At 34.0% G+C, this 57671-nt stretch carries 53 protein-coding genes and 1 riboswitch (1 of these 54 running past the window's edge); of the genes, 28 read left to right on the top strand and 25 right to left on the bottom strand.

Features of this window, described 5'->3' with window-relative positions:
• A protein-coding gene (locus tag N4A45_03090; protein ID MCT4664203.1) for a saccharopine dehydrogenase NADP-binding domain-containing protein crosses the window boundary here: on the top strand, positions 1–656 show its end. The gene continues 673 nt to the left of window position 1, outside the view; only the last 656 of its 1329 coding nucleotides appear in the window; its start codon lies beyond the left edge, outside the window; the stop codon is at positions 654–656.
• Between the two features lie 91 nt (positions 657–747).
• On the opposite strand, the gene N4A45_03085 is transcribed toward N4A45_03090, so the two are convergent.
• From N4A45_03085 to N4A45_03065, 5 genes are all read right to left on the bottom strand, one after another.
• The gene (locus tag N4A45_03085) at positions 748–1836 is read right to left on the bottom strand and encodes a hypothetical protein (protein ID MCT4664202.1); all 1089 of its coding nucleotides are present in this window, start codon (positions 1834–1836) and stop codon (positions 748–750) included.
• A gap of 205 nt (positions 1837–2041) precedes the next feature.
• The gene (locus N4A45_03080) at positions 2042–5941 is read right to left on the bottom strand and encodes a T9SS type A sorting domain-containing protein (protein MCT4664201.1); all 3900 of its coding nucleotides are present in this window, start codon (positions 5939–5941) and stop codon (positions 2042–2044) included.
• A 56-nt stretch (positions 5942–5997) separates the two neighbouring features.
• Positions 5998–6522, bottom strand: coding sequence for a dihydrofolate reductase (locus tag N4A45_03075; GenBank protein MCT4664200.1), 525 nt, complete (start codon positions 6520–6522; stop codon positions 5998–6000).
• Complete coding sequence (locus N4A45_03070; protein MCT4664199.1) at positions 6522–7319, bottom strand: thymidylate synthase; 798 nt, start codon at positions 7317–7319, stop codon at positions 6522–6524. The genes N4A45_03075 and N4A45_03070 overlap by 1 nt, the downstream gene beginning before the upstream one ends.
• Before the next feature lie 3 nt (positions 7320–7322).
• Entirely contained in the window at positions 7323–9563 is a 2241-nt protein-coding gene (locus tag N4A45_03065) for a RelA/SpoT family protein (protein ID MCT4664198.1), read from the bottom strand.
• A gap of 156 nt (positions 9564–9719) precedes the next feature.
• A riboswitch (cobalamin riboswitch) is annotated at positions 9720–9895 on the top strand.
• Between the two features lie 130 nt (positions 9896–10025).
• Here N4A45_03065 and N4A45_03060 point away from each other — a divergent pair.
• Together N4A45_03060 and N4A45_03055 are read left to right on the top strand one after the other, a co-directional pair.
• Positions 10026–11771, top strand: coding sequence for a T9SS type A sorting domain-containing protein (locus N4A45_03060; protein ID MCT4664197.1), 1746 nt, complete (start codon positions 10026–10028; stop codon positions 11769–11771).
• A 218-nt stretch (positions 11772–11989) separates the two neighbouring features.
• Positions 11990–12343 carry an MmcQ/YjbR family DNA-binding protein gene (locus N4A45_03055; GenBank protein MCT4664196.1) on the top strand — a complete coding sequence of 118 codons (354 nt, stop codon included), beginning with the start codon at positions 11990–11992 and terminating at the stop codon, positions 12341–12343.
• A gap of 27 nt (positions 12344–12370) precedes the next feature.
• Here N4A45_03055 and N4A45_03050 read toward each other — a convergent pair whose 3' ends face one another.
• The 7 genes from N4A45_03050 to ccoS all read right to left on the bottom strand — a co-directional run bounded on the left by N4A45_03050 (position 12371) and on the right by ccoS (position 18765).
• Complete coding sequence (locus tag N4A45_03050) at positions 12371–13081, bottom strand: sulfite exporter TauE/SafE family protein (protein ID MCT4664195.1); 711 nt, start codon at positions 13079–13081, stop codon at positions 12371–12373.
• Positions 13082–13161: 80 nt separating this feature from the next.
• Entirely contained in the window at positions 13162–13602 is a 441-nt protein-coding gene (locus tag N4A45_03045) for a FixH family protein (GenBank protein MCT4664194.1), read from the bottom strand.
• A gap of 4 nt (positions 13603–13606) precedes the next feature.
• Positions 13607–15028 (bottom strand): cytochrome c oxidase accessory protein CcoG, encoded by a 1422-nt coding sequence (gene ccoG, locus N4A45_03040; protein ID MCT4664193.1) that lies wholly within the window; start codon positions 15026–15028, stop codon positions 13607–13609.
• Between the two features lie 154 nt (positions 15029–15182).
• Positions 15183–16271: an MFS transporter gene (locus N4A45_03035; protein ID MCT4664192.1), complete on the bottom strand. Its 1089-nt coding sequence runs from the start codon at positions 16269–16271 to the stop codon at positions 15183–15185.
• Positions 16272–16276: 5 nt separating this feature from the next.
• On the bottom strand, positions 16277–16441 hold the full coding sequence (locus N4A45_03030; GenBank protein MCT4664191.1) for a CcoQ/FixQ family Cbb3-type cytochrome c oxidase assembly chaperone: 165 nt from the start codon (positions 16439–16441) through the stop codon (positions 16277–16279).
• Positions 16442–16450: 9 nt separating this feature from the next.
• Positions 16451–18592 (bottom strand): cytochrome-c oxidase, cbb3-type subunit I, encoded by a 2142-nt coding sequence (gene ccoN / locus N4A45_03025; protein MCT4664190.1) that lies wholly within the window; start codon positions 18590–18592, stop codon positions 16451–16453.
• Positions 18593–18597: 5 nt separating this feature from the next.
• On the bottom strand, positions 18598–18765 hold the full coding sequence (ccoS, locus tag N4A45_03020) for a cbb3-type cytochrome oxidase assembly protein CcoS (GenBank protein MCT4664189.1): 168 nt from the start codon (positions 18763–18765) through the stop codon (positions 18598–18600).
• A gap of 169 nt (positions 18766–18934) precedes the next feature.
• Here ccoS and N4A45_03015 point away from each other — a divergent pair, with 169 nt between their 5' ends.
• Entirely contained in the window at positions 18935–19816 is an 882-nt protein-coding gene (locus tag N4A45_03015; GenBank protein MCT4664188.1) for an LD-carboxypeptidase, read from the top strand.
• Between the two features lie 226 nt (positions 19817–20042).
• The gene (locus N4A45_03010) at positions 20043–21278 is read left to right on the top strand and encodes a hypothetical protein (protein MCT4664187.1); all 1236 of its coding nucleotides are present in this window, start codon (positions 20043–20045) and stop codon (positions 21276–21278) included.
• Positions 21279–21468: 190 nt separating this feature from the next.
• On the opposite strand, the gene N4A45_03005 is transcribed toward N4A45_03010, so the two are convergent.
• The gene (locus tag N4A45_03005; GenBank protein ID MCT4664186.1) at positions 21469–22173 is read right to left on the bottom strand and encodes a cation transporter; all 705 of its coding nucleotides are present in this window, start codon (positions 22171–22173) and stop codon (positions 21469–21471) included.
• A gap of 185 nt (positions 22174–22358) precedes the next feature.
• Here N4A45_03005 and N4A45_03000 point away from each other — a divergent pair, with 185 nt between their 5' ends.
• From N4A45_03000 to N4A45_02965, 8 genes are all read left to right on the top strand, one after another.
• Positions 22359–23543 carry an aminopeptidase gene (locus N4A45_03000; GenBank protein MCT4664185.1) on the top strand — a complete coding sequence of 395 codons (1185 nt, stop codon included), beginning with the start codon at positions 22359–22361 and terminating at the stop codon, positions 23541–23543.
• 195 nt (positions 23544–23738) lie between these two features.
• Positions 23739–24551, top strand: coding sequence for a glycogen/starch synthase (locus tag N4A45_02995; protein ID MCT4664184.1), 813 nt, complete (start codon positions 23739–23741; stop codon positions 24549–24551).
• 108 nt (positions 24552–24659) lie between these two features.
• Positions 24660–25919 carry a DUF4270 domain-containing protein gene (locus N4A45_02990; GenBank protein MCT4664183.1) on the top strand — a complete coding sequence of 420 codons (1260 nt, stop codon included), beginning with the start codon at positions 24660–24662 and terminating at the stop codon, positions 25917–25919.
• A gap of 9 nt (positions 25920–25928) precedes the next feature.
• Positions 25929–27773: a glutamine--fructose-6-phosphate transaminase (isomerizing) gene (glmS, locus tag N4A45_02985; GenBank protein ID MCT4664182.1), complete on the top strand. Its 1845-nt coding sequence runs from the start codon at positions 25929–25931 to the stop codon at positions 27771–27773.
• Between the two features lie 77 nt (positions 27774–27850).
• Entirely contained in the window at positions 27851–28210 is a 360-nt protein-coding gene (locus N4A45_02980) for a diacylglycerol kinase family protein (protein MCT4664181.1), read from the top strand.
• A gap of 119 nt (positions 28211–28329) precedes the next feature.
• Positions 28330–29133, top strand: a complete 804-nt coding sequence (gene murQ, locus N4A45_02975) for an N-acetylmuramic acid 6-phosphate etherase (GenBank protein ID MCT4664180.1) — start codon at positions 28330–28332, stop codon at positions 29131–29133.
• Positions 29130–29351 carry a DUF6095 family protein gene (locus tag N4A45_02970; protein MCT4664179.1) on the top strand — a complete coding sequence of 74 codons (222 nt, stop codon included), beginning with the start codon at positions 29130–29132 and terminating at the stop codon, positions 29349–29351. Before murQ ends, N4A45_02970 begins: the two co-directional genes overlap by 4 nt.
• Positions 29341–30432: a M42 family metallopeptidase gene (locus N4A45_02965; protein ID MCT4664178.1), complete on the top strand. Its 1092-nt coding sequence runs from the start codon at positions 29341–29343 to the stop codon at positions 30430–30432. The genes N4A45_02970 and N4A45_02965 overlap by 11 nt, the downstream gene beginning before the upstream one ends.
• A 356-nt stretch (positions 30433–30788) precedes the next feature.
• Here N4A45_02965 and N4A45_02960 read toward each other — a convergent pair whose 3' ends face one another.
• Positions 30789–31940 carry a hypothetical protein gene (locus N4A45_02960; GenBank protein ID MCT4664177.1) on the bottom strand — a complete coding sequence of 384 codons (1152 nt, stop codon included), beginning with the start codon at positions 31938–31940 and terminating at the stop codon, positions 30789–30791.
• A 306-nt stretch (positions 31941–32246) separates the two neighbouring features.
• On the bottom strand, positions 32247–33338 hold the full coding sequence (locus N4A45_02955; protein ID MCT4664176.1) for a helix-turn-helix domain-containing protein: 1092 nt from the start codon (positions 33336–33338) through the stop codon (positions 32247–32249).
• A gap of 640 nt (positions 33339–33978) precedes the next feature.
• Between N4A45_02955 and N4A45_02950 the strand changes: the two genes are divergently transcribed.
• From N4A45_02950 to N4A45_02935, 4 genes are all read left to right on the top strand, one after another.
• Complete coding sequence (locus N4A45_02950) at positions 33979–34803, top strand: histidine kinase (protein ID MCT4664175.1); 825 nt, start codon at positions 33979–33981, stop codon at positions 34801–34803.
• Between the two features lie 2 nt (positions 34804–34805).
• A complete protein-coding gene (locus N4A45_02945) occupies positions 34806–35483 on the top strand; it encodes a LytTR family DNA-binding domain-containing protein (protein MCT4664174.1) in 678 nt (225 codons plus the stop codon).
• Positions 35484–35599: 116 nt separating this feature from the next.
• Positions 35600–36694 carry a hypothetical protein gene (locus tag N4A45_02940; GenBank protein MCT4664173.1) on the top strand — a complete coding sequence of 365 codons (1095 nt, stop codon included), beginning with the start codon at positions 35600–35602 and terminating at the stop codon, positions 36692–36694.
• 282 nt (positions 36695–36976) lie between these two features.
• A complete protein-coding gene (locus N4A45_02935; GenBank protein ID MCT4664172.1) occupies positions 36977–37807 on the top strand; it encodes a lysophospholipase in 831 nt (276 codons plus the stop codon).
• Here N4A45_02935 and N4A45_02930 read toward each other — a convergent pair.
• Both N4A45_02930 and N4A45_02925 read right to left on the bottom strand, forming a co-directional pair.
• Positions 37799–38686: an oxidoreductase gene (locus N4A45_02930; GenBank protein ID MCT4664171.1), complete on the bottom strand. Its 888-nt coding sequence runs from the start codon at positions 38684–38686 to the stop codon at positions 37799–37801. The genes N4A45_02935 and N4A45_02930 overlap by 9 nt on opposite strands.
• A 4-nt stretch (positions 38687–38690) precedes the next feature.
• Positions 38691–39212, bottom strand: a complete 522-nt coding sequence (locus N4A45_02925) for a nuclear transport factor 2 family protein (protein MCT4664170.1) — start codon at positions 39210–39212, stop codon at positions 38691–38693.
• A 117-nt stretch (positions 39213–39329) separates the two neighbouring features.
• Here N4A45_02925 and N4A45_02920 point away from each other — a divergent pair, with 117 nt between their 5' ends.
• Positions 39330–39689, top strand: a complete 360-nt coding sequence (locus N4A45_02920) for a helix-turn-helix transcriptional regulator (GenBank protein ID MCT4664169.1) — start codon at positions 39330–39332, stop codon at positions 39687–39689.
• Between the two features lie 13 nt (positions 39690–39702).
• On the opposite strand, the gene N4A45_02915 is transcribed toward N4A45_02920, so the two are convergent.
• The 3 genes from N4A45_02915 to N4A45_02905 form a co-directional block, all read right to left on the bottom strand.
• Positions 39703–40455, bottom strand: a complete 753-nt coding sequence (locus N4A45_02915; GenBank protein ID MCT4664168.1) for a hypothetical protein — start codon at positions 40453–40455, stop codon at positions 39703–39705.
• A gap of 19 nt (positions 40456–40474) precedes the next feature.
• Positions 40475–41194 carry a hypothetical protein gene (locus tag N4A45_02910; GenBank protein ID MCT4664167.1) on the bottom strand — a complete coding sequence of 240 codons (720 nt, stop codon included), beginning with the start codon at positions 41192–41194 and terminating at the stop codon, positions 40475–40477.
• Positions 41195–41266: 72 nt separating this feature from the next.
• Complete coding sequence (locus N4A45_02905) at positions 41267–41677, bottom strand: TM2 domain-containing protein (protein ID MCT4664166.1); 411 nt, start codon at positions 41675–41677, stop codon at positions 41267–41269.
• Between the two features lie 27 nt (positions 41678–41704).
• On the opposite strand from N4A45_02905, the gene N4A45_02900 reads away from it, so the two are divergent.
• The 7 genes from N4A45_02900 (at position 41705) to N4A45_02870 (ending at position 50034) form a co-directional block, all read left to right on the top strand.
• Positions 41705–42592: a hypothetical protein gene (locus N4A45_02900; protein MCT4664165.1), complete on the top strand. Its 888-nt coding sequence runs from the start codon at positions 41705–41707 to the stop codon at positions 42590–42592.
• A 116-nt stretch (positions 42593–42708) separates the two neighbouring features.
• Positions 42709–46419: a T9SS type A sorting domain-containing protein gene (locus tag N4A45_02895; GenBank protein MCT4664164.1), complete on the top strand. Its 3711-nt coding sequence runs from the start codon at positions 42709–42711 to the stop codon at positions 46417–46419.
• A gap of 257 nt (positions 46420–46676) precedes the next feature.
• On the top strand, positions 46677–47138 hold the full coding sequence (gene tnpA / locus N4A45_02890) for an IS200/IS605 family transposase (GenBank protein ID MCT4664163.1): 462 nt from the start codon (positions 46677–46679) through the stop codon (positions 47136–47138).
• 227 nt (positions 47139–47365) lie between these two features.
• Positions 47366–47566 (top strand): hypothetical protein, encoded by a 201-nt coding sequence (locus N4A45_02885; GenBank protein ID MCT4664162.1) that lies wholly within the window; start codon positions 47366–47368, stop codon positions 47564–47566.
• Positions 47567–47684: 118 nt separating this feature from the next.
• Entirely contained in the window at positions 47685–48455 is a 771-nt protein-coding gene (gene yaaA / locus N4A45_02880; GenBank protein ID MCT4664161.1) for a peroxide stress protein YaaA, read from the top strand.
• 3 nt (positions 48456–48458) lie between these two features.
• Positions 48459–49280, top strand: a complete 822-nt coding sequence (locus tag N4A45_02875; protein ID MCT4664160.1) for a hypothetical protein — start codon at positions 48459–48461, stop codon at positions 49278–49280.
• Complete coding sequence (locus N4A45_02870) at positions 49264–50034, top strand: enoyl-CoA hydratase/isomerase family protein (protein MCT4664159.1); 771 nt, start codon at positions 49264–49266, stop codon at positions 50032–50034. The genes N4A45_02875 and N4A45_02870 overlap by 17 nt, the downstream gene beginning before the upstream one ends.
• A gap of 37 nt (positions 50035–50071) precedes the next feature.
• Here the strand turns inward: N4A45_02870 and N4A45_02865 are convergent, their stop codons facing one another.
• The 5 genes from N4A45_02865 to N4A45_02845 form a co-directional block, all read right to left on the bottom strand.
• On the bottom strand, positions 50072–50422 hold the full coding sequence (locus N4A45_02865; protein MCT4664158.1) for a hypothetical protein: 351 nt from the start codon (positions 50420–50422) through the stop codon (positions 50072–50074).
• Between the two features lie 693 nt (positions 50423–51115).
• Positions 51116–52012 carry a hypothetical protein gene (locus N4A45_02860; protein MCT4664157.1) on the bottom strand — a complete coding sequence of 299 codons (897 nt, stop codon included), beginning with the start codon at positions 52010–52012 and terminating at the stop codon, positions 51116–51118.
• Between the two features lie 293 nt (positions 52013–52305).
• Positions 52306–52971, bottom strand: a complete 666-nt coding sequence (locus N4A45_02855; protein ID MCT4664156.1) for a hypothetical protein — start codon at positions 52969–52971, stop codon at positions 52306–52308.
• 239 nt (positions 52972–53210) lie between these two features.
• The gene (locus N4A45_02850; GenBank protein MCT4664155.1) at positions 53211–53549 is read right to left on the bottom strand and encodes a hypothetical protein; all 339 of its coding nucleotides are present in this window, start codon (positions 53547–53549) and stop codon (positions 53211–53213) included.
• 128 nt (positions 53550–53677) lie between these two features.
• Entirely contained in the window at positions 53678–53821 is a 144-nt protein-coding gene (locus tag N4A45_02845; GenBank protein MCT4664154.1) for a hypothetical protein, read from the bottom strand.
• 156 nt (positions 53822–53977) lie between these two features.
• Here N4A45_02845 and N4A45_02840 point away from each other — a divergent pair, with 156 nt between their 5' ends.
• Genes N4A45_02840 through N4A45_02830 form a run of 3 tightly spaced genes read left to right on the top strand, consistent with a single transcriptional unit; the run spans position 53978 to position 57347 of the window.
• Positions 53978–54637 (top strand): succinate dehydrogenase cytochrome b subunit, encoded by a 660-nt coding sequence (locus N4A45_02840; GenBank protein ID MCT4664153.1) that lies wholly within the window; start codon positions 53978–53980, stop codon positions 54635–54637.
• A gap of 14 nt (positions 54638–54651) precedes the next feature.
• Positions 54652–56589 (top strand): fumarate reductase/succinate dehydrogenase flavoprotein subunit, encoded by a 1938-nt coding sequence (locus N4A45_02835; GenBank protein ID MCT4664152.1) that lies wholly within the window; start codon positions 54652–54654, stop codon positions 56587–56589.
• An 8-nt stretch (positions 56590–56597) separates the two neighbouring features.
• Positions 56598–57347 carry a succinate dehydrogenase/fumarate reductase iron-sulfur subunit gene (locus N4A45_02830; GenBank protein MCT4664151.1) on the top strand — a complete coding sequence of 250 codons (750 nt, stop codon included), beginning with the start codon at positions 56598–56600 and terminating at the stop codon, positions 57345–57347.
• Positions 57348–57671: the final 324 nt, after the last annotated feature.

The raw sequence follows: 57671 nt of genomic DNA, 5'->3' as shown, positions 1-57671 counted from the left end.
ATTCTTTAGGATATCGTTCCTTTTATAATTTAGACGATATAGAAACCATGTTTCGAGGAACCATTCGTAAACCAGATTTTATGAAAAACTGGAATGCATTTGTGCAATTAGGCATGACAGATGATTCTTACGAAATGGAAAACCTCCAAGCAATGACCTTGAGAGATTTTACGAATTCTTTTTTGCCTTATAGCGAACACTTATCTGTAGAAGAAAAGTTTAAGGCTTATCTTGGAATAGAAAACCTCACAAAATTTGAAAACTTAGGACTCTTTTCTCAACAAGAAATTGGACTAGAAAAAGCTTCGCCTGCAAAAGTTCTTCAAAGTATTTTGGAAACAGAATGGGCATTAGAATCCAATGACCGTGATCTAGTGGTTATGCAGCATCAATTTAGTTACGAATTAAAAGGATCACAATATCTTCATCATTCATCATTTGGGATCGAAGGAGAAGATCAAAAATATACCGCCATGGCAAAAACAGTGGGATTACCACTTGCCATTTGTGTAAAACGTTATTTAGAAGGAAATATTAATCTGAGAGGAGTTCAAATACCTATACACAAAGAAATTTATCAGCCCGTTTTAAAAGAGCTAGAAGAATACGGAGTAGTATTTAAGGAAGAAATCACAGTATTAGACTCTATGGTTTAATCGTGGTTTAGTACTGGATGATTTATATGATGGCTACCAAGTTCTGCTTGGTAGCCATCATTTTTTTGTGTTTTTATTTGTAGTGGTGGAGTTATTTTCCTATAAACATTCTGAGCATAAGACTAAACCTATTTCCATTATAAATTCTGTTTTCTTTATCTTTTACTTCCTTCATAAGAATATATTCCACACCTAGATGAAGTCTACCGTCTAAACGAGCTTCAATAAGAAACTTTGGTCCCAGTTGAGGAACAAAATTATATTTTTTTCCATTTGTATTCGTTATAGAACTACCGAAATCATATTGACCTCCAAAACCTAGATTAACATATTTTGTCTGATAAGTGAGAACACCAGCGGTAAAAAATCCAATATTTTCTGCTTTATCATCTTTACTTCCCTGATATCGAATCCCTATTTCCCCACGACCTACAAGACTTGTACCAGTGATATGAAGAGCAGCTCCAAGAACCATAGTTGCTCCTCCTCCTATTTGAGTCTTTCCTAATTTTTCTCCTCCCAAGAAAGCTCCGAATCCGAAGAATATTCCTTGTTCTTTTCGAAACAATTTTCTACCATTTTTGTTGGGTATTTGAAAGTAGAATTTAGGATCGTCAGAAAAGTAAATCTTTTTATTCATATAGCTTTGTCCCGATGGAACGTAGATTATGGAAGATCCTGTGGATACAGGCATTAGATTTTGAGAGCTATAAGAGTAAGTAATTCTTTTCGAGAGAATTTTTTTTTCAGTCGTTATCAGAATATACGAGGTATTCGTATCAATGGATACTTTACTTGTTTGACTAATTCCATAAACTTCATCTCCTTCTAGTTCTATAGTGTCTTTTTGGATATTGATAATTTCAAATTCTTTATCCAACTTGATGATAATGGGGTAATAGTATTTTTTTCTATGTTCTATAGATTTTAATTCGAATTCTACAGTCTCGTTTCGGAACTTTGGAAGTGTTAATAGAAAGCTATTGACCTCACCAAACCCAACATCTACTTTAAATGGTTTTAAATTAAGCTTTCCTTGTTGTTCTAATTTCAGTTGAGTTTTTGGAGCTTTTTTAAGCTTGTCTTTATCTATATGGATTTCGCTATCGAAATGTCCAAACACTAAGTTGATATTACAAAAAAATAGTAAGGTTAATACGGTTGTAATTAATTTATTCATCTTTAATTCATTGTTTAGGTCATGTATTTATTTTAGTCAAAGTACTCCAAATATCTATTTGTTATCTTTTTTTGATAGATGAAACAACGGCTGAATGCTTTGATAAACACTCCAAATTAAACATTTTTACAAGAACAACAAAACCCCGTAAGATTATTGATTCAACAATCTTACGGGGTTTTTTATGAAATTTCTAAGAAATCAATTATTGAACAATCAACTTCTTTTGTTGAATTTTTCCGTCAGCAGACATAAGTCTGATAATATATGTTCCTGATTCCAAGCTAGGTATTGCTATTTCATTAGATTTTTCGGTGAGTTTTCTTTCTAAGATCTTTTTTCCAAGAATATCATAAAGCTCCATATTCACTTCTGGGTAATCTTCTGCCAAATCAATCGTAAAAATATTTTTTGTTGGATTCGGATATACTTCAAAGTTTATGAGAACTTGTTCTTTAACTCCAATATTAGGTCTTACGATAATCTTTTTGGTAAAGACATCTTCACAAGGTCCATGGAATGCTGTAAGTGTTACATAATAAGTTCCATGGTCTGTGTACTTATAAGTAGGATTTACTTCGGTACTAAAGTCGCCATTTCCAAAGCTCCATGAATAAGACAAAGCTCCTGATGTGTTATTGGTGAAGTTTACGGTAGAGTTCCAATCTAAATACAGCACCGTATCAGATGGAATATAAGATGCCGAAATAGGGTAGGTGATTGGTACATTTATGGCATCAAACATTTTACAGCCATCACTTCCTGTTACTTTTACATTATAAACACCACCAGCAATACTGTCTAGAACTAATCCTGTAATATTTGTATCCAGCCATTCTACGGTATAGGGGCCAACACCTCCAGAAAGTGTCAGTTCAATTCTTCCGTCGTTTGTATAGCTACATTTTTCTTCAGTTATATTTGCCTGAATGTCTATAACAGATTCTTCTATAATATCTACAGTTGCATATTCCACACAGTTATTAGAATCTCTCACTTCTAGGGTGTAAGATCCAGCTTTCAAATTGTGTAATTCACTATTTGTTCCTAAATTATTACTCCATAGGTAAGTATAAGGTGCCGTTCCTCCAGAAGCTACCGCCTTGATGTATCCATTAGAATCTCCAGCACAATAAACATCATCTTTTGTAATTTGAATGTCGATATCGGCACCATCCAAAATGGTAAAAGGAATCGTTTTAGTACATCCTACTGCAGAGGTAATTGTAACAGAATGATTTCCTGCGGGTACTATTCCATCCAAAGTATCACTTGGATTAATTGTAAAACTCCAGTTGATATCAAAAGGGGCAATTCCACTGAGAATCTGTAAGAATGCAGATCCGTCATTTACTCCTGCACACGTTCCGTGGTCTGTATAAAGTTGAATACTCATTACTTGGTCTGCACTAAGAACAATGGTATCTGTGAGTGAGCAATTTTGTATAGTGTCTGTTACCGTAACAATATAGTTTCCAGGTTCCAGATTTGTCATTGAATTTGAAGTAATTGTAGTATCTGCCCAGCTAAAAATATAGTCACCTGATCCTCCTGTAGGATTCACACTTACAGATCCGTTCGGAATTCCTTCACAGGTTGCATTTACGGTTGTTGCATTAAGCTGTAGGTCATTCATTAGAACCGTAAAATTACTATCGATAGAACACCCGTTTGTATCTGTAATGACATAGTTGAAATTCCCTGAACTATGAATGAATACTTGGCTAGTATCACCTACAGGCAACCCATTTTGATCAAATATTTCAACCGTATAAGAGGTATCTATATTATTAAATCCTACTTCTACAGAATCCGCACAAGATGAATCATTCAGAATATAGAAATCTACTACTGGTAGTCCAAAATTGGTAAGAATTTCAAAACTATCGACTCTAGAACAGTTATTGGTATCTGTAACGGTCACATGGTAAACACCTGCTGCTAAGCCTGAAATTGTTGGAGTTGTTGCAGGAACTTCATCCCAAGCAACGGTTAAGGGACCTTGTCCTCCTTCAAAGCTTAAATGAATTTCACCTGTAGCAGTGTTCAAACAGTTATTATGTACTAATGAATCCATTATCTGAATATCATTCATAACCACAGAAAAGGTAGAGTCAAAAGTACAACCATTTGTATCTGTGAGCGTATAAGTATATTCTCCAGATTGGTTTAAATGACTGAATAATCCGCCACCTACAACATTATTTGCGGTATCTCTAATAGTAATATTAGTGGTAAGGTCTACATTCGTAAAGAATACTAAAACAGAATCTTCACAAAGTGTATTTTGCTGAATTGTAAAATCGGCAGTGGGCAGTTCATTGAGGTGTACAAGATGGAAAGAATCTGTTCTTTGACATCCGTTTTGATCTTGAACTGTTAAATGGTACATTCCGGTATCCAATCCTGTGATGGTGTCTCCTATAAGTGCAGGATCTGCCCAAGTAAAGGTAAATGGAGGTTGACCACCATTTATAGAAATATTTATGGCTCCGTCGTTTCCTCCAAAACATGTTATTTGTTTGACATCAGAAACTATTTCGATATCATTTACAAAAATCTGAAAAGTACTGTCTGTGATACATCCATTGGTGTCGGTTACCTCAAAATGATACATTCCACTGTTTTTAACTATTTGAATGGTATCGGTTCCTATTACATTATCGAGTGAATCAAAGAAACTCACGTTATAAGTAGTGTCAAGGTTAGCGAATGAAAGTATTGCAGAATCTCCACACAGTCCATTCTGGTTGATATTGAAATCTACACCAGGCACACCATTAAGAGTATTAATCATAAAAGTATCTGTAATACTACATCCAATGGTATCTGAAATGGTCACGATATATTGTCCTTCTGCAAGAGAGTCTATGGTATTTCCTGATAGACTAGCATCTGACCACACAATTGTGAGCGGTCCTTGACCTCCTGCTAGGGTAAGATCAATGATTCCATTTTCTGTATTCGAACAATTATTGTGTGTAAGATCGGCTTGTGTGATTTCTATATCATTAACGATAATACTAAAAGTAGAATCCACTTTACATCCGCTAGTGTCTGTTACTTCATAAGAAAAAGTCCCACTTGTGTGAAAATGAAAAATACTATCCGATGAAACTTGCACACCTGCTTCATTCGTAATGCTTACGGTATAAACGGAATCTAAATTACTCAGAAGTAATGTTGCAGAATCTGCACAAACATTATTATTACTAATTGTTGGGTTAAAGCTTGGTGTTGGATTTGCCCCTACTATTGTATAAGTTTCTGTTTTCTGGCAGTTGTTAGTATCGGTAACTGTAACGGTATAATTTCCTTCTGGCAAATTGATTAACGAAGTTCCTGTTAAGTTAGTATCCGTCCATGCTACAGTAAGAGGGCCTTGTCCTCCAGCTAATGCTAAAGTAATACTTCCGTTGGTGTCGTTTCCACAGGCTAATTGTCCAAGAGTTTCTGTAATCTCTATGTCATTTACTGTAATAAAAAAGCTGGAATCTGTGGTACACCCAAAAGTATTGGTTACTTCATAGGTGTAGTTTCCAGAAGTTTTTATAGTAGTTAAAGTATCTGTACTAATAACATTACCTGCATTGTTTTTAATTTCTAAGGTAAAGTTGGTATCAAGATTTGTGAAAGCCAAAATTGCTGAATCTCCACAAAGACCGTTTTGTGTGAGTGCAAAATCAACTTCGGGGAAAGTGTGAACTGCTATAAAATTCGCAATAACCAAGGTATCGGCTCCATCATTATTAGAGGCAATTAATATAACGGGATAGTTTCCAGCGTTTTCATAAGTTACAACAGGGTTTTGTTGATTAGAAAAAGCAGGAGTACCTCCATTAAAAACCCAGCTCCATGCGGTTGGGCTTCCTGCAGATACATCGGTAAAACTCACAGTTTGCCCTTCACAAATGGTTGTTTGACTTGCCGAAAAATTGGTAGCAGGTACAGCCATCATCATGGGCTCAAAGGAATTTCCTTCGGCAAAAAAGCAAGATTGTATAGAAAGTGCTTCCGCTTGGAAATTTGTGAGTTCATTGGCTTTCGCCAATGTGCTAAAAAATAAAACAAAACCTACAATTGAAAGGGATAAGAATTTCTTCATCTGAACGGTCATTAAAGCTAAAAAGATAAAAGTACTAAAAACATTTCAGCCAAACATTATTTTCTTGGAATGTATTTGCAGATACTGAAGCTATAAGCTCTTTTTTCCTTCTCAGGAAAATGACTTTCTGATACTTTCTGCCATCGATTATGATCGATTTCTGGAAAGAATACTTCAGCCGAAAAAGTATGATGAACATGGGTAATCCACATTTCTTCTACCTCTAATAAATCCAAGGCTTGGCGATAAATTTCTCCTCCTCCAATGATATATACTTCTTTTGGATTTTTGGCAATAAGTTGATTGACAAAATTGTTCACATTTTCCCAGCTATTTGCAATAAATAACTGAGGATGTTTTTCTTGGAAGTTTTTATCTCGGGTTAAAACAATATTTTCTCTATTGGGTAAAGGACGAAATTTTTCGGGGATCGAAATATAATTTTTCCTCCCTGAAATGATAATCTGACCCGAAGTAGTTTCTTTGAAAAATCGCATATCCTCTGGCAAATGCCACATGAGGTCATTGTCTTTTCCTATTCCAAACTCTTGATCAACTGCAACAATAATTTTTACTTTCATTATACTGATACGGCTCCTTTTATATGTGGATAACTTTCATAGTCTTCCAATTGAAAATCTTCATAGGTGAATCCGAAAATATCTTTTATTTCTGGATTTAGCTTCATTATAGGGTGCTTTTTGGGTGTTCTGCTAAGTTGAAGCTTCACTTGATCCATGTGGTTATTGTATATATGAGCGTCTCCAAATGTGTGTACAAATTCCCCAGCTTCTAATCCACAAACTTGAGCCATCATCATGGTAAGTAGGGCATAGGAGGCGATATTAAAAGGCACTCCCAAAAACACATCGGCACTACGTTGATAGAGCTGACAAGAGAGCTTTCCATTGGCTACATAAAACTGAAAAAGTGCATGACAAGGAGCTAAAGCCATTTCTGGTAAATCACTAGGGTTCCATGCCGAAACAATAATTCTTCGTGAGTCTGGATTTTTTTTGATCATTTCCACAGCTTGACTTATTTGGTCAATTGTTTGTGATTGATTTTGGGTAGTCCAGCAACGCCATTGTTTTCCGTAAACGGGACCTAAATCTCCGTTTTCATCTGCCCATTCGTCCCATATTCTCACTTTGTTTTCTTTTAAGTAAGCGATATTAGTATCTCCTTTTAGAAACCAAAGAAGTTCATGAATAATGGATCTTAAATGAAGTTTTTTTGTAGTTACTAAAGGAAAACCCTCTTGTAAGTCAAAACGCATTTGATGCCCAAAAACACTTCGAGTTCCCGTTCCTGTTCGGTCTTCTTTATCTACTCCTTCGCTTAATATTCGTTCTATCAGTTCTAAATAGGCTTTCATTTCTTATTTTTTTCGAATTACAGACTTTACTCCATTCACTTTTTTGATGGTAGCAATGAGCTCATCAAGAACTCCTTGCGCACTAACTTCAAAGGCAATTTTTCCTCTGAAAATACCATGATCTTCCCAAATATGAATACGTTGCAAAGTTACATTTTTTGTCTCGAAAACTACGGCTCCCACTTCATGAGCAATTCCATCTCTATCCACTCCGTTGATTTCTAATTCTGCCCTGAATTTTGAGTAAGCACCTTCTATCCATTCAGCTTTTCGTATTTTATGCGAAAAACGAGCTTGTATATCTTTGGCATTGGGGCAAGTATACTTATGGACTTTCATTCCACCATTGGTTCTTGTTACCCCAAAAACAGCATCGCCAGGCACAGGGTTACAACAGGGAGAAAGGGTAAACTCTACTTGAGATTGATTATCTCCAAACTGTAGAATAGGTTTTTCAAACGTTTGAGGAGTAGGAAGTCCTTTTTTATCTTCTTTTCTTAGTTTTTTTCTAATAAAGCCTACAAAACCTTGGTTTTGATCATCTTTAAATTTTCTAAGGGCTTTATTGTCTATTTCATTAGTCCCAATTTTGTAAAAAAGATCATGACTTGTTTTGAGTTTAAAGAAATTTTGAATCTTTTGTAATTCTCGATCATTAAAATCAATTTTTAATGCCTTGAGTTTTCTTTGTAAAATCTCTTTTCCATAGGTAGCTGTTTGCTTTTTAGTAGCATTTAGCGACTGCTTTATTTTATTTCTTGCTTTGGAAGTTTTTACGAGATTCAGCCAATCCGCTTTAGGGATTTGATTTTCCGATTTTAGAATTTCTATTACATCTCCATTTTGCAGTTCATGACGAAAAGAAACCATCTTTCCATTGATTTTTGCACCCGTGCATTTTGCACCTAGTTCTGTGTGAATTTCAAAAGCAAAATCTAAGACCGATGCACCTTTTGGCAAAATGACTACATCACCTTTTGGTGAAAAAACGGTTATTTCTTTAGAGTAAAGACTGTATTTTATATCATCTAAAAATTCTCCTGCATCTCTTTCAGGATTTTCTAGATGTTCTCTTATTTTGTTATACCAAAGATTGATATTTTTATTTTCTTTCTCCTGTTGATTACTTTGCGTTTCTTTATAACTCCAGTGAGAGGCAAGTCCTTTTTCAGCAATTTCATCCATTTCGATGGTTCGTATCTGCACTTCCACCCATTTTCCATCAGGTGTAGAAAAGGTTTCGTGAAGTGATTGATATCCATTTGATTTTGGATTGACTACAAAATTTCGGAAACGCTTTCCGCTAGGTCTGTAATAATCTGATACCGCTGTGAAAGCAGCAAAACAGGCTAGAGTAGGGTCGTTATTATATCTAGGACTTTCAGCCATATCAATGATCACCCTAATGGCTAATTGATCATATACTTCTTCAAAATCTACATTTTGACGTTGCATTTTTTGATAGATTCCAGAGATCGATTTGGCTCTTCCTTTTATCAGGCAAGTGATTCCTCGAGCGACCATTCCTGGATACACCGTTTTGATCACTTCCTCGATATCCGCATTGCGTTCTTGCTTGGTCTTGTTGATTTTTTCCTTGATGGAATTGTAAATCTCAGGTTCAATATATTTTAAACAAAGGTCTTCCAGTTCAGATTTTACCGAGTATAATCCCATTCTGTGCGCCAAAGGAATAAAGACATATTGGGTAATGAGAGAAATACGTTTTTGAGAAGCGGGTTTTTGGGCACCCATCGTTCGCATATTGTGCAATCTGTCGGCAAGTTTGATAAAAACAATTCTCGGATCTTCTGATAGGGTAATAAGAATCTTTCGAATATTTCGAGCTTCGTGAGAAATGTCTTCTCCTTCAATCTTAGGGATTTTGGTAAGCCCATCAATGATATTAGCAATCTTTCTTCCAAAAATAACTTCAATATCCACAATACTATACTCATCGGAATCCTCCACAACATCATGAATGAGAGCCGCTGCAACAGAAACAGGACCTAAACCTATATCTTCGGATACAATTCTAGCAACAGCAATGGGGTGCATAATATAGGGCTCACCACTTTTTCTGCTCTGAAAACGGTGTGCTTTGAGTGCTACTTCATAGGCTTTTCCTACAAGAATTTTATCAGCTTTTGATAATTCTTTCTGGATGGTTCCAAGCATTTTATTATATGCTTGTTCTATCTCCTTAATATTCTCTGGTGTGTAAACGGTATTTTCTGAAAACATATATTAATGCAAACTAAGATTCTCTTATGTAATTTAATACGACTTTAGGTAAAATTATCAAAAAAACGACTGTTTTCAAAGTGTAAAAAAGAGGGACGGCAAAATAAAAACCTTATTATTTTTATAAAAAAAGAACATTATATATGGTTAAAGACTACTTTTGCCCAGCATTTTGGTTTCATTTAATGAATTAATAGGGAATCTTGTGAAATTCAAGGACTGTTCCCGCAACTGTAATGTCTGTATTTAATTTGAGTACCACTGTCAAAACTTGATGGGAAGGTAAATTAATGGACAAAGTCAGGAGACCTGCCCAAGTGTGTTAGTTTAATTAGAACTTCTAGATTATTAAGCTAACTATTTTAAGTTCACTTTCGGAGAAAAAGTTGAATGATAGGGCTTATTTTTAATAGGCACTCTCTTCCTTTATTTTCCATTTTATTAACGTAAAAATCTAATAAAATGAAAAAACAAATTACTGTTTTATTTACTTGGCTGATGGTTGCAACATCATTTGCTCAAACGACATTTACTCTCGATTTAATTGCAGAGGGTAATTTTGGAACAACGAACGGAGACGTTTTTAGAAGAAACACAACGGTTTCACCTCCAACTACTTCTAGCGGTGTTTACCAAACAGCAAACTCAACAACTGGTTTTAATGTCCTGCAAGATTTTGTGGTGCTTGGAAATAAGGCCATTATTGCTGAAAAACCAGGAAGTAATTGCCGAGTTGTAATTGCCGATTATCCTTCGCTTAATGAAGTTCATACTTTTACGACCTCAAATGCACCTCAAACATTGAAATTCGTAAGCCCTACCAAAGCTTATGTTAGTATGGGAAATCCAGGGGATTTACAGGTAATTAATCTTGCCAATAATACTTGGTCAACAGTAAGTGATCCTACCAATAAAATTAGTTCTTCTTCAAGCTTTATGGAGCACATCAATGGTGTTTTATACGTGGCTATGGGGCAAAACATTGTTAAGGTGGACACTTCAACTAATGCCGTTACAGGAGTTATCAATCTTTCATTAGGAAATATTAAAGGGATGGTTTATGATCAAATTGGTAATAAAATTTGGATTCTTAATGGCAGTGGAAAATTACAATCTATTGATATAGCTAATAGTTTTGCATTGGGAACGATAATCAATACGGGAATTAGTTCTACTAAATTATTAAGACTCTACAATCAAAAACTTTATTTCTGGTCTTCTAGCAAAAAAATGTATCTCTATAATATCAATACTCCTGGGAGCTTGCCATTGTCTGAGGTTTTTACCAGTACTTTACCTGGTGCAAGCTATTCATTCGCTTACGGACGCTCATTTGATATAGATACCAATTCTGGAGATTTTGTTATTTGTTCTGCGAATACATTTTCTGCACCAGGGCATTATCAAGTAGTGGATGGAAGTACTTATTCAATTATTGAAACAGGCTCTATCCCTAATTGTGCGATTCCTAATAAATGTATTTTGAAAACATTTGATCAATCATTGAGCATAGTGCCAGATCTAGATAGTTTAGCACTTGTAAGCGGTCAATGCTCAGTACAATTAACAGCACCTACAGCAAACTCTGGTGTTATTACAGCAACTACAACAGATCCTATTTCTTATACTTCTCAAGGAAATTATACAGTTACATGGACCTATAGTAATGGAAGTGCGAGTATGAGTCAAACGCAATCTGTTATTGTTAAAGATACAATACCTCCTGTGCCTACTATTTCTGTTTTAGATACGATTAAGGTATCGTGTGATGAGCAAATTGATTTTAAACCAATGGCATTGGATAATTGTGTAGATTCTGTGACCGCTACAACAAATAGCTCATTAATGTACACTACCGCTGGTGTGAAGGATATTCTATGGACTTATGCTGATGGTAATGGAAATTCTACAACACAAAACCAACCAGTTTTAGTAATATGTAATGAAACGGATATAGAAGAACTCAGTGGTGAAAATATTCGTATATACCCAAATCCAGTAACTCATTTCTTGCATATCGAAATGAATAATGATGTATACCAAAAAGGAGTGATTTATGATTTAAGGGGGCGAATCCAGCAAAAGTTTTCAATGAATGCAGAGCTCAATAAAACAGTTGATGTCCGTAAACTATCTGCTGGGATTTATATTGTTCAATTCTCTGATGATTTGGGTAATTACTTCCGTAAAAAAATGATCATTCAGTAAATAAATACTTGACAGAAAAATCCTTGAGAATATCCATTCTTAATGGAGGATAATCTTTTTATATACAAAGAAAGCTCAGCAATTATTGTTGGGCTTTTTTATTGAATTTCATTTGGTAATAATACCGTGCAACACTCTTTATATAAAATTTCGGAATTTGAAATGATACCACTTTTGATCTAATGAACATTAGAAATGGATAAATTGTATTTTTGTATATGGATATTTTAGAACTCAGAGAATTTTGTCTTTCCCTTCCTAAAGCGACTGAAGAAATGCCTTTTGGACCAGATGTTTTGGTTTTTAAGGTTGGTGGGAAAATGTTTTGCCTAATCAATATCGAAAAAAATGATAGTTTTAATGTTAAATGTGACCCCGAAAAAGCAATAGAATTAAGGGAAAAATACGCGGCAGTATTACCAGGTTATCACATGAGTAAAAAACATTGGAATACCGTAAAAACAGACGGGTCTATTCCAAAACACCTACTGAAAGATTGGATCTCAGATTCTTATTGCTTGGTGCTCAATGGTCTTTCAAAGAAAAAGCAAAAAGAAATTTTAGGAACATAAAATCTGATTTAAATTTAATCAGTATCCCTAATCACAAGCTTCAGGAGTTAAGGTGTTTAACGCACCATTTGAAGGACTGATATAAGGAATATCAAGATTCATTCCTCTTAATATGAGCAATATACCTGTAATAATCAATAGATAAGGTAATATTTTTTGAATTCTAAAACGCCAAGTTCCACTCATTTGCACCCCGAAGTATTGAAAACTCACCATTGCAGGTAGCGTTCCTAATGCAAAAACATACATAAAACCAAATGATAGCCACCAAGTGTTTAATTGTAATACTACGGCAAGTGCTAGATACACCATACTACAAGGTAAAAATCCATTGAGAAATCCGATTCCCAAAAGGGCAGATTTTCTTCTTTTTTTAAGCTGACTGGCAAGTTCTTTCTGAAAAGGGCTTAATATCTTAAGGACACTTTTTTGAATCCATGAGTTCTTGGAGTTCAACCAAGGGTAAATTGCGATAAGTATAAAGAAAACACCACTGATTACCGTGAGTCTTTGCTGGCTAATATGTATAGGAAAATACGCGCCCATAAAAGCGATAAGGATACCTAGTAAACCGTAAGTAGTGGCTTTTCCAAAATGGTAGATAAAAATACCCGATAGAATTTTAGATTTAGAACTCCGGTCTAATGGAAGTGCTAATGCCAAAGGTCCACACATTCCTACGCAGTGAAAGCTAGAGAGAAATCCTAATGACAATGCCGATAATAGAAGTGGTAACATTTTTGAAATGGGCTGTGGTTATCTTTTTAGGAACCAAATTCCCCCGATGATTGGGGGAATTTAGTATAAAGAAATACATTTTATAAAAACAAAGTTTCCTCTTTATGATATGTTTTCGCTTCGTATTCCCAATGAAGAATGAGTTTCCATTTACCAGATTTAAATTGCTCTTTGGAAATTAAAAACCTCGATGCTTCATTGAGTTTTAGATCATATTTTTTATCGAGTCTTTCATTGTCAGGTTTGTACATGTGTACATTTCCTGTTAGTTTATTGATGTTCCAGTTTGTAGGAAATTGAATGGTAATTAAATCAGCAGATTCTTTGATGCTAAATTCGGCACCCAGTTTATTCACGCGTTTAATTTCTTCCATTCTGTTTCCATACTTGAGCTCTGCTTCATAATAATCATCATCTACAAGGTGATGATCGGCTTGAAAACTCTCCACAACTGCCCATGTAAGTAATCCTGCAAAGATCACGAAGGTTATTACGATTCCTGTTCCCCAATTGATTTTCATAATCTTATTTTTTTGTTTTGAAAGGAGAACTAAAATACACCGTCAATCGATCTACTTCCTCTTCTCCATTTTTCAAAGATAATCGGATTTTAGTCTTTTTAGAATCTGTTTGATTTCTAGGAATATAGATGAATAATGATCCTTCAGCAATACCTTGATCATCTACAGGAACGATCCCTTCTTGATTTCCTGCAACTACAACTTCTCCATCATGTGAGAGTAATTCAAAACTCAACTTCATGTTGTCATGAGACTTGTTTACCAATTTATAGTTATACACATTCATAATTCGTGTATCTACTTTTTTATAATTGGCTCCTGGCATTCTTAAGATAATAGCTTCTACATCAGACCTTGTAACAAGGTAAGTAGTTACCGAAGTGATCAAGAGTATTAAAACCAAGGCATAAGCCTTTAGTCGTTTGTTAAAAGTAAATGGCTTACTTTCTTTAATCATTTCATCTGAAGCGTAGCGAATGAGTCCCTTAGGAAGGTTTACTTTCTCCATAACGGAATCACAGGCATCCATACAGGCTGTACAGTTTACACACTCCATTTGTGATCCATTTCTGATATCAATCCCCGTTGGGCATACAGCAATACAGAGTCCACAATCTATACAATCTCCTTTTCCGAGCTCCTTTCGGTCTTCTTTTTTACGATATCTTCCTCGATTCTCACCTCTTACATAATCATAAGAAACTTGAATAGATTTTTTATCTAACAATACACCTTGCAATCTTCCATAAGGACAAACGGCAATACACGCTTGTTCTCTAAAATACCAGAATACTCCAAAGAAGATAAAGGTAAAGGCAAGGAGTGCGATAAATCCTACAAGGTTTTCATTCACTGGGCTAGTGACTACAGTTAGCACTTCATCTACACCAATGATATAGCTCAAGAATGTATGAGCGATCAAGAATGAGAGAATCCAGAAAATTCCAAATTTCAAGGCTCTTTTCCGAAATTTCTCACCGTCCCATTTTTGTTTAGCAAGTTTTTTTTGTTTCCCAAAGTCTCCATCTATCCAATATTCTATTTTTCTGAAAAGCATTTCCATAAAAATAGTTTGCGGACAGAGCCACCCGCACCAAATTCGTCCAAAACCAACGGTAAATACGATGATTCCTACAATGGCTGTGATGGCAGAAAGTACAAATACAAAAAAATCTTGTGGTCTAAAAATAAGACCAAAGACAATAAATTTTCTTTCTATGATATTGAATAAGAACAAAGGTTCTCCTCCAATTTTTAAAAAAGGTAATCCAAATAATAGGATGAGTAGTAAATAAGAAAGGTAGGTTCTTTTATTGTAATAACTACCTTTTGGTTTTTTGGGATAGATAAATTTTCTTTTCCCATCTTCGCCCACAGTGGCAATGGTGTCTCTGTAAGCCTCTTTGTCGTAATCGAACTCGGCCATGGTTGTTTCTGTGTGTTGAAGCAATATGAGCTTCGGTGGTTGGTATTCAGTGGAAAAAAGTCGGGCTACCTAAAGAAGTAATAACAAAGTTATGGGTGGTATGGTCTTATGATGGGATAAGCCCGACTTTTTGTGGTTTAAATTTCCATTTAATTTATTCTGCTGCAGGAGTTTCCTCTGCAGGAGTTTCTTCTGAAGCAGCAGGTGCTTCTTCAGTTTCAGGTACATAAAGTTCTCCTTCAGCAGCTTTTGGGTTTGCAGGTGTCGTACCTACCAAATCCAATAGAATATAAGAAGCAATCTTTTGCATTTGAGGTCCTTTAAGTTGTGATTTCCAAGCAATCATTCCTTTGTCTGGTACACCGTATTTGATAGTAGAGAACACATCTTTTACGCTTCCACCATGAATCCAGTAGTTATCTGTAAAGTTTGGACCTACAAGACCTTGTCCTTCGTTTCCATGACAGGCGGCACAAGAAGCTTGATAAAGTTTTTTACCTATTTCTCTGCTCGCAGCATCATCTAGAAGAACTACATTGTTCTCATCAATAAAGTTTGTGCTAGACTCTTTGAATTTGTTTAAAGCTTCTTCTGCTGCAGCAATTTCATTGTTGTATTCATCTGCCATGTGTGGCATAGAATTACTAATGTGCATCTGGAAGATATAAACTACTGCAAAAACAATAGTAATATAGAAGAAGGCAACCCACCATGGTGGTAGATTGTTATCCAGTTCTTTAATTCCATCATATTCATGATCCAACAGAATGTCATCTTCTTTATCCAAAGGTACATTGTCTGTAGCTATTTTCATTAAAGAAGAGATTGCAGAATCCTCACCTTCTTTTGCTAATTCCTCATCCGTTTTAAGGAAATTGGTAAGCTTGAAGATTGTTTTAAACATCGTAATAAAAGTAGCTGCCAATACAATTGCTGCAATAATAAGCATTACCGCAGGTGCATCAAGATCTTGGATAAGGCTTGAATCTACTAATTCTCCAGAGGCGAAACTTTCTGCTCCAGCTCCAAGGGTGATTAATGCAAGCAAAGCACTTTTCTTTTTTTCTCTTACCTGTCTTGCAAGAGATTTAATTACCGTAGGTAGTATCATAGCCAGTCCTATTAAGATTACAAATAGTAAAATGGCGATGATAAAGTATGGGTTTGAAGCCGAGCTAAAGTCTGCTGCGCTGGCTATTGTAGTTCCCATCAATAGGCTAAAGATTAATGTATATGTTTTCATGTCGTTTATTCTAAAGGGAGATTACTCATTTTATCCACATGCTTCTTTCTTGCTCGTACTGCATATATCCCAACGCCTACGAAGAAGGTGAAGAAGATTAATATGGAGATGATAGGGTAGATTTCTACCCCATCCATGGTCTCCATATGTTGTTTGATAAATTTCATCATGGCTAATGATTATTTTTTATCCGTTTTGATGTCGGTTCCTAAACGTTGTAAATAAGCGATTAGGGCAACAATTTGTTTATCTTTTAATTCCTCAACAGATTCAAAAGTCTCTTTTACATCGGCACTTGTCATCAAGTCTTTGGCAATTGCCATTGCTTGTTTTTCACGTACGTCAGATGCTTTTTCTATTTCTTTATCCGTATAAGGAACTCCTAGTTTTACCAAAGTTTTCATTTTGGCTTCAGTTTGAGACTTGTCATAATTATTTTCAAACATCCATGGGTATGGAGGCATGATAGAGTTTGATGACATAATCTCTGGTTCTAGCATGTGCTTATAATGCCATAGGTTTCCGTATTTTCCACCCACACGGTGTAAGTCTGGTCCTGTTCTTTTAGACCCCCAAAGGTGTGGATGGTCATACACATATTCACCAGCTTTTGAGTATTCTCCATATCTTTCAGTTTCAGAACGGAAAGGTCTTACCATTTGCGAGTGACAGTTATTACATCCTTCTTTGATATACAAGTCACGACCTTCTAGTTCAAGTGGAGTATAAGGTTTCACTGATTCAATTTTTGGAATATTTGAATCAACAGTAAGCATTGGTACAATTTCTACTAAACCTCCAATTAAGATGGCTACTGTAGCAAGAATGGTAAAGGTATTTGGCATACGCTCTAATACTCTGTGCCAGTGTTCTCCTTTGTGTTTCTTATACTTTTTCTCCATTGCTGGAGCTTCAGCTTCTTCGTAAGGTACGAGTGTTCCTTGTTTTACTGTTTTAATGATATTCACAACGAATACGATCAATCCTGCAAAGTATAATGTACCTCCTACTGAACGCAATATGTACATAGGAATAATTTGCGTAACGGTTTCAAGGAAGTTACCGTAAACCAAAGATCCATCTGCGGCAAACTGTTTCCACATCAAAGACTGTGTAAATCCGGCAAAATACATTGGAAGTACCCAGAAAAGAATTCCAAGAGTTCCTAACCAGAAGTGTACATTCATCAGTTTCTTAGACCACATGGTAGTGTTGTAGATTCTTGGAGTCATCCAATAAAATACAGCAAAAGCCATAAATCCATTCCATCCAAGAGTACCTACGTGTACGTGAGCAGGAATCCAGTCTGTATAGTGAGCAATTGCATTAAGGTTTTTCAATGAAAGAAGCGGTCCTTCTAGTGTAGACATACCATAAGCGGTTACGGCTACTACCATAAATTTAAGTACAGCGTCTTCTCTTACTCTATCCCAAGCTCCACGAAGAGTTAGAAGACCATTTAGCATACCTCCCCAAGATGGAGCAATAAGCATAATAGAAAATACGGTTCCTAAAGATTGTGCCCAATCTGGAAGTGCAGTATAAAGCAAGTGGTGTGGTCCTGCCCAGATATAGATAAAAATCAATGCCCAGAAGTGGATAATCGAAAGTCTATATGAGAATACAGGTCTATTCGCTGCTTTTGGCAGGAAGTAGTACATCAAACCAAGTATCGGTGTTGTTAGGAAAAATGCTACGGCATTGTGTCCATACCACCACTGTACTAATGCATCTTGTACACCAGAATATGCTGAGTAAGATTTTAGAAAGCTTACCGGAAGCTCAAAACTATTTACAATGTGTAATACGGCAATTGTAATAAAAGTAGAGATATAGAACCAAATAGCTACGTAAAGGTGTCTTTCTCTTCTTTTTACAATGGATCCAATCAAGTTAATACCGAAGATCACCCAAATAAGAGCAATGGCAATATCAAATGGCCATTCTAGTTCGGCGTATTCTTTACTTGTAGTGATTCCTAAGAACAGCGAAAGTGCTGCAAGAAGAATCATAATTTGCCAAGACCAAAAATGAATCTTTGCCAAAGCCATACTAAAGATTGGAGTCTTTAGAAGTCGTTGCATAGAGTAATAAACCCCTGCAAAAATGGAGTTTCCTACAAATGCAAAAATCACCGCATTGGTGTGTATTGGTCTTAAACGACCAAATGTCAACCAGGGTGTTTCAAAGTTTAATTCTGGAATGTAGAATTGGAAAGCTACCACTAATCCAACCAACATACCGATAACTCCCCAAAAAATGGAGGCGAACATAAAGTTCTTGACGATGGTATTGTCATACCTAAACTTCTCCAGTGCCATAAAGTTTATTGATTAATTGTTTTTTGTTTTTTCTTGTTGTCGTCGAATAAAATACGCACAGATGGCGTATAGTCGTCTTCAAACTGACCAGACTTCACTGACCATAGGAAAACGCCTAGGAAAAAAACAGCTACTATAAAGCTAACACCTATAAGTAAATAAATTATTTCCATAAGACCACCTTTTTAATAATTTTACAGGACAAATGTCGTTCGTTAATTTGAGTTACAAAATGACCTAGCTCACAATGACACATGATATAAATCATGTTTTGAAATTCAGATTAAAACACATTGCAAATTAGTGTTTTATATTTAATTTCCCCATATAAAAAACAGAAAGATGCTAAAGAAAATTGGGTTAATAGCTACCGCTAGATTTTTAGAAAATAGCCAGGTTTTAAGTACCAAAAAATGGTTAGAAAGCAAAGGTTTTCAAGTGGTTGTATCAAGTAATGTTCATCATCCATATCATCAATTTGCTCAAAATGATCAAGAAAGGGCGAAAGCATTTAATGCCATGCTAGAAGATTCTTCTATAGATATACTTTGGTGTGTTCGTGGAGGTTATGGTAGTGTTCGTGTGATAGATTTAATTGATTGGCAATTATTTCAAAGAAATCCTAAAATTCTTGTAGGTTTTTCTGATTTTACCATTTTTTTGAACCATATTTTGGCTTTTGGAGCCTATTCTGTCCATGCTCCGATGCCTATTCAGCTACCAGATCTTAGCGAAACAGCAAAAATATCGTTAGAAAACGCTTTTTTGGGTAAAGCAATTAGTTTTGAATGGACCTCTTCACAAAAACAAAATATTTCGATCGAAGGTAAGCTTATTGGAGGAAATTTATCGGTTCTTTATTCCATGATGGGCTCTGTGAGTTATCCATCTACCAACAATTGTATTCTTTTTCTTGAAGATTTAGATGAGTATGTATATCATATTGATAGAATGATGTATGGCTTGTATAGAAATGGTTCTTTGGGTGGTTTAAAAGCTATTTTGTTAGGGAGTTTTACTCATATTCATGATCATAAAATTCCTTTTGGAGAGACTGTAGTAGAAATAATGCAGAAGTTTTGTGTGCAATTAAGTATACCATTGTTTATAGATTGCCCTGTCGGACATATCAATTATTCGAATTCTTTATGTTTTGGTAAGGTGATCGAAGTTTCCCAAAATAAAAACCTCATAAGCTTAAAGTATTCTGAAAAGAATAATTAGTTAACTGATTATCATAATCGTGATGATTAGCTAACGTCTGTATTTTTTTGTGTTAATGTGAAAATTTATTAAAATGATTTAATAGATTACTAATTAAGTAGTTAAATCTATTTTAATTTTATCATACGTTGTATAATAGTGATTAATAGGTTCTTATGTTGCAAAAGTGACATAGACAAAACAATATTTTGGCATACTTTTGCCATTGTTTTGAAAAAAATAATAAATGCTACGCACGAAACTCGCAATTTTATTCTTAGTATTAGGAACGCAATTAATCCAAGGTCAGGTGGGAATAGGTACAACTTCGCCAGATGAATCTGCTATTTTGGAGGTGAACTCAACTTCTAAGGGTTTTTTACCTCCTAGAATGGACAATAACAGTATTCAAAGTATTAATAATGCAGCCAAAGGGCTCATGATTTATTGTACTGATTGTTGTAATACAGGATCTTTGGTGATTTTTAATGGAACAGATTGGAGATCTTTAATTGTAAATTGTGGAACGAATTTGATTCCCATTTTTATACCAGATTCTGGCGATGATTTTGATGGAGATGGGATTAGTAATACTGAAGACATTGATGATGATAATGATGGAATTCCAGATGTGGATGAACAATGTGGTACTAATGTTGAATCTTTCGGGCAGATGAATATCACAAATCATGTGTTTACCTACAATATAAATAACGTATCCCATTTAGTTATCGATATTGCATTAATAGATAATGCAATGGAAATTTATATCAATAACCAAAACATTTTTCAAGCACAGACAGTGACCGTAAACGGAGTTACAGCTTTACAAAAAAGTATGGATATCCAAGGACAAGATTCACAGAAAAAAGCCTTTAAGGTAGATATGGAATTTGTGAACCCCAATGATCAAGCATATAGTACCGGTGATAATAGAATTTACTCGCCTTGGGATGCACGGTCTGACGGTCTGCCAAGAGTACGTTTTGTAATCAATGAGTTTGGAAATGTAACGGCCTTTGGAACGGCGCATTATAGTTCTAGCCATCCTTCTTATAACAACGGGTTAAAGCCTGTAAGACTAAGAGGTTATCAAGCAAATGGAACTATGGGAAGTGTAATTCCTTTTAGTAATATCACTTTAAATCCAGGGAATAATGAAGTAAAAATAGTGAGTACAAACGAAAGTGGTACAGAACATTTCATAGGGAAGTTTACTTCAAAGGAACATTGTATAGATATTGATAATGACGGGCATGAGAATCAGTATGACCTAGATTCTGACGGAGATGGATGTTCTGATGCTTTAGAAGTAGGTGCAACAGCAAGTACAACGCCAAATTTCACTTTCCCTTCAACAAATGTAGGAGTCAACGGTCTTCATAATTCCTTAGAAACGGCAGTAGATAATGGGATTATTGGCTATAATGTAATTAATAACTTTAACAACTCAACTAACTCTAATATACACTCTTGTAATTAACTCGACGCAGTTTTATTGCAACCGAAACCATCGAATTCTCGCACTTTTCGATGGTTTTTTTTATGTACAACATAAAATGGTATCCTGTGTTTGATATACCATTAGAAACTAGATTTTTTTTCAAAAAAAAACTGCTGAACAAACGTTCAACAGTTTCAAGGAATTTAAGAATTTCCGTTTTTCTTAAAAATTATCTTCTTCCAAGACGATCGTTTATCTTACTGTCTTTAATAACTTTTTCTGTATTTACCTTCATTTCTGTAGCTTTTACCTCTACTTTTTTAGCTTCACCTTTAATTACAGTGGCAGCTTGGTTTGCATTTCTGCTAACGTTACTTGCAGCTTTAGTTGCTCTTCCTTTTACTTCTTTAGCGTTTCCTTTTACCGTTTCAATAGCTTGTTTACCTTTACCTTCAATACGTTCAATATTGTCAGTAACTTTTTTTCCTACTCTCTTTTTAGTATCACCCGCTTTCTTCTTTAATTTCGAAGCTTCTTCTGATGCTTTTTTCTTAGCGTCAGCCATTAATGTTTTAGCTCTTAGCTCAATTTGATCAGTTGTAGCAGCAGAAGCAGTATAAGCACCATCTTTAAAATCTTTAAATAAAGCAGTAATTTCAGCTGGAGTTACTTTGTTTTTGTCATAAGAGATAAATGCTGCTTTTTTGTCGAAATCTACTTCTGCAGATTGAACACCTTCTGTTTCACTAAGCATTTTTTGAATAGGAAGTGCACATCCTTTTGCACAAGTCATTCCATCAATCGCAATAGCTAAATCAGCCATTGCAGGAGCTACTTCTTCTTTTTGAGTATCGGCAGCCTTTTTGTTGTCTGATCCACATGAAGCGAATACCAAAGTGGTAGCCAACATTCCGTATGTAAAAAATCTTTTCATCTTTTTTTGAGTTTAGTTTTATGTTTTCTTTTTAGTAATTACAAATTTAATCAAAAGTTTAGTGTGCTACATTTTTTTCGATGAAATGTTACTTTTTTATAATAATTAACTCATTTTGTAATTTATCAAGGAGAGATAATGATATATTTGGAATAAATAGAAACCAAAAAAATCATTCTCTTAAGATGAAAAAAATACTATTATCTGCTCTTTTGCTTTCTACGAGCTGGGCATGGTCTCAAGAAAAATTAGAATTAAAAGATGATTCTAAATATCAATTTACAGAGATTGTAAACAATGAAGCAACTCCTGTTCAAAATCAAGGTAGAACGGGAACTTGTTGGAGTTTTTCAGCACTATCTTTTTTTGAATCTGAAATTATCAAAAAAGGTAAAGGACAACATGTGCTTTCAGAAATGTGGATTGTACGACATACTTACTTTGAAAAAGCCATTCAGTATGTGAGAATGCATGGGAAAAGCAATTTTGGAGAAGGAGGAGCTTTTCATGATGTAGCACCTATTATAGAAAAGTATGGAATAGTGCCCGAAGTAGCTTATCATGATATGCCTATTGGAGAAGGAGGGAAAAGGAATCACTCAGAACTCAGTAATATTCTACAATCTACTTTAGATGGACTCATAAAATCTAAAAAGCTTAGTCAAAACTGGAAAGTAGCTGTAAACGGTATCTTAGATGCCTATTTCGGAACAAGACCAGAAGAATTTGTGGTAAATGGAAAAACTTATACTCCGCATAGCTATGCACAGTATCTAGGGATTCAAGAGAATCAATTTATAGGACTTACTTCGTATACTCACCATCCTTTTTATGAGCCATTTGTACTAGAAGTACCAGATAACTGGTCTGGAGGTTTATATCTTAATATCCCTATTGAGGATATGATGGAAATATTAGATGAGGCTTTAAAGAATGGATACACGGTAGCATGGGCAAGTGATGTTTCTGAAAAAGGATTTTCTTATAGACACGGTTTAGCACTAATGCCTGAAGACGGTGTTACAATAAAGAAAAAAGGTAAAGACAACAAGAATTTCTCAGATGCAGGATCTTCAAAAATTTCAACCATCTTTGATCAGCCTTCGCCTGAGAAAACAATAACTCAAGAAATGCGTCAAAAAGCATTTGATAATTATGAGACAACTGATGATCATGGAATGCATATAACAGGTATTGCTAAAGATCAAAAGGGAAACAAATATTATATTGTAAAAAACTCATGGGGAACAAATAATCCTTATAAAGGTTACTTTTACGCATCAGAGGCATTTGTAAAGTACAAAACGATGGATATATTGATTAGTAAAGAAGCAATCAATAAAAAAATGAAGAAAAAACTGAAGATCTAAATATTTAGAAAACAATAGATTCTTGTATTAACACAAAAGGTGATTTTATTTTTGAGAACTACTCAAAATAAAATCACCTTTTGTTATATTATAAAAAAACAGTTCTCTAAATAACTGTGCAATATAAACATATTTTCATAATATCAAGGTTTTTCGTATCTTTGTGCGCAGAAATTTAATAGAAAAACGAGCTACATGTCCAAAAAAAGAATCTTATACGTTTCGCAATCAATTTTCCCATACACGCCATCTAATATGATGTCTGAAACAGCGAGACACTTACCTCAAGCAATGAATGAATCAGGTTATGAAGTGAGAATGTTTATGCCTCGTTTTGGGACTATTAATGAAAGAAGACACCAATTACACGAAGTAATAAGATTATCAGGAATTAACTTAATAGTAAATGATCTTGATCAGCCACTTATTATAAAAGTTGCTTCTATTCCTCAAGCAAGAATGCAAGTGTATTTTATTGATAATGAGGATTATTTTAAGAGAAAGCAAAATCTTGAAGACGCAAATGGAAATGCATTTGAAGATAATGATGAAAGAATGCTTTTCTTCTCTAGAGGTGTGCTGGAAACTGTTAAAAAACTGGGATGGGCGCCAGATATTATCCACTGTAGTGGTTGGATGACCTCAATGTTGCCAATGTATTTGAAAGAGAACTTTAAAGATGATCCGATTTTTAAGAATACACAAATTGTATTTTCTGATTTAGAAGACGGATTTGACGGAAGTTTGAACAATAAACTAAAGAATAAAGTGTTATTTGATGGAGTAAGTGAAGCGTCTGCTGCGGGAATTGAAGAGCCTACTTTTGAAAACCTTCAGAAAAAGGGTATTGATTTTGCTGATGCCTTCATCAAAACAAAAAGTACTGATGCTGCCTTAACGGATTATGCAAACGAAAAAGGTCTATATGTAGCTGACCACGTGGAGAAAGACGCATTTAAAGAATTTTATAAGGAATTCTATGAGTCTATGCTAGAAAAGATTTGTTAGGTTTAACATTTATTAATATCTAAGGCAGGAAGGTTATCAAGTTATCAAGTACATTTGAAATCTACCTGCTTTTTTTTGTTTAAAGTAAGCACAGAAGAAGAAAACTACATGAGAATAACATCATTTTTAATAGCACTTTTAACCATTAGTCTAATTCAATCTTGTACTAAAGAAGAAGATTTAGTAGGAGATGATTTAGTAGATGGAAGCTTTTTTGGAAGTACAAGCGTAGATACATTATCAATAGCTACCAGTTTTGATTTAGTTGATTCTGCGAGTACTGTTAATCGAAAAATATGCATCCTAGGTGCCATCAATGATCCCGTTTTTGGTAAAACAAATTCAAATCTTTATACGCAATTGGCTTTATCTGAGTCGAAAATTGATTTTGGTAATGCCACTTTTGATTCCTTAGTACTTGAGCTCCCATATTTAAGTCATTATGGATCACAAGATGCTCAACAAAATTTTAAAGTATATAGAGTATCTGAGAAGATTGATACGACAAAAAAGTATTCCAATGAAAATTATCTTACCAGTACCGAGTTGGCAAATATTAGCTTTAAACCACAGACAACTTACCAAGATGGAGATCAGGCAAAGAATAACAAGCTAAGAATAAGATTAGACAATGCACTTGGTGAAGAGATCCTAAAAGAAAAGCCAGACGGAGCGCTTAAAGATGATGCCAGTTTTTATGAATTCCTAAAGGGAATCGCTATAAAATCAGAAAATAATTTGAGCTCAGGACAGGGTGGACTTTTTCAATTTGATTATAAGAAAATAAAAATGAAGCTCTTTTTTACAGAGTCTTCAAACAAGAAAGATAGTATAGATTTTGTAACTTCCAATGGTACCAATCACCTTTTGGAATATCAACACGATTATCAAAATTCAAGTATTGCAAACAAAATTTCTAAAACCAATACTCCAAACTTATATATCCAGGGAATGGCAGGGATTCAAACAGTATTGGAGTTACCACATTTTAAGAATTTTGCTGATAGCCTTACGAATAAAACAGTAATCAATAGAGCCTTGATGGAAATTCATGTGAAACCAGATACCAATAATGGATTGGTAAATCACACTGAATTACAATTCCTATTGAGAGAAAACGAAAACGAGACAGAAATTTACACAGTCCCATTAGATGGGCAAAAAGTAAGCTATGACTCAAAAAAAGGAATTTATTCAATACCCCTCACTCGTACAATACAACAATGGTTACAGAAAGGAAAAGCAGAAAAAGTGTATCTTCGAACACATTCTGTAACTTCTATCCGAAGAACCATCTTGGAAGGAGTGACCAGTACAGAAGAAGAGAAAAGAGTAAAACTAATAATCATGTACTCTGAACAAAAATAAAATACTATTATGTGTGGAATTGTAGGATATATTGGTGAAAAACAAGCTTTACCAATACTCATTAAAGGATTAAAAAGATTAGAATATAGAGGATATGATAGCGCAGGAGTTGCTATTCTATCTAAAGATATGACTGTAGAAGTCTATAAAAAACAAGGAAAGGTTGTAAACCTCGAAAATGCTTCTAAGGCATACAACAAAGAATCATTGTTAGGTATTGGGCATACTCGTTGGGCAACTCACGGAGTTCCAAGTGATACTAATTCTCATCCACACCAGAGTAATAGTGGGAGATTGACAATGATTCATAATGGAATTATAGAAAACTATGATTCCCTTAAAAAAGAATTAAAAACAAAAGGTTATACTTTCAAGAGTGAAACAGATACCGAAGTATTAATCAATTTCATTGAAGATGTAATGGTTCATACTGAAACGACACTTTTTGAAGCCGTAAGACGTAGTCTTCATCATGTGATTGGTGCTTATGCTATTGCAATTATAGATGAGAAAAATCCAGACCAAGTTGTGGTTGCCAAAAAAGGTTCGCCACTGGCTATTGGAGTAGGAGACGGAGAATTTTATATAGCCTCAGATTCTAGCCCGTTTGTTGAATACACTCAAGATGCTATTTATCTTGAAGATGAACAAGTGGCCTTGATTGATCGTCATGAGGGAATTACCCTAAAAACCATCCAAGATGAAATACTATCTCCTTATGTACAAAAAGTAGCATTCAATCTAGAAGCTATTGAAAAAGGAGGATATGACTTTTTCATGATGAAGGAAATTCATGAGCAACCAAGATCTATTCACGATACGTTAAGAGGAAGACTTCTGGCTAATGAAGGAACCATCAAGATGCGTGGTATAGACGAGTATGAGCATAAATTTCTGAATGCTAAAAGAATTATCATTGTAGCTTGTGGAACTTCTTGGCATGCTGGTTTAGTAGCCGAATATCTTATTGAAGATATGGCGAGAATCCCTGTAGAAGTAGAATATGCTTCTGAGTTTAGATACAGAAATCCAATCATTAACGAAGACGATATTGTTGTTGCTATTTCTCAATCTGGAGAAACCGCAGATACGCTATCTGCTATAAAACTGGCAAAAGAAAAAGGTGCGACCATTTTTGGAATTTGTAATGTAGTAGGATCTTCTATAGCTCGTGAAGCACACGCAGGAGCCTATACACATGCAGGACCAGAAATAGGAGTAGCCTCTACAAAAGCATTTACTTCCCAAGTTGCTATTCTTTCTTTAATCGCACTTCATTTAGGAAGATTAAAAGGAAACTTAGCAGAGCAAGAGTATTTTAAATTGCTTCATGAACTAGATGCTATCCCAGAGAAAATAGAAAAAGCTCTTTTGGTAAATGAGCAAGCAATTGCCATTTCTGAGAAATTTAAGGATGCTGCCAATTTCCTTTATTTAGGTAGAGGTTATAGCTATCCAGTAGCTCTGGAAGGAGCTTTGAAACTCAAAGAAATTTCCTATATCCATGCAGAAGGATATCCTGCAGCCGAAATGAAGCACGGGCCTATTGCATTGATTGATGAAAATATGCCAACGATTGTTATTGCAAACCTAGAAGGACATCATGAAAAGGTATTGAGCAATATCCAAGAAGTTAAAGCAAGAAATGGACAAATTATTGCCGTGATCAACGAAGGCGATTCAGCAGTAAAAGAAATAGCCGATTATGTAATAGAAGTGCCACAAGTAAGTGAGCCATTGAGTCCATTGGTGAATTCTGTTCCATTACAGCTTATTTCTTACCATATTGCTCTAATGAGAGGTTGTAATGTAGATCAGCCAAGAAACTTGGCAAAATCGGTTACTGTAGAATAAGTATAGAAACTTTGTAAACCAAAGATAAACGAACATAAATGCCACTTTTTATTAAACGAAAAGTGGCTTTTTTTACTATGAAGAAATTTATAGAAGGAAGATTAAAAGGTGCTATATATGCCTTTAAAGGAGCTTGGTATTTAATAAAAACAGAGGCGAGTATTCAGGTGCAAGGCAGTATCGGGATTCTCATGATATTTCTCGGTTTTTATTATGATATTTCTGCCTATGAGTGGATTGCTCAACTATTTGCAATCGCTATGGTAATGGGGGTTGAAGGAACAAATTCAGCTATTGAAGAACTTTGTGATTTTGTACATCCAGATTTTCATAAAAAAATAGGAATTATCAAGGATATCGCCGCTGGTGCTGTTTTTATAGTTGCTATTATTGCATTGATTATTGGAGGAATTATCTATATTCCCAAAATATTCTAAGACCCTTAGTTGACAAGCTATTCAAAGAGGAGAAAGAGGGAAGTTCCACAATTCATTTAACAAACATATTTTTTATACTAGTTTTGAGTGATTTCAAAAAAAAAAACTGATGTAAGCCAATGAAAACCACCGAAAAAGACAGTCTATACAAAGACCTTCACCTAATGAGTACTCAAGAACTTTTGAGTAATATCAACCAAGAGGATCAAAAAGTAGCCCAAGCGGTGGAAGAATGCATTCCAACCATAGAAAAAGTAGTGAACGAAGTACACCAAAGAATGGAAAGTGGGGGAAGACTTTTTTATATCGGAGCTGGAACAAGTGGAAGACTAGGAATTGTGGATGCTTCAGAATGTCCTCCAACTTTTGGGGTAGATCATAACAAAGTAATTGGCTTGATTGCAGGTGGTGATTCAGCCATTAGAAAAGCTGTTGAATTTGCAGAAGATAGTAAAGAACAAGCATGGAAAGATCTTCAAAAATTTGAGATTAATCCTCTAGACTCCGTAATAGGAATTGCTGCCAGTGGAACCACGCCTTATGTTATTGGAGGGGTAAAAAAAGCCAAAGAAAATAAGCTTTTTACAGCCTGTATTACCTGTAACGAAAAATCACCACTGAGTAAAGAAGTTGATTTAGCGATAGAAGCGGTTGTAGGACCCGAATTTGTTACAGGATCTACAAGAATGAAAGCAGGAACTGCTCAAAAACTCATCCTCAACATGATTTCTACTTCAGTGATGATTAAACTAGGGCATGTGCTAGGAAATAAAATGGTAGATATGCAATTGAGCAATCATAAATTGCAAAAAAGAGCCGTAGAAATGTTGATGAAAATTAGTAATATTAGTCAAGAACAAGCTCAGAAATTGATAGATACACATGGTAATGTAAGAAAAGCCATTCAAAATATAAACCTATGAGTCCAGAAGCAAAAGAGATCATGATGAAGGGCGTAAGAATGCTCTCCTATATGTTGATTCCAATATTCGGAATTCCTATTTTGATGAACTATATGTTTGATCAATCTGAATCCGTTTGGGTAAAAATTATGGCCGCCTTTTTGGTTTTGGTTGTTGTTGGTTTCTTAATAAAGAGTATTTCATTAATTATAAAAGGTTTATTTCACGATGAAGAATAAAAGTATTTTCAATAAAAAATCCTTCAAGTTTCTTGAAGAATACCTCAACGAATATGCCCCAACGGGTTTTGAGACAGAAGGACAAAAAAGATGGTATAACTATATAAAACCTTATGTAGATACTGCCTTTGTGGATTCTTATGGAACCACTGTGGGAGTCATAAATCCTGAAGCAGAGTTCAAAGTAGTGATAGAGGCACATGCCGATGAAATTGCTTGGTATGTACACTATATTTCAGACAAAGGATTTATCTATGTGCAAAGAAATGGAGGATCAGATCATCAAATAGCACCTTCAAAAGAGGTTGTTATCCACACAAAGAAAGGTCAGATAGAAGGTTTTTTTGGTTGGCCAGCCATCCATGTCCGTAAAGGAAAAAATGAAAAGCAACCCAGTATGGATACTATTTTTATCGATATTGGAGCTAAAAATAAAGCAGAGGTTTTGGAGATGGGTGTTCAGATTGGAGATGTCATCACCTTTAATGATCAATTCAAAATCGTAAACGGAAACAAATGGGTAGGAAGAGCCTTGGACAACCGTATTGGTGGTTTTATGATTGCTGAAGTAGCTCGTTTGTTACATAAAAACAAAGTAAAACTCCCTTTTGGACTCTATATTGTAAATGCAGTGCAAGAGGAAGTAGGGCTTCGAGGTGCTCAAATGATTACCGAAAAAATAAAACCCAATGTGGCTATCGTTACGGATGTGACACACTGTACACAAAGTCCGTTATACAATAAACAACAACAAGGAGATATAGCACTTGGTGAAGGAGCTGTTCTTACTGTAGGGCCACCTGTTCATAACAAACTGTTGAACCTTGTGGAAGAAGTTTGTGAACAGAAAAAAATTCCAACACAAAGAAAAGTAGCGTCCCGAGTTACAGGAACAGATACCGATGCTTTTGCCTTTTCTAACGGAGGCGTTCCTTCTATTCTTATTTCTCTTGCACAACGATATATGCATACTACTGTAGAAATGGTTCACCAAGAAGATGTTGAAGGTATTATCCAGCTAATCTATCACAGTCTCCAGTCCATAGAAAACGATCACGATTTTAATTATTGGAGGATATAGGGATTCTCTCTGAAATTACACATTCAAAAAAAAAAACTCGAAGTGTCTTGTACTTCGAGTTTTTTTGAATGTATTTGTCTTGTCTATAATCTCATTTATGGTATTGATTTAGCGTAAGTTCGAGCTGGGTAATTAGTTTGTTGTAATTGTTTTCAGCGCCCCTTAATCCTTAATTATGTTTTATAAAGTATCTAATTGACGAATTCAGAATTTACATATTTTTAAGTATCAAGAGAAAACATGTTTTTAATAAATCTACCCCTTAATCATAAACGACAAAACATTCAACGATAATTTATTGAATGTTTTGTGGTTATTTTGTCGTATTGGTTATTTAGAAGTTTTAAGACTCAAGCTTATTCACCATATTTACATAGCATATATTGGTTTAGTACTTCATTTTTAATGCTATCTAGAGGAGTGGAAAAAAATAAAATATCAGAAATATTACTTTTAACGGCTTTATCTCCTTTACGATTAGAAAATAACTTTAATTTCTCGAATTTTAGAGGATCTGTTAAAGTTTCATCTTTTTGCACTAATTTCCCATCAATATGTAATTCTAAAATATAATTGACACCATTGCTATGATTTCTTTGAATAATATTAAAAACATGAAATTTACCATCATCAACTCTTACTCGATTATCTAAAGTGTTTCCACAGATATTTCTATTCGAAGAACCATTTTTATAGAATAGTCTGAAATAATTTTTTTCACAAGGAATACCACTTACAAAATCCGCATTGAATGATGTCGATCCCAAACCTAATTGTAGTGAATTATCATTTACTCCATCTGAAGAAGAAAAGAAAGCTCCATATTCGATAATATTAGTTGCTTCAGAATCGACTTTAGCAATTAAAAAAATTTCGAATTCCCCAACATAATCAGGAGTGAAATCATAATCTAAACTAGCTATAGCAATAGGCCCTACATATCCGATCAAGTCTCTATTTACGGTTCTATAAATGCTTTTTCTATGTTGATAAGATGGTTGATTTGGGTCTTCCTCTTTTTTTAGCTGGAAAACATTATTTCCTTCTAAGACACCAGAACTAAACGAAGCTATTTCTGTTGTATTATTTACCAAACTTTCATAAGAAAATACAAAATCATTGTGGTCTGCCTCTGTACCTGTATTACCGCCAGTATTAATATCAATTTTATTTACCTTAGTCTCTGTATTAAAGTATATTTCAAACGGGAAATTGGCAATTCCATTCGATACGAGGTCGTCACAGCAGTAATTGTACCAATAAGATCCATTAAACCACTCTAAACAAGATGATTCAGTATTGTAAATCATCAGGCCCTCTTCAGGACTCTGTATACTATCTCTTTGTTTAGAATTCAATCTCGGTGGTAAAAAGCCTTTGGTACTGGATGCTACTTCCAGTATTGCTGAACTATGCGGATTAGTAATTCCTATTCCCACCTGTGCATAATTAGATTGTAGCGAGAATAGTGAACAACTCAAAAATAATAAATACTGTTTTAGTTTCATGATTTCAAGATTAATACAGGAAACGCTATGTCTTCCTTAGTTGGATTTGTTTCGAATTAGTTTGAAAGTGTTCTTACAAAATGATCAGAAAAGTTGAAAGTACTTGATCATTTTAATTGCCAGCAAAAAAAATCATTCGCACCAACTATAGCGCTTGTTATAAAAACATACAGCGAAAAGAATAAATCTTGGAAAAAATACATGGTACGAGTTTTTTTATTGATAGGTCTGACAAATATCAATTCTTATTTTAGCAAGATGGTATTTTTCTGAATTGAAAAGACTTCAGATTTCTGAAATATGAATTTATTTTCCTGAATTCAAATTCTCCAAATAACGTAATGGAGTAGTATTTAGACGTTTGCCGAAGGCTGCGTAAAAAGTACTATTTGACTTAAATCCGGCTTTTTGCCCAATCCCCTCGATATTTAGAGTCTCAATTTCTCTTGATTTTAGTATTTCTACAGCTTTTTGAACTCTAAAATCATTTATATAGTTATTAAAATTCTTTTGTGTATTTGTATTAATTGCTTTCGAAACAGATCGTGGATGGACTTTAATTTTTTCTGATATGGCAACGATACTCAACTCTGGATTTAAGTACAGTTCTTCATGTCTTATTAACCTATCAATTTTTATGAATATGTCAGTATATTTTTGTACAACTTGGTGTTCTTCATTATTCTTTTTAGGTTCTTTTATTTTATTTACTTGTTCTTCCTCCAATGTGAAATTAAATCCCTCCAGTGAAAATAGATTCGTAGAAACTTCTTGAAATAAAGCGTTATATGCTATCCAAATTGTAATAAATAAGTTAAAAATAACCATAATAAATTCTTGTAGTATTTCACCTACAAATTCTCCTAATAAAATAGAGATAGTCAAAGAAGATAACCCAAAAATCAAAATGAATCTAACCCAAATCAATTCCTTTTTCTCTATATTACTATACTGTTCTTTAATGAGTTTATTATGCTTATTAATCATTATTAGGATCCCAATGAATAAAACAAAGCCATAGAGTGTCCCTAATACGTCTAAAAAAGTAAACAAAGCACTGTTTTCAAGCCTATTTAAGAGGTATTCAGAAAGAAACAAAGAGACAAAATCAAAAATAAATTCTATAAAACCAGGTCCAAGTAAATACTTACTCCAACTTCTGTTTTGTAGTAAGGAAACTCGCTCAATGTATAAAAAAAGTATACTTGGTATTAACCAGTAAAACTCAAAGGGAGAGTTCATCAAAACACCACCATAAGACACATTGAATGTATTGTAAATTTCAGAAAGAGATGATAACCCCGATATGACCAAGAATAATCCTATTAAATAAGAAAAATTCGTGCGACTTTTTTTCAAAATACATAAAAACAAACCGATAGAAATTGCCTGTGACATTTCTATGGAGTCCAAAACTAAAATAAGTAATTCGTTAATCGATTTCAAAACTTAACATTTACAAATTCTAAATAATTCAACCAAATTTACATGAATTATTGAGGAATCACCCTTAAATAATTTTCAGTAGCTTGTAATTGACCTCTCTGATAAATGGCCTATTGTTAAGAATTTCTTAGCATCTTTTTCTTGACATGTAGAAGATAGCTTATCTCGATAATCGGAAATCTTCATAAGAAAGATTTACTGTGCTGTATTTCAGTTGATAATGTTTTTTTGAAAGTGTACCCTTTTTTAAGAGTAACATCATTTTTTATCGGAATATCAGGAGATGTAGTTCTTAAATATAACCGTTACCTTCATTTGTTATATTAATTCCATTTTTTACCTAAAAATACGCATCTTTGCAGCGAAGTATTCACGCCTTAAGAGAATGACTATCTTGCACAAAAAAAAAATATCTAGTTATTTTATTCATGCCTTTTTTTGGTTGCTTTTTTGCCTTGGTAATTGGGTAATGAGCGGTTCAAAGGATAGTTTTCTTTTTTTTATTCTATATTATTCTGCTGCATTGGGTTTTCCAATTCTCTATTTTTATATTCATATTTCTCTATTAAAAAAAACCAAGAATATCAAGAAAATGAAACAATTGAAGATTATTTTCTTCAGTGTAATTATGATATTTATTACTGGGTTTATATTAGAACTTATTGTTTATTTGGATAGTGTAGTCAAAAAATATTTTGGTTTTGAAATTTATGTTGATCCATTCACCACATTTGAATACTTTCTCAATGTAACGGTAATGGGTATCATTATTCTAGGGGCGTCATTCTATTTTCTTATCTATATCTACAGAATTCAAAAAAAACAAATTAGCAATTTATTTAGTCAACAATTTAAATATCAAATTCAGCCACATTTTTTTAATAACGAATTACAAAATTTATATGCCTTTATTCAAAATAACAATAAGGAAGATGGTTTAAATTATGTTCATAATCTTGCTGATATATTAAACTATAATATATCGGCTTCAAATACGCATTCTATTGATCTATTAAAAGAAATTCAACATTTGTTTAATTATTTAGATCTTATTGCTGATCAATGGGAATTACATGATAAGATTAATTATTCCTTACAAGCAACATCAACTGCAGAGTTGAAAATTCAGCCATTAATCTTAATTTATTTTGTGGAAAACAGTGTTAAGCATAGTGGACTTATTCACCAAGTTGAAAATGCATGGTTAAAATTGGATATTAGTGTCCAAAAAAATATTTTCACTTTGGAACTATCAAACTCAAAACCTACCAATACAAGAGATATTCCTTTTTCTACTCAAGTAGGATTGAGAAATGCTAAGGAACTTCTTGAGATCTTTTATGGAAAAGATCACCAATTGAAAATTATATCGAAAGAGACAATATATACTGTTCAACTGCACATCAAACTACCCTAAAAATGGATTGTATCATCATTGAGGATTATCTCCAAACGAGAATTTTGTTGGAATCATATATAAAAAACCACAAAGAACTTGAGCTTTCTATGTCATTGTCTAATTTTAGAGCGCATATTTCAGAAATAAAAAAGCAACCCGAAGCCTTGCTAATTTTAGATATTGAACTAGGAGGAGAGCAAGCTCTAGATATTTTGAAAGAAACAAAACTTAGTAATCCCATTTTATTTGTAACAGGGCATCAGAAATATGCTTATGATGCGTTACAGCAAAATATTTATGGATATTTATTAAAGCCCATTGAGAAAGTAGAATTTGATCAGAAAATAAATAAAATTAGTCAAAAGATAGATGCTGAAAAAAGTTTCAAAAAAGAAGATCACTACCTTTTTATTCGGTCTCAATTTCGACTCATAAAACTTAAAATAAATTCTATAATCTATATCGAATCAGATAGAGATTATTTAATTTTTCATACAGAAAAGGAATCAATAAAAAGTTTGATGCGACTTTCAGATATCATTCACCCTACTTTTGTCCGTACACATAAATCCTATCTTGTGAATCAATCTTATGTACAGCTTATTTATAAAAATAGCATACAAGTTGGATCTCATGAGATACCCATTGGTCGTGCATTTAAAAAAACAGCATACCAAAAATTATTAAATGAAAATTAGACAGATTATCGGTGCAAAAATGTCGTTTGTCTATTCATGCTATTCCTTACATGAAAGCATGTATATTGTGGAATAATAATAGTTGTAGATTCGCCTCAAACATTTTTTATCGTAAGATGAAGCACATATTACAACTCGCATTAAGTATTATGTTTCTTAACACGTCCGCACAAGTGGGTATAGGAACAATCGCACCACATCCTTCCGCAGTACTGGAAGTTGAATCAACTACTTTGGGGTTTTTGCCTCCAAGACTTTCTGAAAATGAAAAAAACAGTATTCAAAACCCTGCAGAGGGATTAATTATTTACAACACTTCACTAAACTGTTTAGAAGTTTATAAAGCTTCCTTCTGGTATAATTTCTGTTGTGTTGAAAAGACAACTACTTCAATCAATTCATTAGTTGCACCATTAGTTCATGTTAATTTTGAGGACTTGAATCTTTTGAAAGTTAATAATGGTTCTGTGGCACAGGTGAATAGTTTCATTAATCAAATAGAGTCAAATGAAGGTAATTCTGTTGTATTTGATGAAATTCATAACAATGAAGCTGGTTTTAATACGGCTCAAGATACCCTCTTCAAATTAATTGATAACCCCAATGGTACTCCCCAATATTCTTCAAGGAGACATTTAAGAAGAACAGTTGTTAACTCCGGTAGAAAGAATTTTTTGGAGTCAGATATTACAGATATTGAGAATTCTGATTTCGAATTATTTGTAGTACTTCGTTTTAACGAGCCAGGTGCCCAACAGGATTATGCATCTGTTTTTCATACACGAAAGTTTACACCAGGTAATTTCAATGGAATAGACGCATCTTTTCAAATTGGAACAGGGCATTCTCTAATTCCTGCTACTGGGTGTAACAATACTTTCTATGGAATTCGCATTGGTCATCAAATGGTCTGTGGCGATAGCCAAGAAAAAAGGGTTGCAATTGATGGTAAGTTTCATATTTTCAATATTACTTATCAGAATAGCACAAAAACATTTACATTAAGAATAGATAACGAGCTTAAAGATACAAGAGTACTCGCTGATGTAAATAAACAGGTTATTCGAACTTTGAGTTTGTTTTCTAATAGAGCTGCTTCAAGTGCAGCACCTTCAGAAATAGCAAGTTTAGTATTATATCAACAAATATTGCAAGCTCCCCAGAGAACCTTAATTAATCAAAATTTAGTGTGTTCGTACTCTGAATTGTGATGAGGGACTTATAAAATTTCTGAATCGCAGAAAACACGTTTATAAAGAGATGGGTCTTAATTCGAAAGGTTCATCTCTTTTTTTATCTCGATATAATGTATTAATTTTATTTATTCTTAATTTTTTAAAATGATTATTAATATCAGAACTAAATGGATCAAGAGAGTCACCTTATATATTTTGAGACTTATCGTATTCGTAAATATTCTCGCATATTTTCATGCATACACATTTACACACTTTTCTAGTCCTGATAATTTTTCAGAAAGCAAGAAAAAGAAAATGGATTGGAAACAAAAGATCCAAGGGTTATTCTTTGGTTTTTCTAAACCCAAGCCTGTTAATACCATCACTCCAAAAAGAAGTTACGAAACGATATATCTTCAAAGTAATAAAAAAATTGAATGCTGGAAAATAGCTCTTCCATCACCAAAAGGAACGATAATTTTGTTTCATGGTTATGGCGGGAAAAAATCAGATATGCTGGAGCAGGCAGAAATTTTTAATCAGTTAGGATATCAAACACTATTAGTAGATTTTATGGGCTCTGGTGGTTCAGAAGGTTCGCAAACTACCATAGGTTTTCATGAGGCACAACAAGTGGTAACGGCTTTCGGTTTTAGTAAAACGACTCAAAATCTTCCCATTTACTTATATGGAAATTCTATGGGAGCAGCAGCGATAATGAGAGCGCTAAGTGAGTGGGATATTAAGCCCGAAGGAATCATTCTAGAATGTCCTTTCGGAAGAATGAAAAAAACGGTAGAAGCCCGATTTGAAATTGTTGGGATTCCTTCGTTTCCTCTAGCTTCCGTTTTAATGTTTTGGGGAGGTGTTCAAAACGATTTTTCATTTTTTGATCATAATCCAGAGGAATATGCAAAAAAAATAGAGTCCCCTACGTTGCTCATGTATGGTGAAAAGGATAATCGTGTTAGCCAAGAGGAAACAAATACCATTTTTAAGAACCTGAAAGGGAAAAAGAAAAAGCATCTGTTTCCTAAAGCTGGACATGAAAATTATCTCCATAAATACAAAGATGAATGGAGAGTAGAGGTTGAGAAGTTTTTAGACAACACAGTTCATAGTGAAGCAGATATAGATTTAAAGTAAAAATTTCGTTCCTAATTCTTGATTACTATATTCCCAAAGTTTTTTACCAATTTCTTTACTTTTAGCATACTCTGCAATAAATGCAGGTGCAGGAAAGCCGGTCATTTCTCCTTCGCCATTGGGTCCAACATAAGTAACGCCAGAAATAGGTTCTGTGGCGGCAAATAGACTAGAAAAAGCGCCTTGATTTGCGGTCATGTGCGGAAACTCGTGAATCATATTGGGATTGTCGGTTCTTAGTAATTCTGTTTTGCTAATACCAGGATGGGCGGCAACAGATAAGGTTTTAGATTGATACTTCTGAAGTCTTCTCTGAAGCTCAATTGTAAAAATTAAATCAGCTACTTTGCTCTGTCCGTATTCTCGAAATTTATCATAAGGTTTTTCGAGTTTGAGGTTTTCAAAATCAATTGTTCCATTTTTATGAGCAATACTACTTAAAGTGACTACTCGGCTATTGGAAGTGCTGTTTAGCAAATCATACAGGTGAGCAGTTAGTGCAAAATGAGATAAAAAATTTACTCCAAATTGCATTTCGTAGCCCTGTTTTGTTTTGCTAGCAGGTGGAAACATCACTCCAGCATTGTTGATTAAAATATCAAGTTGCTCATGATTTTGAAGGATTTCTTGTGCAAAATTCTTTACAGAATCTAGGTCAGAAAGATCAACAATTCCAGCTTCTAATTGAGCATTAGGTATTTTCGATTTAATTTGTGAAATAGCCAATTGTATTTTTTGCTCATTTCTACCAGCCATAATTACAGAAGCATTTTTCTTAGCAAATTCTAAGGCGGTTTGAAAACCAAGCCCCGTATTGGCTCCTGTAATCAGAACAGTTTTCCCATTTTGGTTAGGGATTTGTGAAGGATTCCAATTCATTTTATTATAATCCAAAAGTTATTTTTGCATGATAGGTATCCATATATTCTTTCATGCGTTTAATTTTTCCGTTTTCGATCACAAAGAGAATATGATAATAATTTTCATATTGTGTACCCATTGCTGTCTTAGCTTTAAACTCAGCCTCGGCAGCCACAGTATTTCCTTCAGAAATCATAGAGGTGGTTTTAAAATCGGCTCCATCAGGAAAAAGAGCGGTGCCTTTAAAGAAATCTAAAAAGTATTTGCTATCGTGTTCACCTGCTGTAGCAAGATAATCTGGTTTTCCAATAATCCACCAGCTAAAATCATCAGCAATCATCGTTTTTAGCTTAGAGACGTTTGATGTTCTCATGGCTTCCACAAATTCTACGACCAATTTTTTATTGGCAGTCTGGTTTTCTTTATACACCTTAAATGTATCCATTTCATCTACCTCGCTAATAGAGACATTATCACAACTTACATTCCCAGAGAAAAGCCCTAAGGTTAATAAGGCAATTTGTATTGATTTTTGAACGTTCATATTGTTTTTTTTTATGACTAATGGTGCTAATATAGAAACAATACTTTACATTTGAAAGTAGTTACCTCTATGGGAAGTAATAACATATGTGTAAGTAATATTGAAAATCAAAAATTTATGAGGGAAAAAACTTTAGAAGAATATTTGAACTGTCCTTTTCATTTAGCAATGAATACATTGGAGGGGAAGTGGAAATTTGCAATATTATACGTTTTACTAGATCGAGGTACATTAAGATTTAAGGAACTTGAACGTGCCATACCAGATATTTCTACCAGAATGTTAGTAAAAGAATTAAAACATCTTGAAGAAAAAAAAGTAGTAATAAGAACAGCTTATGCAACAGTACCACCAAAAGTGGAATACTCTTTAAGTAAAATAGGAAAAAGCATAGAACCCGTCATTGAAAGTATTTCAAACTGGGGAAAGACCTATGCTCAATCTTTATCGGAAATGAAGGAGAATGAAAGTGTTTAGTGTGTCGTTGATTTTAAATAAAATATCTAAGCCCAAAAAGTAATTGAACTTTAGTTCCGGTTAAACGTTGTTGGATTGTTTTGTAAACATTCATCGGGTTTTTGGGTTCTTCTGGTTTCAAAATTTCACTATGCTGTTCCGAGAAATCTAGACTGTATCCACAGTATCTAGATTCGATTTCTACATATAATTTTTGGTAAATAGGAAAAGAGTATCCTACATTCCATCCGACTGCAAAATATTCACTATAAAAACTCTTTGGAATTTTTTTAGTGCTTATGGCATACAGAGTATTCCCTGCTGCGTCAAGAACAAAATCACCTTGATCATCTGTAATAGGGTAAGAAGCGGTATTGAGCACAGATTTTATTTCCGAGGCATAGTTTTTTTGAATAAAAAAGCCAAGTTTTAATCCATTTTTAAAATAATAGTCCAATTTAAATTGATAAGCATCTAGAAAACTAATGAATTCAGGCTTGTTTTGTAAAGTTTCGATATCTACCCCTTCAGGATTCCTTATTTTGTTTCCTATGTTATAACTAAGCCCTAAATATAAATGACTGACAATTCTTAATTGAGCTCCAAGATAAATGGGATGTTCACCTTCGTCAATAGGGCTAATCATTCCGTTTAATTCAACATTCAGGGAGCTGTTTCTGAAGTTTCCTAAATTTCTTTCTTTTAGTTTCGTAACAAATTCATTGTCTTGCGCATTTACTACTGATTGTAGAGAGAGTAATGCTAGTAGGAGTATAAAATTCTTCATTGTTATGTTATTTTTTTAATTAAAAGAAGTACATCAATCTAAATTGACAGCCCATAATCATCTCAGTAAAAGAAACATCATCTTGGATGTGGTAAAAATATTCCATATCACCATTTGATCCATTATTTTTCTCCTTAATCACTTGGTCTCTTTTACCACTAAGTATCGAAAGTTTAGGCATGATATCAATAGCAAATCCATCTATTAATCTTTGTGTGTATCCCACTCCGATATAGTATTCTAGAGATTCGCTGATTAATTCATATTTAATTTTTTTATTCTGAGGAGTATAAACAATATTTCCATTTTCGTCTTGAACAGGATTTCCGTTTTTATCCAAAAGAAGAGAAGTGTTCGTAATAGTAGAATAGTGTTGTTGGAAGTTTGTATGATATTTTGAACCTAAAGCACCGTATAAACCTTTGAATGCATAATACCTTGCAAATACACCAAAGCTAAAACTTCCTGATTGTAATTCTGTGTTGGAAATATTACCTTCTAAATACATGTCTTTACTACTAGCGCCAATGATGTAATAATCAAATGCCAAGGCGAGTTTAGGACTCACCATTCCTCCTACGGATATATTTACATTTGATGCCATATAATCCTTATGAAAAGGAGAGAATACTAGGGATCCAAAATATTTCCTCCCTTGCATGAAGTTGTCAGTGGAGCCAGTTTGAGCTTCTGCTTTGATAAAAAATAAAAGTAAAAAAACGATTGTTATTTTCTTCATATCTGTAAAATATTTTTTCATTTTCTTTTATGAGATTGCAATAAATGACTTAGAATGATTTTTTAATAATCATTAATCTTTATAGCTATCATTTTTAGGTTGTAGATCTCTAGTAATCACTCTAATGAAGTCAATTAGAAACCAAATACCTAGACCGCCAATGGTTAACAATTGTATAATTCCTATTGTGGGATAGCCTAAATAGAAACGATGAATTCCAAGTATTCCAAGAAAAACAACGAGAAGAACTGCGATTGTCCAGCTTTTCTCATCATTTTTAGCATGTTCTACAGCGATAGCTTCCTCATTGATTTTTTGAATTTCTGCTAATTCAGAAACATCAAAAGTAGATACTTTTGAGTTGGAAACAAACTCAGACATAACAAACTCCGTATTTGTCTTCTTAACAGGAATGGCAGCGGTAGAAATTTCTGTGTTAATCACTCCGAGAAATAGGAGTAAACCCATAATCAGTTTTTTCATATTTTTGATAATTATTAAATCTTTGCGATGAAATTACTAATTTTCTGCATTATATCGATATTATTCAATACTAAACTACTTATTGCCCAAAATACATCTCATACATTTATGGGGATAATAGAGATAGAGGAAACTGCTCCTATTTCATATTATTTAGATTATTATATTGATAAAAAAGACTCAGTTCGAGGTTATAGTTTATCTAATATCATGGATATTGATGAAACAAAGTCTGAAATTATTGGTTTTTTAGATCGGGAAAAGAAAATTTTATTCCTTCATGAGTCTTCAATCATCTATACAAAGTCTGAATTAGATCCTAATATATTTTGTAATCTTCAATTTGAAATTCCATTTAAAAGAAAAGAAGCTAAAAAAATATCTTTTGATTTCCAAAGCTCTTATCCAGATGGAAGTCCCTGTGTTTCTGGGAAAATGCAATTAACCAATGCTGAAAGAATAGAGGTGTTTCAAAAAAAGCTCATTGCTCAAGCTGAGAAAATGGCAAAAAAAGGCCGAATTTCTTCTCAAGAACTTAAGACTATCAAAACAAGTTCAGAGCTGGTTTCAAGAAAACGTAAGACAAGGGTAGAAAAAGGTGAAAAATTAAGTTTCTTGTGGAATAAAGACTTCATAGAGCTAAGCCTTTGGGATTTTGCAAATAATGATAATGATTCCGTGAGTGTTTCCCTCAATGGAGCGGAAGTGTTTTCGGGGCTTATTTCTTCTCAAAATACCTTGTTAAACATTCCGCTAAAAAATCAAAATAATAGAATTCAAATTAAAGCACTAAATGAAGGTCGTATAAAAATGAACACAACCTCATTATCCATTTCCAACGGAGTTCGCAAAGAGGAATTTTTAGTATTTCTGGAAAAAAACACCCAAATAGACCTTTTATTGAAGAAAAATTGACCTTTAAGAAAACGGATCTTTTGTGCGTATGAACATTGTATATCAATATTTTATCGAATATTGCATGTGAAACCCAATATAAAAGACTATTTTCCCTATTCTTAACCAATTGAAAAATGAAAAAAGTAGTTTTTTTATATTTATTACTCATCAGTACCTCGTTTTTGGCTTATAGCCAAGAGTATCTTTCTCAAAGCTTAAACGCTCCTTCTTTAGGGCTTTTTCATAAAGTAGAAGATATTGATCATGATGGAGATGATGATTATTTCGTTATAGCGGATACCTTTGTTATGTGGTTTGATTCCCCACAGGATCTTTCGGATACAAACTTTATTGGATCTACACTTCCATGGTATAAGTGGCACACCAAAATAGTAGATTTAAATAATGATGGACAATCTGAAATAATGATATACAAGTCTGGGCTAACCATGATATTTCAAAACAATGGCTCTGGTGTTTTTGATACGGCTAGTGTGAATTCTATTCCAATCTATGAATATGATATATTTCATGATTTTGATGGCGATGGTTATCAGGATATTGTGCAAAATTATTTTGATTCTATCGTGTTTTACAAAAACCTTGGAAATCTAACTTTTAGCCAAGGGCAAAGCATTTTTAATGCTAATTCTCATATTCCTTATATTTATGGAGGTAGTTGGCGAATGATGGATATTAACGGGGATGATCACCTAGATTTGGCTATTTTTATTTCTGAAACAAGTATCTCTTCTGATAATTGTATAATATTTTTAAATAATGGGGCAGGAATTATTGACCCAATACCTTTTTATAAAAGAAGAATACGCTCCAGAAACGATTTTCACCAGATAGACTTTGATCAAGATAACGATTTGGATCTTATTTATCATGACCAGAGTAAAATTTACTTGATAGAAAATGTGAACAATACCAGTCTTCTTCCTCCTAGAATCATTTTTTTATCCCATCACCATTTTTCTAAATTAGTGCTATTTGATTTTGATCACGATAATCAGTTAGAGATATTATATCATACTTCAGTCAATAAGATGGTGAAACACCATATTCTGAAATTTGACCAAAATCATCAATTGCAGGTGACAAATCAAATAAAATTTTATGGAAATAGAGCAGTGAATGCGCCCTTGAAAACAGAAGACTATAACCAAGATGGAAAGCTTGATTTAGTAAGTGTAAATAATAATCTCGTTCACCAAAATATTACCAATAACAACAAAATAATCATTAAAAACCTCCATGTTTGTGATTCATTTTATACCCATTCTTCGGGAGAAACCATAACGGAGTCTAATACCTATATTGATAGTTTAGCCAACGATACTATTTTGGTGAATTATATTCAATTTATTCCAAAAGACACCACTCATATCGCTGAAGTTATTTGCGAAGGGAATCAATACTCCATAGGTAATAGCTCTTTTAGTAACTCTGGGCAATATGAAGTATTGTTGACTAATCAGTATGGGTGTGATTCGTTGATAATACTTAACCTACAAACACGCCCTCAACCCCAAGAAAGTTCACAATATATAGAAACTTATAAGAACGAATACTATATCAATGGTGTAGTTTATACGTCCAATACAGAAATAACAACTACCTTCACCACCCAATACCAGTGCGACAGTACAGTGCATTATGAATTAGTCTTCTTGGAGAACGAAGAAAATGATTACGAACCTATTACTTTAGGAACTTTTGTACCGAATCCTGGTGATTTTCAAATGGTAGATTTCGATCAAGATGGTGATTTGGATATGGTAGTACTTTCTGAAAATGAAACATTGCTTTATAGCCTAGAACAAACTACAGCCAATCATTATAAAGAGATTTTAGTAAGTGATACAATGAAAATCGAGAATTTCGAACTGAAAGATATTGATAATAATGGACTTTTAGATATTCTCGTAAATGAAAAATATGCTTTTGTAAAATTAAAAAGTGGTTACCAACGGATTATTCACCCTTATAAAAAGGAAGAAAAATCTAAGGAAATTGATTTGGATGAAGATGGAGATTTAGATGAATATGAAATACGTTATACCAGTAAATTTTCGGATGTATTGTACACAAATTTATATATGTATATAAAAGATTCCGTTGGGAATTTTCAGGAATTATACGCTCCTTTTGGTGAAAATGGTCTTTATGCAGGGTACTTTATTTACCCATTTAATCATCAATTTGACTTCGGAGATTTAAACAATGATGGTTTTATGGATTTTATTGTCTCTACGGGGTCTAAAACTTCAAAAACCCGTATAGATTTATATCTTTCAGATTCCAGTTTTAATTATACCCAAAGGACCATTTATAATTGGCATTCTGTTACAATTTATCAATCCTATGTCGGCAATGCCAAAATATATGATATCAACCAAGATGGAAATAAAGACATTGTTTACAGTACCAATAATTATTATAATGGAATGTCAAAAGATCAAATAGTGGTTCTTTTTAATAACGGAGAAAAGGACTCCATCACATTTGCTAAAGAATATATTTCCTGCTATGATCCAGTAGGCTTTTTTGAGCCCATGAAACATAGTGGAGCCATCACGAATATTAATCATTCTCAGTATCGACCGCACCAAACACTCAGAATTGACCATAAGAATGGAGTGAATCTCAAACCCGTTGCCGGATATCCAGGAGTTTTTACAATACCAGGTAGTACAGGAGAAGGAAGCTCATCAGTCACCAAAACGATGGATCTCAATCATGATGGCTACAAAGATATTGTGGGTAATCATATAAGGCAGGATGAGTATTTTGCACTAATTAATCACCATGATACATCTTATGGCGTCTATAGACTCCCTGAGCATTTAGTAAGATTATCGTACTATGAAGATATTGATGCAGATGGGGATTATGATTTTGTTTATAATAATGGAATGAGTTGGCGAGAAAATATCTCAGCTGACTCTGTGGGGCCAATGGATACATTACTCTATATAGGTCACGAATTACCAAAGGATAAGTATTTTTTCTTCTATGAATCAGCAACTTTTGCAAAGGATTTTGACAATGATGGTCATAAAGATGTACTTGCATTTTTCGAAAATGAATCATCTGATTTGATTTTGTTAAAAAACGATGGCTCTAATACGGTAAGCTATTACAATACTATAGATTCCAACGTAGTGGTTAAACAAATTATTGACTTTGACCAAGATGGAGACTTTGATATCATTAGCTCCTTAGCTTGGTATGAAAATACAGGAAATTTAGACTTTGAAAAACACGAGCTTTCCAATCAAGTAGGAACTATTTCCCAAATATTTGATATCAATCAAGATGGATATTTGGATATTCTAAGTAAAAAAGACCAAACCATTGCGTGGTTTTATAATGACGGTTTGCAAGAGTTTAGCATGGGTGAGCTTATCACTTCACAAGCTCCAAAAGAGGACTATACCTTGCGATTTATGGATTTTGATTTTGATAATGATTTCGATATTTATGCTAAGAGACATATTCCACATTATAGTTACAACTACGGAGATCATCATATCTTATACCGAAACAAAAGTTATACTCCAGACAATCCTAAGTCAGAAGAACTCCCAGGAGGAAAAGAAATTGAATTTCTGGTGTATCCTAATCCCAATAATGGTGTTTTTGGAGTGATTTCTCTTTATGATCAGGTAGAAATGCGTGTATATTCTATTGAAGGGAAATTTATCTTATACCAAAAGCTAAAAAGTGATCTTAATCAAATTAATATACAAGGTGTTTTAGCTTCAGGGTCTTATATCCTCACCTTTACAAAACCCGGTGAATTCTCCCAAACAGAACATATTGTGATTGTGAAATAACTGTTTATAGTATATAACCGGCTACAAACAGGATGCTCCACTGTAGCAAATGCCATAGCGTGTGATATCCCGCAAACCAGCTCCGTAGGAGCCATACTCATGCTGTATGTCTGTGAATAAAAAAACAGGATGCTCCACTGTAGTAAACGACATAGCGTATGATAGCCAACAAACTAGCTCCGTAGGAGCCATATTGTATGTAGATAAAAAATGCGAATGTAAATACAGCTCCATAGGAGCGAACTAAAATCAGTAAAATGGCCAATACTTATACCCAATTGTATGTTCAAATTGTTTTTACGGTAAAAGGAAGACAAAATCTTATCCCCAAAAAACACCGTGAAGAATTACATAAATACATAACAGGAATAGTTAGCAATAGAAATCAAAAACTACTTGCCATTTTTGCAATGCCAGATCATATACATTTGCTTGTAGGATTAAAGCCCAATATCAGTATCTCAGATTTAGTGAGAGATATAAAGGCAGGTTCTTCAAAATACATTTCTGACAATAATTGGATTCAACATAAATTTAGTTGGCAAGAGGGGTTTGGCGCATTTTCTTATTCCAAAAGTCAATTAGATAATGTAATAAATTACATACTTAACCAAGAAGAACACCATAACAAGAAGACATTTGAAGAAGAATATCTTGATTTTTTGAAAAAATTTGAGGTTGACTACAATGAAAAATATTTATTCGAATGGATAGATTAACGGATCACCCCGCTGGGGCTACAAACAGGATGCTCCTCTGGAGCACAAGGGATGTATCAAATGGGGCTACAAATAGGTTGCTCCTCTGGAGCAAGATATCATGATATCAAAAAAAACAGCTCCATAGGAGCTATACGGTATGTAGATGAAAAATATGAACGTAAATATCGCTCCAAATGAGCTATACCGTATGTAGAATATCATACGATATCAAAAAAAACAGCTCCATGGGAGCTATATGGTATGTATATAAAAAATATGAACGTAAATATCGCTCTATAGGAGCCATACCGTATGTAGAATATCATGCAATATCAAAAAAAAGTCAGCTCCATAGGAGCCATACCGTATGTAGAATATCATACGATATCGAAAAAAACAGCTCCATAGGAGCTATAAGGTATGTAGATAAAAAATATGAAGAGTAAATATCGCTCCATAGGAGCGAACCATTAAATTCTGGGTTATGGATTGAGTTATGAATGACTTATTGAATTGTGAATGTTTGTACTTTAATATCGTAACTTGCACGAAAATTTGTCAATCATGCTTCTTTCAATCATTTCACCAGCAAAAAACATCAATGAAAATTGGGAAAACACCGGGTTTGAAAGCACTCAGCCTCAGTTTTTGGCTCAGGCCAATGACTTGATGAAAACCTTGAAATCTAAAAGTCCTGAAGAACTTGGGAAACTAATGAAGTTATCAGAGAAACTATCAGATTTGAATTACGAAAGAAATCAGAACTGGAAAAAGAAACATACAGAAGAACAAACGATTCCTGCGGCTTTTGCCTTTAATGGCGATGTTTATAAAGGCCTTGAGACAGTAAGTCTTTCTACTGAAGAACTGGAAAGACTCAATGAATCTACCTTTATTTTGTCTGGGCTTTATGGATTGCTAAAACCCCTAGATTTAATCTACCCGTACCGATTAGAAATGGGAACAAAAATGGAAAACTCAGGAGGGAAAAACCTCTATGAATTTTGGGGGAATAGATTAGGGGAAAATATTCAAAAAAACTTAAAAAAACACCATGGAACAGCCTTAATAAATTTGGCTTCCAATGAATATTTTAAGGCAGTAGATACAAAGGAAATACAGGTACCTATCTGGACACCAATTTTTAAAGACGAAAAGAACGGAGTATATAAAATCATCAGTTTTTATGCAAAAAAAGCCCGAGGAATGATGGTGAGATATATGATTCAAAATAAAGTAGAAACCATTGAGAAACTATGTAATTTTGATAGCGATGGATATTATTTTGATTCGATTGATGAGCAAAAGAAACAAATCATTTTTCATAGAAACTAAAAGATGAACCAAGCAATACAAGCCGAGGTAATTTCTGTAGAAGAAAAAAAACTCGTACTCAAAACCAAAAGAGATACCATTACCTGTACGCTAGCAGAAGACGAAAGACCGCTAGAAGTAGGAGAGAAATACGAATTATTCTTATGGCAACATCATAATAAAAACTGGATTGCCAGCAGAAGACTTATGGATCAAAAGATCCCATATTTTGATATCCTTGAGGTAGTAGGTTTTCACCCAAAAGGGTACCTCGTAGAGTGGGACAGAAAGCCAAACCTTTTGGCGAAAGCCGAAACCGATTTAGATATCGATAAAGATTATATTTTCTATATCACCACCGATGATGAGGACTCCCTAGTTGCTTATGGAGATTACAGAGACCATTTTCAAGCACATACTAGCGAACTAAAAGAAGGACAAGAAGTAGATATTTTAATCTATTCTGAAACCGAATTAGGTGTAAAATGTATTGTGAATAACAAATACGAAGGACTCATTTATCATGATCAGATTTATGGAGATTTCTATCGTGGTGAGCGTAGAAAAGCCTTTGTACAACATATTAGAGAAGATGGAAAACTAGACATTATTCTCTACCAAAACAGAAAAGAAACCCGAGATGACAATGCCCAAGTAATCCTAGATTTTTTGGAAGAAAATGAAGGAGAAATGGATTATACAGATAAAAGTTGTCCTACAGAAATTGCCGAAAATTTTGGAATGAGTAAAAAGGCATTCAAAAGAGCATTGGGAAGTCTTTATAAAGAGAAATTAATTACATTAGAACCTACAAAAACAAAATTGAACCATGGAAAACGCCATTAATTTAGGTGGAGTAGAAGTTTCTATTCAAAATAAAATAGCCACCGTAGAGTTTCATCATCCATTAAGTAATTCTTTGCCAGGGAAAGTATTGGCAAAATTGGCAAATACCATCACAGAGCTTGGGCAGAATGACGAAGTATTAGTAATCGTTCTAAAAAGTGCTGGAGAAAGAGCTTTTTGTGCAGGAGCTTCATTTGATGAGTTGATTGCTATCGAAAACTTGGAAGAAGGAAAAGTATTTTTCTCAGGTTTTGCCAATGTAATCAATGCCGCCAGAAAATGTCCAAAACTCATTATTGGGCGCGTACAAGGAAAAGCCGTAGGTGGAGGTGTAGGAATGGCATCTGCAACAGATTATTGTTTTGCAACAAAATATGCAGCTGTAAAACTCTCGGAACTTGCTGTAGGAATCGGGCCTTTTGTGGTAGGACCAGCAGTAGAGCGTAAAATCGGAACCTCAGCTATGAGTCAGCTGGCAATAAATGCCACAGAATGGCAAACAGCACAGTGGGCAAAAGAAAAAGGACTCTATACAGATCTCTTTGACACTGCCGAAGAAATGGATGCCGAAATAGAAAAACTGGCAAACACACTTGCAAATTCAAATCCTGAAGCTATGACCTTGCTCAAGCAAATTTTTTGGGAAGGATGCGAGCACTGGGATGATCTCTTGATGGAAAGAGCCGCTATGAGTGGAAAACTTGTTTTATCAGATTTTACCAAAAATGCCATTAATAAATTTAAAAAGAAATAGTCTTTTTAAATTCATTTCAATAAAATGAAGCCTCCTTTTAGGAGGCTTTTTTGTTTAGTGTATGATTTTTAATATTTGAATAAGTGTTTGTTTTTATGTTGTTTGTTTGCCCACAAAAATTAGTTTCCAGAACAAGAAATTTATTCAAAGAATCACTATTTTGTAAAATAACTCCTTGAACTATCGGTTTTCCATTTTTACAATTATTGTAAATCATCAAGTGTTTTTCTTTGAGATGAGAATAAGAACCAGTTTTATTATAGTAACAGCTTAGATAATTATAAAGATCATGGCGGGTTTCAAATTCCACATAAGGAAATGATAGTTGTGAATAAGCTGTTTGTAAGCTGAATACTAAATGTAGGATGAGTAAAATTTTTGTTATCATTTTCAATTTTTTTTCTTGATGAGACTCTGCCATTTAAAGATTGAATACTTACAGTTGCGAATATCTAATCGCTGTTCTAAACTTTACTCTTGTAATAGTTATCTGTTATATGATAAAGATTAATAGGGTCACAATTCAAAAGCAAGGTGAATAAAATCCCGAATAATATTTTCTTTTTAAAATCCATTTCTTAAGGGTTTTGTAAAAGGATTGATATATTTTTATTTGTATAATGCATTAGTCTTTAGGTAAATGTGTTTTTATCCCATAATCCAATCAAATTGTCTGATAAGCAAGAATTGTATAAAAAACCATAGTATTGAAGTCCCAAAAAGAATGTTTAATGAAGAAAGGTAAATGCTCTTATTGCCAATTCTAATAGATCGAACAAGGCTAATCAATATTGGAAGGACACTTAATAAAGTCATTAAAAACCAAACAATATATAAACAAGTAAAAAAACTTGTGTAAACTTTTATTTCTAAAATTTCATAGCAAATAAGAAATAAAGAACACAGAATAGACAAAAATATATAGATTCTTTTAAAGTAATACCGTTTACGTTGTTAATTTACCCATAAATTTTAGCTTCTTTTCGGGTTTGTTTACTTGGCGTAACATCCCCCTTTCCCCCTTCAAAGGGGGCTTAAACAGTGAGTAAATTAACACCGTAAATGGTATGAGTTAAGATTTTCATTGATTGTTTTTTAGGAGCATTTTTTTTAGAAATCGTTCAGTTCCTTTGTTTAAAGGATAAAAATCATATTCCTTACCATCCATTAGAATCATGAAGCAACGTTTTTCTTTCTTATATCTAAGAAAATAGAGTGTTTGTAAAAAATGAGTACTCGGATAAGGGTTTAATATTCTCATTTCCCTTTTATGGCTCACTTCATAAACATTCATTTTTTCCTCTATCGGAAAGTTGAAAGATTTGGAACTAGTTTTACCATTTTTTACCGTTGTGATATCTATACGATGAGCTTTTTGAGATAATTTTTTGTCTAAATCAACAGTAAAGCCGTCCATCTTTTTTTGGATATCGAATACATCAAAAAGTGGGTCATAAACATAAAAAGCTTCAATAATTTGTTCATCTTCTTCAAGAAATGAAGTATCTACTTGAATCCTATGTTTTCCGCTCTCCACCTTTCTGTTAAATTTACTTTTTAGGATATTTTCCGAAGAGTAAATTTCCCATGGTGTAGTATAATTAGGCTGATGGTAAGGATTTGAAATGGAATAATCACGATTGTCATTATCAGTATATGTGATTTCCAAAAAGGGATGATTGTTATAAAAAACGATTTTTTGCTCATCAAAAAGGATATAATCCATCTTTCCATAAAGGGTTCTCCAAGGAGTACCATAGTTGGTGTAGTTTCCCAAAAACTGGTCATATTTTGGTAAATGTTTCAAATCAATGCTATCAAAATATAAATATATCATACTGTCTTGTACAGCAATAAGGTTTTGCCCTCTTGATTCATAATGATTGCATTGTCCTATTGCTTTTTCAAAAAACAAAGAAGATAAGAGCACTCCTAGAATTACTTTGAGTTTATTGATATACTTTGAAGAAATAGTCATCTTTTTAAGTGTTAAATTACGTTTTGTTCTTTACCCATTCCAAATACTCAAATGTAGAAGTATCTACGATTCTAAAGCCAATTTTTTTTCCTTCTACTTAAAGAGTGATGAATCATATATCTTTTTATTTTTTCTTGCAAAAACAAAATCTAAGGGAGCATTCCATAAAGAGTCAACAAATAAATAAATTTTACCCTCATCAAAAATAATTTTGTTCTTAGTTTTTTGAGCATATAAAACTATATGAAGGAAAAAGCATAATGTGAATAATTTTGTTGCCATTTATTGAATCATTAGTCTTTATAATAAACCTCTAAAGAAGGCGTTTGCCATTTTTTTGGTTTACTATTTCCATATTTTAGAGATAAAAATTGAGATCGATTCATAAAAATAAGCATTAATCCATTTTTCTCCTCAACGATAATTTTATTTCTTCTTTTGAAAATAAATTGTTCTTGCTGGTTTTTGGACAAACAATTGAACTGGTTTTGTAAGACAATTTCTTTGTGAGGTCTATCCATTTTATCGTGAAATGGAAATTCGTCATAGGAAAAACTCAAGAAAACACATTCGGAAAGATGATTAAATGAAATTGATTTTATCTTGTTCTGATAGAACAATTCATGAATTCTTTTCAAATTCTTATATTCGGAATACGAATTAAAAAAGAAACTAGATGAGAAAATACTAGAAACTTTTTGATATCCCTGAATAGAGTAATCGTGTTTTATATTGTTTCCCTTGGTAGATAGAATAAAATGATCTTTTTCGATATAAATGGCATCAAGATTTTCAAAACGAATATTTAATTTTTGCTGAATTATATCTGTATATTGCTCCATTTCGTTTTTCATTTCTTGATGACTCATAGAAAATTCCATTTGATCTCTTAATGCAATCCTTTTAGTGCATGAAATACTGAGAATTAGTATAATAATGTATGTGATAATTTTCTTCATTTTTGTTGATTATGAGTGTAACCTGCCTGAATGAAAGTTGCATCTCTTGGATCATCGAAATATGATTCGAAATAATCCCCGCTGTCGCCAATTTTTAATTGGTTGGACACACAGAGAATCACACTAAATTAACCATTTCATAAAATAAAACACTCAATAATAGCTTTTTATTGAGTGTTTTATTGTTTTTTGATTCACATACTTACTACTAAGTGTAGCTTTAGTTGAGAAGAGTCTGTTTAATCTGCAAACCATTCCATAAATGGATCGGCAACTAAAATGAACACAGATATTGCTACTCCCAATATATACAAAGAATATGTCCATTTGGGATATTTAAATTTATTAATCAGTAATAAAATAAACCAAAATGGAGCACTCAAAATCATCAATTCTCCTAAATAATAGATGATTGAATGATGCATATGAAAATTAAGCTCTTTAGGATCTGGATTGTTATAACTTGGAAAGTAGCCTAGTGAAAAAAAAGCTCGAAAAACATAAGAGTAGAAAGCTAAGAAAAAACTCATCGGAATTAAACTCAGAGCGATGTATATGTACTTGATATTTTTTTTCATATTCACGAACTCATAAAAGCGATTCCCCGCTACCACCAATTTTTAATTGGTTGTACACACAGAGAATCACACTAAATTAAACATTTTGCAACAATAAAACCCTTATTAATAACTTATTATTGAGTGTTTTATTGTTTTTTTATTTGCATTTTCTCTAAGGAAGCAATTCGGAGCTGAGAACGATTTTCTATTTTATTTGGCTTTTCCCAGCACACACAAAGCCCATCTATATCAATCAAAAGATCAAGCTCATTTTCAAACAAACGTTTCATTTAATAAAAATGTTTATAAAAAGAGGCTTATTTAAAATGATTATGAATAGCAAAAAACGATAAAAAATAGGACAAAAATCCTTGTAAATTTTAGGTTCAAGCACTACCTTTGTGAGTCAATAATTGTTAATTTTTTAACTTAAAAGCGATAACACGATGAGCAAAACAGTGGGATTATTCTCCAGTTCGCTTGGTAGAAAGATGGTGATGGGAATCACTGGACTCTTTCTAGCCTCGTTTCTTGTCATTCACTTGATAGGGAATTTAGCCTTATTTTACGATCCAGTAGCCTTTAATGAGTACACCAAATTCATGTCTTCCAACGCCTTAATCCGTGTGATGGAGATTGTTTTGGTATTAGGTTTTGGGAGTCACATCATTGATGCTATTTTACTTACAAAAGCCAACAACAAGGCAAGACCAGTAAAATATGCCATGGACAAGAAAAAAAGTTCTTGGTACAGTAGAAATATGGGACTAACAGGTTCTGTAATTCTAGTGTTTTTGGTAATTCACATTGGAACTTATTTTGTGCCTTACAAACTAGGAGATCCATCATTGGATGCCACAGGATTAAAGGATATGTACACAATTGTGGTAAATTCTTTCCAACAATGGTGGTATTCTTTATTGTACATCGTGAGTTTTGTTGTTCTAGGAGCACACTTGAACCACGGTTTCCAGTCCGCTTTCCAAACTTTAGGAGTTAACCATCCTAAATACACACCATTTATTCAGAAAGTGGGTGTAGTGTTTTCAATTTTGATAACGATTGGATTTATTTCTTTCCCAATCTATTTCGGATTTATTAAATAAATACAAGCACAGAGATGACAAAACTAGTTAGCCATATACCAGAAGGTCCAATAGATAAAAAGTGGACTAAGCATAAAGCAGACAGCTTATTGGTAAACCCAGCGAACAGACGTTTGATTGATGTGATTGTTGTTGGGTCTGGATTAGCCGGAGCCGCTGCCGCAGCTTCATTGGGAGAACAAGGATACAATGTAAAATGTTTCGCTTTCCAAGATTCGCCAAGACGTGCGCACTCTATTGCTGCACAAGGAGGAATCAATGCTGCCAAAAACTATCAAAACGATGGAGATTCTACTTACCGATTATTTTATGATACGGTAAAAGGTGGAGATTACCGCTCAAGAGAAGCAAACGTTTATAGATTAGCAGAAGTATCAGCCAATATCATAGACCAATGTGTTGCTCAAGGAGTACCATTTGCACGTGATTACGGAGGATTGTTAGATAACCGTTCTTTTGGAGGAGTACAAGTAAAACGTACTTTTTATGCAAAAGGACAAACAGGACAACAACTTTTGATTGGAGCTTACCAAGCCCTTTCAAGACAAATTAACGCAGGAACTGTGACGATGTACAACCGTCACGAAATGCTAGAAGTTGTAAAGAACGACAAAGGAGAAGCTGTAGGAATTATCGCTCGTAACCTCGTAACAGGAGAAATAGAGCGTCACTCAGCCCACGCTACCCTACTTGCAACAGGTGGATACGGAAATGTATTTTTCCTATCAACAAATGCTATGGGATCTAATACAACAGCAGCTTGGAGAGCACACAAAAAAGGAGCACACTTCGGAAACCCTTGTTATGTGCAAATTCACCCAACTTGTATTCCCGTATCAGGAGATCATCAATCAAAACTTACTTTGATGTCTGAATCTCTTCGTAACGATGGACGTATCTGGGTTCCTAAAAAGAAAGAAGATGCAGAAGCCATCCAAAGAGGAGAAAAAAGAGGTGTAGATATCCCAGAAGAGGATAGAGATTACTACCTAGAAAGAAGATACCCAGCCTTTGGAAACCTTGTACCAAGAGATGTTGCCTCACGTGCTGCAAAAGAAAGATGTGATGCAGGTTACGGAGTAAATGCAACAGGAAATGCCGTTTATCTTGATTTCTCAGATGCCATCAAGAGATTCGGAAAAGATACTGTAGAAGCTCGTTATGGAAACCTTTTCCAGATGTATGAAAAAATTACAGCGGAAAACCCTTACGAACTTCCAATGAAAATTTATCCAGCCATTCACTATTCTATGGGAGGTCTTTGGGTAGATTATAACCTACAAACTACCATTCCAGGATTATTCTCAGCTGGGGAAGCAAACTTCTCAGATCACGGAGCAAACAGACTTGGAGCATCTGCACTAATGCAAGGTCTTGCTGATGGATATTTCGTAGTACCTTATACAGTACCGAACTACTTAGCAAAGCATATCCGTACTGGTGCAATCCCAACAGATACACCAGAATTTGACGCTGCCGAAAACGAAGTAAAAGGACGTATAGAGCAGTTGATGAATAATAAAGGAACCAAATCTGTAGATACTTTCCACAAGAAACTAGGAAAAATCATGTGGGAATACTGTGGAATGGCTCGTAATGCTGAAGGATTGACTTACGCCATCGGTGAAATCAAGAAAATCAAAGAGGAATTCTACAAAGAAGTATTCGTACCAGGAACACCAAACGGTATGAACCAAGAGCTAGAAAAAGCCCTTCGTGTTGCCGATTTCATTGAGCTTGGAGAATTGATGTGTCATGATGCACTTCATAGAAACGAATCTTGTGGAGGTCACTTCCGTGAGGAATACCAAACAGCAGAAGGAGAAGCACTACGTAATGACGAAGATTATACTTATGTAGCTGCTTGGGAACATACCAACGGGGATCCAGCTCTTCATAAAGAACCGTTGACATTCGAAAATATTGAACTAAAACAAAGATCATACAAGTAATGGCAGGGATGAAACTAACACTTAAGATTTGGAGACAAAACGGCCCAAACGATAAGGGTCGTATAGTGGACTATAAACTATCCGATATTTCACCAGATATGTCTTTCTTGGAAATGATCGATGTATTGAATGAAGAATTGGTTCACAAAGGAGAAGAAACCATCGCATTTGATCACGACTGTCGTGAAGGAATCTGTGGAATGTGTTCACTTTATATCAATGGAGAACCTCATGGACCAGACGATTTGATCACAACTTGTCAGTTACACATGCGTTCTTTTAAAGATGGAGACACCATTTATATAGAACCTTGGAGATCTGAAGCATTTCCAGTCATCAAAGATTTGATGGTGGATCGTTCTGCGTTTGATGCAATTATTCAAGCAGGAGGATATGTTTCCGTAAATACTTCAGGAAATACACAAGATGCAAACGCATTACCTATTCCAAAAATAGACGCAGATGCTGCCTTTGATGCCGCAACTTGTATTGGATGTGGAGCTTGTGTAGCAACTTGTAAAAATGGTTCGGCTATGCTGTTTACATCGGCTAAAGTTTCTCACCTTTCACTCCTTCCACAAGGACAAGTTGAGAAAGACAGACGTGTAATCAATATGGTAGAAACAATGGATTCATTAGGATTTGGTAACTGTACCAATACAGGAGACTGTGAAATCCAATGTCCAAAAGGAATTTCTCTAGAAAATATCGCGAGAATGAACCGTGACTACTATGCTGCAAAAGGAAAAGAGAAATAGTCTCTAATATCCATAAACATTTTTTGAAAAGCATTCATTCCTTATTGGAGTGGATGCTTTTTTGTTTAAAAGGATGAAGATTTTTATAATAAGCCCTCTTAGAAGGGGGCTTATTCTGATTCCCCTTTTGAATAGCTTGTCTTTATTTCTTTTTTGAGGTATTTCGTGGTGAAACATCCCCCTTCCCCCCTTCTAAGGGGGCTTATTCTGATTCCCCTTTGAATAGCTTGTCTTTATTTCTTTTTTGAGGTATTTCGTGGTGAAACATCCCCCTTCCCCCCTTCTAAGGGGGCTTATTCTGATTCCCCTTTGAATAGCTTGTCT

The organism is Flavobacteriales bacterium, from assembly GCA_025210805.1.
In the GTDB taxonomy this organism is placed as follows: domain Bacteria; phylum Bacteroidota; class Bacteroidia; order Flavobacteriales; family CAJXXR01; genus JAOAQX01.
The sequence above is the reverse complement of the archived record's forward strand: the minus strand, read 5'-3'. Positions and strand labels throughout refer to the sequence as shown.

Coding starts and splice junctions, on each gene's coding strand:
- N4A45_02915 (MCT4664168.1), bottom strand. CDS start 40,455: ATGAAGAATTTTATACTCCTACTAGCATTACTCTCTCTACAATCAGTA.
- N4A45_02850 (MCT4664155.1), bottom strand. CDS start 53,549: ATGAAAAAAAATATCAAGTACATATACATCGCTCTGAGTTTAATTCCG.
- ccoS (MCT4664189.1), bottom strand. CDS start 18,765: ATGGAAATAATTTATTTACTTATAGGTGTTAGCTTTATAGTAGCTGTT.
- N4A45_02835 (MCT4664152.1), top strand. CDS start 54,652: ATGACAAAACTAGTTAGCCATATACCAGAAGGTCCAATAGATAAAAAG.
- N4A45_02965 (MCT4664178.1), top strand. CDS start 29,341: ATGAAGAATAAAAGTATTTTCAATAAAAAATCCTTCAAGTTTCTTGAA.
- N4A45_03065 (MCT4664198.1), bottom strand. CDS start 9,563: ATGTTTTCAGAAAATACCGTTTACACACCAGAGAATATTAAGGAGATA.
- tnpA (MCT4664163.1), top strand. CDS start 46,677: ATGGCCAATACTTATACCCAATTGTATGTTCAAATTGTTTTTACGGTA.
- N4A45_02940 (MCT4664173.1), top strand. CDS start 35,600: ATGAAGCACATATTACAACTCGCATTAAGTATTATGTTTCTTAACACG.
- murQ (MCT4664180.1), top strand. CDS start 28,330: ATGAAAACCACCGAAAAAGACAGTCTATACAAAGACCTTCACCTAATG.
- ccoG (MCT4664193.1), bottom strand. CDS start 15,028: ATGGCCGAGTTCGATTACGACAAAGAGGCTTACAGAGACACCATTGCC.
- N4A45_02960 (MCT4664177.1), bottom strand. CDS start 31,940: ATGAAACTAAAACAGTATTTATTATTTTTGAGTTGTTCACTATTCTCG.
- N4A45_02900 (MCT4664165.1), top strand. CDS start 41,705: ATGAAATTACTAATTTTCTGCATTATATCGATATTATTCAATACTAAA.
- N4A45_02970 (MCT4664179.1), top strand. CDS start 29,130: ATGAGTCCAGAAGCAAAAGAGATCATGATGAAGGGCGTAAGAATGCTC.
- N4A45_02930 (MCT4664171.1), bottom strand. CDS start 38,686: ATGAATTGGAATCCTTCACAAATCCCTAACCAAAATGGGAAAACTGTT.
- N4A45_02860 (MCT4664157.1), bottom strand. CDS start 52,012: ATGACTATTTCTTCAAAGTATATCAATAAACTCAAAGTAATTCTAGGA.
- N4A45_02905 (MCT4664166.1), bottom strand. CDS start 41,677: ATGAAAAAACTGATTATGGGTTTACTCCTATTTCTCGGAGTGATTAAC.
- N4A45_03085 (MCT4664202.1), bottom strand. CDS start 1,836: ATGAATAAATTAATTACAACCGTATTAACCTTACTATTTTTTTGTAAT.
- N4A45_02995 (MCT4664184.1), top strand. CDS start 23,739: ATGTCCAAAAAAAGAATCTTATACGTTTCGCAATCAATTTTCCCATAC.
- N4A45_02980 (MCT4664181.1), top strand. CDS start 27,851: ATGAAGAAATTTATAGAAGGAAGATTAAAAGGTGCTATATATGCCTTT.
- glmS (MCT4664182.1), top strand. CDS start 25,929: ATGTGTGGAATTGTAGGATATATTGGTGAAAAACAAGCTTTACCAATA.
- N4A45_02845 (MCT4664154.1), bottom strand. CDS start 53,821: ATGAAACGTTTGTTTGAAAATGAGCTTGATCTTTTGATTGATATAGAT.
- N4A45_02955 (MCT4664176.1), bottom strand. CDS start 33,338: ATGTCACAGGCAATTTCTATCGGTTTGTTTTTATGTATTTTGAAAAAA.
- N4A45_03070 (MCT4664199.1), bottom strand. CDS start 7,319: ATGAAAGCCTATTTAGAACTGATAGAACGAATATTAAGCGAAGGAGTA.
- N4A45_03010 (MCT4664187.1), top strand. CDS start 20,043: ATGCTACGCACGAAACTCGCAATTTTATTCTTAGTATTAGGAACGCAA.
- N4A45_02910 (MCT4664167.1), bottom strand. CDS start 41,194: ATGAAGAAAATAACAATCGTTTTTTTACTTTTATTTTTTATCAAAGCA.
- ccoN (MCT4664190.1), bottom strand. CDS start 18,592: ATGGCACTGGAGAAGTTTAGGTATGACAATACCATCGTCAAGAACTTT.
- N4A45_02950 (MCT4664175.1), top strand. CDS start 33,979: ATGAAACAATTGAAGATTATTTTCTTCAGTGTAATTATGATATTTATT.
- N4A45_03035 (MCT4664192.1), bottom strand. CDS start 16,271: ATGAAAACATATACATTAATCTTTAGCCTATTGATGGGAACTACAATA.
- N4A45_02925 (MCT4664170.1), bottom strand. CDS start 39,212: ATGAACGTTCAAAAATCAATACAAATTGCCTTATTAACCTTAGGGCTT.
- N4A45_02875 (MCT4664160.1), top strand. CDS start 48,459: ATGAACCAAGCAATACAAGCCGAGGTAATTTCTGTAGAAGAAAAAAAA.
- N4A45_02885 (MCT4664162.1), top strand. CDS start 47,366: ATGGGAGCTATATGGTATGTATATAAAAAATATGAACGTAAATATCGC.
- N4A45_02870 (MCT4664159.1), top strand. CDS start 49,264: ATGGAAAACGCCATTAATTTAGGTGGAGTAGAAGTTTCTATTCAAAAT.
- N4A45_02935 (MCT4664172.1), top strand. CDS start 36,977: ATGGATTGGAAACAAAAGATCCAAGGGTTATTCTTTGGTTTTTCTAAA.
- N4A45_02855 (MCT4664156.1), bottom strand. CDS start 52,971: ATGAAGAAAATTATCACATACATTATTATACTAATTCTCAGTATTTCA.
- N4A45_02840 (MCT4664153.1), top strand. CDS start 53,978: ATGAGCAAAACAGTGGGATTATTCTCCAGTTCGCTTGGTAGAAAGATG.
- N4A45_03080 (MCT4664201.1), bottom strand. CDS start 5,941: ATGAAGAAATTCTTATCCCTTTCAATTGTAGGTTTTGTTTTATTTTTT.
- N4A45_03005 (MCT4664186.1), bottom strand. CDS start 22,173: ATGAAAAGATTTTTTACATACGGAATGTTGGCTACCACTTTGGTATTC.
- N4A45_03015 (MCT4664188.1), top strand. CDS start 18,935: ATGCTAAAGAAAATTGGGTTAATAGCTACCGCTAGATTTTTAGAAAAT.
- N4A45_02895 (MCT4664164.1), top strand. CDS start 42,709: ATGAAAAAAGTAGTTTTTTTATATTTATTACTCATCAGTACCTCGTTT.
- N4A45_03045 (MCT4664194.1), bottom strand. CDS start 13,602: ATGAAAATCAATTGGGGAACAGGAATCGTAATAACCTTCGTGATCTTT.
- yaaA (MCT4664161.1), top strand. CDS start 47,685: ATGCTTCTTTCAATCATTTCACCAGCAAAAAACATCAATGAAAATTGG.
- N4A45_03030 (MCT4664191.1), bottom strand. CDS start 16,441: ATGATGAAATTTATCAAACAACATATGGAGACCATGGATGGGGTAGAA.
- N4A45_02830 (MCT4664151.1), top strand. CDS start 56,598: ATGAAACTAACACTTAAGATTTGGAGACAAAACGGCCCAAACGATAAG.
- N4A45_02865 (MCT4664158.1), bottom strand. CDS start 50,422: ATGATAACAAAAATTTTACTCATCCTACATTTAGTATTCAGCTTACAA.
- N4A45_02945 (MCT4664174.1), top strand. CDS start 34,806: ATGGATTGTATCATCATTGAGGATTATCTCCAAACGAGAATTTTGTTG.
- N4A45_03055 (MCT4664196.1), top strand. CDS start 11,990: ATGGATATTTTAGAACTCAGAGAATTTTGTCTTTCCCTTCCTAAAGCG.
- N4A45_02920 (MCT4664169.1), top strand. CDS start 39,330: ATGAGGGAAAAAACTTTAGAAGAATATTTGAACTGTCCTTTTCATTTA.
- N4A45_03075 (MCT4664200.1), bottom strand. CDS start 6,522: ATGAAAGTAAAAATTATTGTTGCAGTTGATCAAGAGTTTGGAATAGGA.
- N4A45_03050 (MCT4664195.1), bottom strand. CDS start 13,081: ATGTTACCACTTCTATTATCGGCATTGTCATTAGGATTTCTCTCTAGC.
- N4A45_03000 (MCT4664185.1), top strand. CDS start 22,359: ATGAAAAAAATACTATTATCTGCTCTTTTGCTTTCTACGAGCTGGGCA.
- N4A45_03060 (MCT4664197.1), top strand. CDS start 10,026: ATGAAAAAACAAATTACTGTTTTATTTACTTGGCTGATGGTTGCAACA.
- N4A45_02990 (MCT4664183.1), top strand. CDS start 24,660: ATGAGAATAACATCATTTTTAATAGCACTTTTAACCATTAGTCTAATT.